We start from the raw sequence: 57,671 nt of genomic DNA on the forward strand, positions 1-57,671 counted from the left end.
TATGGGATTGGTTATATATTAAACGAGTACAGAGCTTTGAGGAAATGACGAATGTAAATAAAGATTGTCTTAAGCTATTAGAAGATAATTTTGTAATCCAAACCTTGAAGGAAAATGTAAAACAAGAGTCTGCTGATGGAACGATCAAATTCCTATTTGAAATGCAGGATGGAAATTTAATCGAAACAGTTTTAATGCGATTTAAATACGGCTTGTCTGTATGTGTAACAACACAAGTAGGCTGTAATATTGGCTGTAGTTTCTGTGCAAGTGGTCTGTTAAAGAAAAGCCGAGATTTAGATGCTGGAGAGATTGTCGGGCAAATTATGAAGGTACAGGAGCATTTAGATGAATTACAGAAGGATGAGCGCGTTAGCCACATCGTAGTAATGGGTATTGGTGAACCATTTGATAATTATAAAAACCTTATGAATTTCTTAAGAACAGTGAATGATCAAAAAGGTCTTGCTATCGGTGCGCGCCATATAACAGTTTCTACAAGTGGGTTAGCTAAGAAGATTATGGACTTTGCAAACGAAAATATTCAAGTTAACCTTGCAGTTTCCTTACACGCTCCAAATGACGAGCTTCGTTCTAAAATTATGGTTATCAATAAGGCGTTTCCAATTGAGAAAGTTATGGCTGCTGTTGACTATTATTTAGAAAAAACAAACCGTCGTATTACATTTGAATATATTCTTCTTAAAGATGTAAATGATCATGTTGAAGAAGCACAGCAATTGGCGAAGCTACTGGAAAATAAGCGACATCTTTCTTATGTTAACTTGATTCCATACAATCCAGTTGACGAGCATGGCCAATACCAACGTAGCACAGAAAAGTCTATTAGTTCATTCTTCCAAACTTTAAAAAATAGCGGTATTAACTGTGGAGTGAGAATGGAACAGGGAACTGATATTGATGCTGCTTGTGGCCAATTACGTAGTAAACAAATTAAAAAAGAAAAAGCTGGAGCAAAATAATACACTTCCAATAAAAAATGCATCTTCCTTATTCAGGAGGATGCGTTTTTTTCTTTTTCTCTAATTCTGTTGGACGCTCGTCTATTGTATGTTTATAGGCATAGCCCTTGTTGATAGTGAAAATAGTTAAGGCAAGGACAATGATAAAGATGATGATTCCAATAACAATGACTGTAACTATGGGAATAACCTCCAAAAAATAAAGTATACACCCATATCATAGCACAATAAAGATGATGGCGGGAGAGGGGGCAATTACAATAGAAAAAGCTATCCCGAGGGATAGCTTTTTACTTTATACTGTAGCAGTGACATTCATAACTTCTTCAATTTTTTCCCATGGAAGTTCCATTGCCGCAGCAACGCCTTTACCATAAGATGGATCTGCTTTATAGCAATGGATGATGTGGCGGATTTTAATGAAATCTTCTACACCATTCATATTACGAGCAGTGTTTTCAAATAATACTTGCTGTTTTTCTGGGGTCATTAGATTGAACAATTTACCTGGTTGTTCGAAATAATTGTCATCATCTTCACGGAATTCCCAAATACCAGCATCTCCTTGAAGTGCTAGACTAGGCTCTTTGAATTGAGGTTGTTCCTTCCATTGACCATAGCTGTTAGGCTCATAAGGTAATGTACTACCTAAGTTACCATCTACACGCATAGCACCATCTCTATGGAAAGAGTGTACAGGACATTTAGGTTTGTTAACAGGAATTTGGTGATGGTTAACACCTAGGCGGTAACGTTGAGCATCGCCATAAGAGAATAAACGACCTTGTAACATTCTATCAGGGGAGAAGCTAATACCAGGTACTACGTTAGCTGGTGTAAAAGCAGCTTGCTCTACTTCTGCAAAATAATTTTCAGGGTTACGGTTTAGTTCCCATTCACCAACTTCGATAAGTGGGAAGTCTTTTTTATACCAAACTTTTGTTAGATCAAAAGGATTATAAGGCATATTATTAGCTTGTTCTTCCGTCATTACCTGAATATACATTTTCCATTTAGGGAAATTACCAGCTTCGATATTGTCGTATAGGTCACGTTGATGACTTTCACGGTCAACACCAACCACTTCAACTGCTTCTTGATCAGTTAAGTTTTCAATGCCTTGTTGAGAACGCATATGGAATTTAACCCAGACACGTTCATTGTTAGCATTGATCATACTGAATGTATGGCTACCAAATCCGTGCATTGTACGGTAAGATTTTGGAAGTCCTCTGTCACTCATTACGATTGTAATTTGGTGAAGTGCTTCCGGTAATGATGTCCAGAAATCCCAGTTGCTATTAGCACTACGCATACCAGTACGTGGATCACGTTTAATAGCATGATTTAAATCTGGGAAATTAAGTGGATCACGGAAGAAGAATACTGGAGTGTTGTTACCAACTAAATCCCAGTTACCTTGCTCTGTATAGAAACGCATAGAGAACCCACGGATATCTCGTTCCGCATCTGCAGCTCCGCGTTCACCAGCTACAGTTGAGAAACGTACGAACATATCTGTTTCTTTACCGATTTCAGAGAATATACTAGCGCTAGTATATTGAGTGATATCATTAGTCACAGTAAATTTACCGTAAGCACCTGAACCTTTTGCGTGCATACGACGCTCTGGAATTACTTCTCTATCAAAGTGTGCTAGTTTTTCTAATAACCATACGTCTTGTAGTAAAAGAGGACCTCTTCTACCAGCAGATTGTGAGTTTTGGTTATCTACTACTGGTGCGCCAGCTGCAGTTGTCAGCTTATTGTTTTGTTTTTCAGTCATTCTTTTTCCCCCTAGATTAGAATCTTTATAATACAAGAATTATTATATCAAAGGGTGGGTGAGAATGCTAGAATTTGAATGTAACTTTTTATTATTCTTATAGGAATGTGAACATTATTAGTCAATGGAAAACTATCTAAAACGTTGATATAGTTGGATTCTCACTTAAATTAATAGATCAAAAAGTGTGCTATCTTTATTAACTTCCTTAAAGAAAAAGCCATTCTCATTCATACGTGAGAGAAGCTCTAAATAATCCTCACTTCTTTTTAATTCAATGCCGACTAACGCCGGTCCACTTTCTTTGTTGTTCTTTTTGGTATATTCAAAGGTGGTGATATCATCGTCTGGACCCAGTACTTTATCAAGAAATTGTCTTAGTGCACCAGCTCTTTGTGGAAAGCTGACGATAAAGTAATATAAGAGCCCTTCATGTATTAACGATTTTTCCTTAATCTCTTGCATCCTACCTATGTCATTATTTCCTCCACTAATAATACATACGACGGACTTACCTTTTATTTGTTCCTTATGAGAATCAAGTGCTGCAATTGATAATGCCCCTGCAGGCTCTGCGATAATAGCGTGTTTATTGTATAAGCTCAAAATAGTTGTGCATACCTTCCCTTCTGGGACAAGGGTGATGTCATCCACATATTTAGAAACAATCTCGTAGTTTAGCTTTCCTACACACTTAACAGCTGCCCCGTCAACGAATTTATCAATTGCATCAAGAACAATTGGGCCTTTGTTAGCTATGGCAGCTTTCATACTTGCAGCTCCTGAAGGCTCGACACCGATAATTTTAGTGTTGGGGGATAGGTTCTTTATATAAGAAGAAACTCCAGAGATGAGACCACCACCACCAATACTAGAAAAAACATAATCAAGCTCCTCTTCAATATCATTCATAATCTCCACAGCCACTGTACCTTGACCAGCAATGATATCTAGATCATCAAATGGATGAATAAACAAACGGCCTTCTTGTTCTGCATAAGTAGTTGCAGTACTAGCGGAGTCATCAAATGTATCCCCAGCTAGGATAATTTCTGCGTATTGCCGGCCAAACATTTTTACCTGCTCAATTTTTTGACTAGGAGTGGTTAGAGGCATAAATATTTTAGCGGAAATACCTAAGTGAGCACAGGCATAAGCGACTCCTTGGGCGTGATTACCTGCACTAGCACAGACTATTCCTTGCTTTCGAGCGATCTCTTCAATGGTTTTAATTTTATAATAAGCACCGCGGAGTTTAAACGAACGAACATGTTGTAAATCTTCGCGTTTAAAATAAATATTCGCTTCATATTTTTCAGATAGATAGTCGTTTTTTTGAAGAGGTGTATGTATAACTACCTCTTTAAGAAATTGGTGCGCTTTTAGCACATCTTCAATTTGAAGTGTTTTGATATCTGCCATTTGCATGATATGACCTCCTAAATCTAATTATCAGTATATTTTAACACACTACAGTAATAAACCCACGATTTATTTTTGATAATTCTAAATAATAAAACACTAAGGGTTTTTTACATTACCTATTTTTGATAATTTCAAACATATTTTATTGACAAAAATGTTCGATTAGAACATAATATGTTCATAGTTAACATTTTATTTGTATTTAGGGGATGAATTCATGCTTCCAATTAACAGAAAAAAGAAAATTATCGATGAGCTTTCTATTAAGGGGAAGGTTGAAATCTTAGAGCTTGTAGACCTTTTAGGAGTTTCTGCAATGACTATACGAAGAGATTTAGACGAATTAGAAAAGCAGAAGAAATTGATAAGAACACATGGTGGTGCTGCGCTACCTCAAGCGATAATAGGGGAACAATCATATGAACAAAAGCTTTCAGAAGCTCATATACAAAAGAAAGAGATTGCACAAATTGCCGTTGGCTTAGTAAAAGACGGTATGAGGATTTTGTTGGATTCAGGAACAACTACATTAGAAATTGCAAGGCTATTGAAATCACGGACGAATATCACAGTAGTTACAAATGATATTAAGATTGCTGCTGAATTAACAGATTCTAATTTAGAAGTTATTTTACTTGGTGGAAAGATCCAGAATGGTGTCGGTGCAATACTTGGATCCTACGCTGAGCAAATGCTAAAAAACATACATGTAGATATTCTGTTCCTTGGAGCACATGCTGTGCATGCTTCTCTCGGTATATCTTCTGCAACTTTCGAGAAAGCATCTATCAAAAAAGAGATGATAAACGTAAGCGAGGCGGTTTACCTAACTGTAGATGCACATAAATTTGGGAAAAAAGCATTTGCTAAAATAGCTGGTGTGGATTCGGTAACAGGAATTATAACGGATAGCACTATTTCTAAGGAAGTAGAAGAGATTTATAAGGAGAAATCTACTTTTATAAAGGGAGTGACAAAGTGAAGATAGGCATTATTGCAGATGATTTAACAGGAGCAAATGCTACTGGAGTCCTCCTGGCAAAAAATGGTTTCACGAGTGCTACAGTTGTTTTTGGTGGAGAGGTGCCATTAAATAGTGATTTTACCTCTATTAGCATAGATACAGATAGTAGATATTGTTCTCCTTCTAATGCAGAAGAACGTGTTTTGAAGGCATATGAGCAACTAACAATTTGGGGAGCAAGTGTTATTGGTAAACGAATTGATAGTACTGTGAGAGGTAATCTCGGAGTAGAGACCGATGTTTTACTGAATGCCATCGGTGGAAACTCCGTAGCGGTTGTTGTTGCTTCTTACCCAGATTCAGGTCGAGTAGTTTCAGGTGGCTATCTTTTAGTGGATGGGGTACCTGTGGAAGCAACTGATGTCGCTAAAGATCCTATGAATCCAATAAGTATCTCTCATGTCCCTACTATTATGGAAAACCAAAGCCGACTTCCTGTTTGTCATGTGGGGCTTGGCACAGTTTTAAAGGGTAAAGAGGCAATACAATTACAGTTAATGAAGCAAATTGAAGCGATGAATCGCATTATAGTAGTAGATGCAGTGACAAATGAAGAAATTGATAATATTGCCGAGGCGATGGCTTCCATAGATGGAATTCATTTTATCCCCGTAGACCCAGGTCCACTCTCTGCCTCTTTTGGAAGAATGAAAGCCCATCAACATGTTCAAACAAATAAATTCATCGTGACTGTTGGTAGTATTACTCCATTAACTGGTAGACAGCTGAATTATTTAATTGATAAGAAAAATGCAGATCCAGTATATGTGCGTGCTAGCGCTTTAGCATCGGTAAGTAGTTCCTGGGAGAAAGAAATTGATCGTGCAACGGAAGAAGCATTGAATAAACTAGAGGTGCAAGAAGTATTAATCATTACTACCTATGCGCCTGGAACAGAAAAGCTGAACCTAGCTGATATAGCATTGAAAGAGGGCGTTACGGAAGAAAAACTGGCAAAGCGTTTAACTGAGGGGCTTGCTAGAGTAACAAACAATGTGGTTCAGCAGACAAAACATCAAATAGATGGTACTTTCTCAAGTGGAGGAGATGTAACGGCAGCTATTTGTGCTGTGAGTGATGCTGCAGCGATAGGCTTGCAGGATGAAGTGATTCCCTTAGCTGCTTATGGCCATTTTATAGGGGGTACATTTGATGGTATTCCCGTGATTACTAAGGGCGGGATGGTAGGAGATAAATATTCTATCTACAAATGTGTAAGATTTTTAACAAACAAAAAAGAAGAAGGAAGTGTTCTAATATGACAACACGAGAAATTATTGCAATACCTATGGGAGATGCAGCAGGGATAGGACCAGAAATTACAGTGAAATCTTTAGCTAAAGAAGAGATTTATTCAATATGTAAACCACTAGTTGTAGGTGACGCTAAAATTATTCGTAAAGCAATTGAAGTTACTGGGGTGGACTTAAATGTAAACGTGGTTGCCTCTCCAATAGATGGTTCTTATAAATTTGGAACAATTGATATTATTGATTTGAATAATATTGATTTAGAATCTTTTGAACCTGGAAGCGTTTCTGCTCAAAATGGACAAGCGGCATTCGAATTTATCAAACGATCAGTGGAATTAGCTATGGCTGGGGAAGTTAAAGCATTGGCAACAACTCCTATCAACAAAGAATCTTTAAAAGCAGCTAATGTTCCTTACATTGGCCATACGGAAATGCTAGAAGACCTTGGTGGCTCTCCGGATCCATTAACAATGTTCCAAGTAAATGGTATGCGTATTTTCTTCTTAACTCGCCACTTATCTGTTGCTGACGCTATTAAACAAATGACTAAAGAGCGTGTACGCGATTATTTGAACAGATGTGACCAAGCTTTACAGCGTTTAGGTGTGGAAACTCGTAAATTAGCTGTTGCTGGGTTAAATCCCCACGCAGGTGAGGGTGGTTTGTTTGGGATGGAAGAAGTAGAAGAGATTAAACCAGGCGTCGAGCTTGCTAAAGCAGATGGAATTGATGCATATGGACCAGTTCCTGCTGACTCCGTATTCTTCCAAGCACTTAATGGAAAATATGATGCGGTTCTTTCCTTATATCACGATCAAGGCCATATTGCAGCGAAAATGACCGATTTCCATCGTACTATTTCTATTACGAACGGTCTACCATTCTTGCGCACTTCTGTAGACCACGGGACCGCGTTTGATATTGCATGGAAAAACATTGCATCAGAAGTGAGTATGTTTGAGTGTATCAAGCTTGCTGCAGAATATGCGCCTAAATTTACTCGTGAGTCTTTGTAAGTTTTGTAATTCTAGAAAAGGGGATTCCCCTTTTCTATTTAAATATACATAATTGAAAGGGGTTTCAAGAATGGGTTTAGAAAGGCAAATGTTGTTGGGGTTAGTTATTGGTGTAACGGTTTTAATTTTGCTTGTGTTAAAAACTAAAATTCATGCTTTTTTAGCGTTGCTAATTGCAGCTTCTGTAACTGGGCTTATTGGAGGGATGGAGCCTTTAAAGGTAGTTAACTCTATAACTTCTGGTTTCGGTAACACGCTAGCTTCTATAGGGATCGTTGTAGGGCTAGGGGTAATGATGGGGAGGATTTTAGAAGTAACGGGAGCCGCTGAAAAGTTAGCTTACACGTTAATTCGAGTAGTTGGAAAGAAGAAGGAAGAATGGGCAATGGCCATTGCTGGTTATTTCGTATCTATTCCTATTTTTGTAGATTCGGCCTTCGTCATTTTAAATCCTTTAGTAAAGTCATTATCACGTAAAACAGGGAAATCTGTAGTTACATTGGGGATTGCATTAGCGATAGGGTTAGCAGCAACTCACCATGCGGTTCCACCTACTCCAGGTCCTTTAGGGGTAGCGGGTATTTTTGGAGTAGATATAGGTGAAATGATCTTCTGGGGATTAATATTTGCTATTCCAATAATTATAATAGGTGTTCTTTATGCAAAATGGATTGGAAAAAGAATATACCAAGTTCCAGAAGAAGATGGAGAAGGATTTATTCGTAAAGATTCGTCTGAAATGATATACAATGATTTTTTAGCAGCTTCTGCTGACAGAGAAAAAGAGCTACCATCGTTTTTCAAATCTTTTTTACCGATATTATTGCCAATCATATTAATATTCTTAAATACTACATTAACAGCTTTAGAAGTAACAGGTGGGTTCTGGGAATATGTATTATTCTTAGGACAACCAATTATCGCTTTAGCACTTGGGTTAGTTGCCGCAATTTATGGATTGGCTAATCAAATGAAAAAAGAAGAGGCTTTAGAGAGAATGGAAGAAGGAATGACTACGGCGGGTATCATCCTTTTAGTTACAGGTGCTGGTGGTGCATTAGGAACAGTATTGCGTGACAGTGGCACAGGGGACTATTTAGCTGAAATAATTGCTGGATTGCCTTTACCTGCTATATTAGTGCCTTTCTTTATAGCGTCTATTGTACGATTAATACAAGGTAGTGGGACTGTTGCTATGATTACAGCAGCTTCAATCTCTGCTCCAATTTTAGCCAATCTTGACGTTAATCTAGCCTTAGCGGCCCAAGCGGCGGCACTAGGTGCAATGTTATTTTCTTACTTCAATGATTCCCTGTTCTGGGTTGTTAACCGTATGTTAGGAATCACTAAACTAAAAGAACAAATTCTAGTATGGTCCGTACCTACAACCATTGCTTGGGGTACCTCTTTAATCATGCTAATCATAGCCAATGCCATAGTAGGCTAATAGAATACTAGAACATCGCTTCTTATATTTCTAGTGTTTCGTATATTTCATGTGTCTGGTATATTACAGGTGCCAGGCACCTGTAATATACACAAATTATTTTAATATACAAACGCAAATATTCTAATATAATATAATTACAATTCTCGTAATAAATACGCTTAAAAAGGTTTTTTTAATAGAGGAAGTTAGTGCAAATAGAGAAGAAAAAATAGGAACTTTTATTTCAATAGTGTTACAGGTGCCTGGCACCTGTAACACTATTTTTATGAGCAAATTTTCAGCATATTTTAGTGGGTGCGTGATATACTAACAAAATGATTTGGGTTTGAAATTTTTGCATGATTTTTAATAGTTTTAGGAGGAATGGATATGTCAATCAAGGTAGCAGCTATTATTGGAAGTAACAGAAAAGAGTCTTACAATCGTAAATTAGTGGAGTATATGAAGAAGCGTTATGCGGATAAGTTAGTTATTGAGCTTGTTTCTATCAATGAAGTAGAAATGTTTAATGCTGATATTGAGAATGATCCTCCGCAAGGTGCGATTGAATTTAAAAAGAATGTTCGTAATGCGGATGCGGTGCTTTTAGCTGTACCAGAATATAATTTCTCTATTCCTGGTGCTTTAAAAAATGCAATAGATTGGTTATCACGTAGTGGAAATGATTTAGTTGGTAAACCAACTTTCATCATTGGCTCTTCAATGGGTGTGCTAGGAAGTGTTCGAGCTCAAATGCACCTTCGTGAGATACTATCTAATCCGAATCTCCAACCACAGCTACTTCCAGGAAACGAAGTGTATGTAGGGGCAATTCATACAAAATTGAATGAACAAAATGAAGTGACTGATCAAGCAACAATAGATTTTCTAGATAAAGTAGTAAATAATTTCATTGAATTTTATAATAAAGTTAAGTAAGAGTAAAAAGGGAGAAAATCATTGATGATTTTCTCCCTTTTAAAATATAAAGCATATTTTGATCTCTGTTATAATTTTTATTTAGCTTTTCACGCAATTGCTTTTCAAGGTGCTTAGGAGCTTAGTTTTTCGCAAGCCTTGCAATGCAAAAATCTTGTATACTCAGCCCTAGATCTATTATTTAATATAGCTAAAATTCTCTAAAGGATAAATTGTCATGTTCACCTTTCCTAAAACGATATCAATAGGTACAAATCCGACACTAGGATTTCTGCTATCGTTGCTGAAACGTCTATTGTCTCCTAGGACGAACAAGGAACCCTCTGGAACGACTACTTCCCCCAAATATTCTTCAAGTGTAAAGTCCTCCGTGAGCGTGCCATTATCTAATAACTCTTTTTTAAATTCATCTAAATATGGCTCATCGAATTTAGTCCCGTTTATTAAAAGCTCATCGTTTTTATAAGAAATATGGTCTCCAGGAATGCCTATAACTCGCTTGATATAATTAGTTTCCGCATCCACTTTAAAAACAATTACATCAAATCGCTCGTAGTCACTCAATTTCGGCCCTATTTTATTGACCATGACTTTGTCCCCGCTTTCAAAAGTGGGGAGCATAGAGGCACCTTCTACTTCGATAGGTGTAAACAAAAAATATCGAATTCCAAAAGCAAATATAACAGCAATTCCAATCGCTCTAACCCACTCCCAAAACTCACTTTTACCATTCATCTCTTTCAAATTATTCCCTCACATTCTTCCATTATTATTAGCTTTATTTTACCATGAAAATATAAATTATAGAAAAAATATCCTGTTTGAGTACATTATTGATATTGGTTAAGCAATTTAAAAAACTTCACAGTAAAATCATGAAATACCTTCTCAGATGGCGATAAGTCCCTCGTGACCGGGCTAATCATGCCAACTGTTCTTTGAAGAGGAGGAGAATACAGTGGGATCTTAACCGTAAACCTAGGAATAGAGTCATAAAAGGTGCTATCAGGCAAAAGTGTTATACCGATCCCAGCAGCAACCAATCCCTTAATAGCATCCATGTCCTCACCCTCTGAGGAACTTTTAGGTGTAAATCCAAGTGAATTACATGCGTCTATTATAATCTTATGTAATACAAATCCCTTAGGGAATAAAACAAAGTCCTCATTTCGCAAATCAATCAAGGGAACCCTCTCCTTCTTTGCTAAAGGGTGATTTACAGGAATTAGCACGGAAAAGTTTTCCGTAAACAATATGGTGGTATTAATAGAATAATCTTTCGGAGGGAGTGGTCCTAAAAATGCTATATTAATTTCCCGATTTTTTACTGCATCTATTAAATAATCATAAGATCCTTGTCTTAATTGGAAAGCTACATTCGGATGCTCTTTTTTAAAGGCAGAAATAACGGTCGGTAATAAATGGCCGGCTAAACTAGTGGGGAAGCCGATTTTAATAGTCCCTTTTTCCGGATCCAAATATTCGTCAATTTGTTTTTTTGCATAGTCTATAGCCTGTAGAGCTGAAAGGCTATGCTCTAAAAAGATCTTCCCTATTGGTGTCAATTTAACATTGCGACCTATTCGCTCGAATAATTCTACTCCCAACTCATTCTCTAAATTAGCTATTTGTCTGCTAACCGCAGACTGAGCAACATGTAAATGTATCGCCGCTTCCGAAATATGTTCTCGTTCTGCGACTTCTTTAAAGTATCTTAATTGCCTTATTTCCATAGTTTTCTCCTAACCTATCTCAAAAGTAGATTGTTTATATCCAAATTATATATTGTTTATATTATTTTGAAAACATACAATGTTCCTAACACACTTTTTTGGAAAATGGAGGTCGATTACATGACATTTCACCAGCTACCGAAAGCACAGGGCATGTATAATCCAGAATTAGAACATGACGCCTGTGGGATAGGTTTATATGCAAATATAAAAGGAACACCAACACATGATATAGTGAAAAAAGGTTTAGAAATGTTATGTCGTTTGGATCATCGTGCTGGAAAAGGTAGTGATGGTCAAACGGGAGATGGAGCAGGTCTCATGGTACAAATTCCAGATGTTTTTTTTCGGGTAGTTTGTAGTCAATGGGAAATTCCAGAAAAAGGACAGTATGGAGTAGGTATGTTGTTTTTTACAGAGGCGGATGAAGAAAGACAAGCGATAGAACAAAAAATAAATGATACCATTTTCGCCGAAGGTCAGGAACTTATAGGATGGAGGACAGTCCCGACAGATAAAAGTATGTTGAGTGATTCAGCTCGAAATACTGCACCAGTAGTGAGGCAAGTATTTATTAAAGCTAAAAGTCTTCCTGACTCTTTATCCTTTGAACGGAAGTTATATGTTATTAGGAAACAGATAGAGCATTGGGCACAACAAGAAGCTAAAAAATTCTACTGTGCAAGTCTTTCAAGTCAAACAATAGTTTTTAAAGGAATGCTGACTCCTAAAGAAGTAGATCAGTTTTATGTGGACTTACAAGACGAGCTTTTTACTTCTGCTTTTTCACTAGTGCATTCTCGATACAGCACTAATACTTTCCCTAGCTGGGAGCGTGCACACCCAAATCGCTATATTGTTCACAATGGTGAAATAAACACGCTACGCGGTAATGTCAATTGGATGAAAGCTCGTGAGCAACAGTTTGTTTCAGATGCCTTTGGTGATGATTTAGGAAAAATCCTTCCTATTATTGATCCTTCTGGAAGTGATTCATCTATGCTCGATAATGCATTTGAATTTTTTGTATTAGCTGGAAGATCTCCGGCACATACAGCTATGATGCTTATTCCAGAACCGTGGACTGAGAATCCTCATATTTCTCAAGAGAAAAAAGCATTTTATGCTTATCATAGCTCTTTAATGGAGCCTTGGGATGGACCAACAGCTATCTCGTTTACAAATGGCAAGCAGGTAGGTGCTATTCTAGATCGTAATGGGTTGAGACCAGCTCGTTATTACGTGACAAAAGATGACTACATTATATTTTCTTCAGAAGTTGGAGTAGTAGACATCGAAGAAGATAATATTCTTTATAAGGAGCGTCTAAGTCCTGGAAGAATGCTTTTAATAGATTTGGAGCAGGGAAGAATTATATCCGATGAGGAAATTAAGTCAGAAATGGCGATGGCTCAGCCTTATCAGCAATGGTTAGAAGACTATCAACAAAAGATATTAGTAAATGAAGAAAACATAGAAAATCTTGATGACCTGTTATTTCGTCAAAAGGCTTTTGGCTATACGTATGAAGACATTCACAAATATATGCTGCCAATTGCAATAGAGGGAAAAGATCCTATTGGTTCTATGGGGAATGACACCCCGTTAGCTGTATTGTCAGATAGACCGCAATCCCTTTTCAATTATTTTAAGCAGTTGTTTGCTCAAGTTACCAATCCACCAATAGATTCAATACGGGAGCATATTGTTACATCCACCATGACATTGCTTGGTGCAGAAGGCGATCTGCTTACCCCTGGAGAAGTTAATGCGAAGCGAATATATTTGGATACACCAGTTTTAACTAATGGGCAGCTTCAAGAAATAAAGGATTTGAAGGATGAAAGCTTTCAAAGTGGTATTATTTACATTGATATGTCTGAAGATTTGGAAAAAGATTTGCGGAGAATCTCTAAAAAAGCAGACGAACTGATAGAACAGCGAATCTCTTTAATCATTTTGTCTGATAAATCTCTAAATCAGTCTCAACCAACTATTCCGATTTTATTGGCAGCTAGTCATTTACACCAACACTTGCTTCGAACAGGTAATCGAACGAAAGTTAGCATTTTAGTGGAAACTGGGGAGTCAAGAGAGGTTCATCAGTTTGCTGCACTTATTGGTTATGGGGTAGATGCGATTAATCCATATCTTGCATATGCAACCATTGCAGAAGCTATACAAAATGGACACTTAGAATGCAACTATCACGATGCTATAGCTAAATATAGTAAGGGGATAGCAGAAGGTGTCGTAAAAGTCATGTCTAAAATGGGTATTTCCACTGTACAAAGCTACAGAGGGGCACAGATATTTGAAGCGGTAGGTATTAGCAAAGATGTAATTGAGAATTATTTCACAGGCACTGTGTCTCAGCTTGGTGGGATTGACATAGAAACGATTAGAGAAGAGGCAATTCGTAGACATATACTAGCGGTCGAATCTACTGTGGATGCTTTAGATTCAGGGAGTGATTTTCAATGGAGAAGCACTGGCGAGCATCATGCCTTTAATCCAAAGACAATTCACACACTTCAATGGGCAACGCGAAGAGGAGACTACGGACTTTATCGTCAGTATGCAGAAATGGCAAATGAAGAGCGAATAGGCTTTTTACGAAACCTACTGACATTTAAGAAGGGAACAAAGAAAATCACATTAGATGAAGTTGAATCTGTAGATTCCATTGTGAAGAGGTTTAAGACAGGTGCTATGTCCTTTGGTTCACTAAGTCAGGAAGCGCATGAAACTTTAGCAATTGCAATGAATCGTCTTGGAGGCAAGAGTAACAGCGGAGAGGGTGGAGAACATCCTAATCGTTATGTATTAGATACTAATGGGGATAACCGACGTAGTTCTATCAAGCAGATTGCTTCAGGTCGTTTTGGTGTAAATAGTCACTATTTAGTAGAGGCAGATGAGCTCCAGATAAAAATGGCTCAAGGCGCTAAACCAGGTGAAGGTGGTCAACTTCCAGGCAATAAAGTATATCCATGGGTAGCAGATGTCAGAGGATCCACAACTGGAGTGGGATTGATATCCCCACCTCCACATCATGATATTTATTCCATAGAGGATATGGCCCAACTTATTCATGATTTAAAAAATGCAAATAGATTTGCGAGAATTAGTGTGAAGCTCGTTGCCAAATCGGGAGTAGGAACAATTGCTGCGGGTGTTGCAAAAGGCTCTGCAGACGTAATTGTAATTAGTGGATACGACGGTGGAACGGGAGCTTCTCCAAAAACAAGCATTAAGCATACAGGATTGCCTTGGGAGCTAGGACTTGCTGAAGCACATCAAACGTTAATGCTAAATGGCTTACGAAATAAAGTGGTTTTGGAAACTGACGGCAAACTAATGACTGGAAAGGATGTAGTAATGGCTGCTTTGTTAGGAGCAGAAGAATTTGGCTTTGCTACAGCGCCTCTAATCGTATTAGGCTGTGTCATGATGCGTGCCTGTCATATGGACACTTGTCCAGTTGGGATAGCAACGCAAAATCCTGAGCTAAGAGACAAATTTAGTGGTTCTGCTGATTATGTCGTTAACTTTATGAGGTTTGTGGCAGAGGAAGTAAGAGAGTATATGGCATTGCTAGGATTTAGAACAGTTGATGAAATGGTAGGAAGAACTGACCTACTTGAAGTTAGTGACCGAGCAAAATCTCATTGGAAAGCTCAGCAACTAGATCTCTCTGTCCTACTATACCAAGTGAGTGGAGACAGAACATGTAAACAAAAACAAGATCATCAGCTCGAAAAGTCATTTGACATGAGGGAGCTTATGCCTCGAGTTGAAAAAGCTATTATAAATAGAACAAAGGTTGATCTACAATATAAGATTGCTAATACTGATCGAGTTGTCGGTACCATTATTGGAAGTGAAATCTCCAAAAAATACGGGGCAAGTGGTCTGCCAGATGATTCAATTACTTTACGATTCAATGGTGCTGCCGGTCAGAGCTTTGGTGCATATATTCCACAAGGAATGACAATGTTTGTAGAGGGAGATGTAAACGACTACTTTGGCAAAGGAATTTCTGGAGGAAAGTTAGTTGTTACTTCTCCATTATCAGGAACTTCAGAACAAAATGTAATCGCTGGAAATGTGGCGCTATATGGAGCCACTGATGGAGCAGTGTTCATTAACGGCCGAGCTGGTGAACGTTTTGCTGTAAGGAATAGTGGTGCAGACGTGGTTGTTGAAGGGATAGGTGATCATGGTTGTGAGTATATGACGGGCGGTCGAGCAGTTATCCTTGGGGACGTAGGCAAAAATTTTGGAGCAGGAATGTCCGGTGGTATCGCTTATGTATTGGTTGAAGATATAGAGCAGTTCAAATTTAAGTGTAATAAAGAAATGATTGGATTTGAGAAACTTCAATCTAAAGAAGAGACTCATAGTGTAAGACAGCTAATAATGGACCATTACTATTATACAAGAAGCACAAAAGCAATGAATATTTTAGACAATTGGAATGAAATGGTGCAAAAAGTAGTCAAGGTTGTACCTAATGATTATAAAATGATGCTAGAAAAAATTGCTGCATTTAAAAAAGATGGATTAACAGAAGATGATGCAGCGATGAAAGCCTTCCTTTCAACCTCTACAAAACAAGTAGAAAAGAAAGCTACACTTATCAAAAAATAAAGTAATTTGACTCCTTTATGTAAGAGATTCGGGCTCAATTAGGATAGCACTACGTAGGGTATTTTTGGTAGAGCTGCTCAGAGTAAGTAATAGTTTTACAATGCTCACTTTGACATCTAAAGATGTCTAATCATCGAGTGAAGCAGGCAAACAGTGCCGTACTAAGGAAAGGAGGAATTTTTATATGGGTAAACCAACTGGTTTTATGGAATATCAACGAGAAAAAGGAAAGGAAGTCGCACCTCTAAAACGTATAAAAAACTGGGGGGAATACGCTTCTAAACTTTCTGATGAGTCTCTTCGCAAGCAAGGAGCACGTTGTATGGATTGTGGTACTCCATTTTGCCATATGGGAATCGAAATCAGAGGTGCAACTACGGGCTGTCCAATAAATAACTTAATACCAGAATGGAACGATTTAGTTTACCGAGGGAAATGGCAGGAAGCATTAAATCGATTAATGATGACAAATAATTTCCCAGAGTTTACAGGTCGAGTATGCCCGGCACCTTGTGAGGGCTCATGCACATTAGCTATAACAGATCCTGCAGTTTCTATTAAGAATATCGAAAGAACAATCATAGACAAAGGATTTGAAAATGGCTGGATTACTCCAAGAATTCCTACGATTAGAACTGGAAAAAAAATAGCCGTTATTGGTTCTGGTCCTGCTGGTTTAGCAAGTGCAGACAATTTAAACCAAGCAGGCCACTCTGTTACGGTTTATGAACGTGCTGACCGTGCAGGCGGGCTGTTGATGTATGGTATTCCGAATATGAAACTAGAAAAAGAAATAGTAGAAAGAAGAGTTCACCTGCTTCAGCAGGAAGGTATTGATTTCATTTTAAATACAGAGGTTGGAAGGGATATTACTGCTGAGGAGCTAAAGCTTCAATATGATGCAGTTATCCTTTGCATCGGGGCACAAAAACAACGTGCACTTCATATGGAGGGTAGTAATGCAGAGGGAGTTTATTTAGCAATGGACTATTTAACTTCTACAACAAAGAGCTTATTAGATTCAAATTTCGCTGACGGTCAATTTATTAACACGAAGGGGAAGGATGTTATTGTAATTGGTGGAGGAGATACAGGTGCAGACTGTGTAGCTACAGCTATCCGTCAAAACTGTCGTAGTGTAGTTCAGTTTGGAAAACATCCACAGCTTCCATCATCCCGTGCAGAGGATAACCAATGGCCTACAGATCCGAATATTTTTAAACTGGAATATGCGTACGAGGAAGCTAATGCAAAATATGGAAAAGACCCTAGAGAATATTTAATTCAAACGAAAAAAATGATTAAAGACAAGGATGGAAGGCTAAAAGAGCTTCATACAATCCAAATGGAAAAAATCCTTGGTGAGGACGGATTTTATTTCTTTAAAGAAGTTCCAGGTTCGGAAAAGATTTGGCCTGCGCAATTTGTTTTTGTAGCAATAGGATTTGAAGGACCAGAGACTTCTTTAACTGAACAATTTGGAGTAAAGGTTTTGAACAAAAGGATTGCTGCTTCTGCTAAAGATTATACTACAAATGTAGAAGGTGTATTTGCAGCAGGTGATGCTAGAAAGGGCCAAAGTTTAATCGTTTGGGCAATTAAAGAAGGTCAAGAGGTAGCAAAAAGAGTGAATGACTATGTAACGAATAAAGCAATTGTTAGATAATCATGTGAGAGAGAGGCCTTGGGATGGGTCTCTCGATTTTTTGTAATATATTTCATCGTGTTATCATATTAGCACACTAAAGTTTTTCTTTTATTTTCTGTCAACTGGTGGCATAATAAAGTAATACTAGAACTGGGGGTAGTAACAGCATGATTGGTATTATAGATTATGGAGCAGGAAATTTACATAGTGTAGTAAAGGCAATTACTCAGCTTGGTTATCAGATTAAACTTATTACTAAACCTAGTGACCATGACGATCTAATAGATAAGCTAATTCTGCCAGGGGTAGGCAATGCAAAGGTAGCTATGAATGTTTTAAACGAGACAGGCTTAAGTGATTATTTACGAACAGAGGTTGCCAAGGGGACACCGCTTTTGGGAATTTGCTTAGGAATGCAACTTCTTTTAGAAACTAGTGAAGAGGGAGATGTACCATGTTTAGGATTTCTACCCGGAACAGTTCCATTGTTTGGTGAAGAGGCTGAAAAGGTTCCTCATATGGGATGGAATCAAGTGAAGGATGTTCAAAATCATTTCTTGTTTCAGGATATTCCAGAAAGCACTGATTTCTATTTTGTTCATTCGTATTACGCAGAGCCTAGCATGGAGCAACACGTCATAGGTGTGACTAATTATGGACCCGACTTTGCGTGTGCAATAGGAAATAAGCAAGTGATGGGTGTACAGTTTCATCCAGAAAAAAGCGGTAAGTATGGCATTCAATTACTAGACAATTACTGCAAGCAAGGAGTTAGACAGCATGCTTAGAAAAAGAATTGTTCCTGCAATAGATGTTTTAGGTGACAAAGCGGTAAAGTATGTACAATTTAGAAACCCTACAATAATTGGTGATCCAGCAGAGCTAGGGAAGAAATATTCAGAAGACGGCGCGGATGAGTTAATCTATTTAGATACCACCGCTTCATTAAAAAACCAAGATTTGAAAATAGATTGGATACGTCGAGTTGCAGAGCAGGTGTATATACCTTTTTCTGTAATAGGTGGTGTTAGAACAATAGATGATTTCAAGAGGCTTCTTCGCGCTGGCGCTGATAAGGTAGGGGTCAACTCAGCTGCCGTACAAAGACCAGAGCTTTTAAGAGAAGCAGCGGATATATTTGGTAAACAATGTGTAGTGTTGGGACTTGATGCCATGCCAATTTATAATGACGATAAGGAAATTGTGAGATGGGAAGTATATACACATTCTGGACACGAGAAAACGGGAATGGATGTAGTGGAGTGGGCGCAACAAGCAACCGATCTTGGAGCTGGTGAGATTATTTGCACAAGTATTCATAAGGATGGCATGAAAAATGGTTATGATGTGGAGCTGATCAAGTTACTCTCGGAAAAAGTAAATGTACCAATTATTGCTTCTGGTGGTGCGGGTAAATTAGAGCATATAGAAGAAGTGTTTGCTGCAGGAAAAGCGGACGCGGCACTAGTAGCTTCAATGATTCATTACGGAGATTATACTATTTCAGAGATTAAGGATTACCTGCAGGTGAAGGGTATTAATATGAGAATGTAAAGTTAAAATGACCTGTCTGTTGAACGATCTTGTTCACAGCAGGTCTTTTTGCAGTATTTATTTGATAATCGGACGGAATTAAAAAAAGCTATCCAGTCATCCAAATGGATAGCTTGGGTAAAGGAAGTTTATGCATTTATTTAGCACTGCGCTAGCCACACAAATAGTAAGAGTAGCAAAGACTCATTAAAGGTTTTTTAGACATTCTAAATCTATCTAACTATCTCCCAACCGCGTTCTTGGGCAAGATTTCGAAGCTTTTCTTCTGGTTTAACTGCAATTGGATTTCCGACTAATTCAAGAACAGGTAAATCCGAATAGCTATCACCATATGCATAGCTGTTTTCCCAGTCTATTTCTTGGCCTTCTAACTGTTCCAAAAGTTTCTGAGTCTTCATAGCGCCATTCACATGTTCTAGCGGTGATTTCGTATATACTGAATTCTCTTTATAGATTATTTCAGTGCCTATGATTTGTTTGAATGAAATTCCTTCGGTTACTCGCTCTAAAAATTGAGTATATGCACCCGATACTAGATAAATATGTACATTTTCTTGTTGGTGAGCATATAGCTTTTCCAGTACTTTTTTATTGAAGTTTTTTTGCATTTGTTCCTTTAATTCATCAAAATACTGATACATCTCATCTCTTGTTCTACCTTCAAAAGCTTCCAAATATAGTTGCATGGACCGCTTCTTCATATTTGTAGTTGGATAAAGCTTAAGCTTATTTGCAATATAAGGAGGTACGATCGATCGATAGAATCGTTTATATTGGGGACGATAAGTTGGGTGTTCCTTTAAATGGTTCATTAACAGTTTGAACGTTTCTTCTTCGTATAAAGTTCCGTCAAAGTCAAAAATTGCAACTCGCATGTCTTCACCTTTTCTTTATAGGACTTTGTTTTATTATACTGGAAAATACGAAGGAAAGAAAAAATACTTGTCCTTAAGTGAATTTTGTAGAAATTTATATGAGTTTCTACTTATAAAAATGTATACAAAATTGCAGATTATTCTTAGCTTTTACAAAAAAATATGGCGCTTTCTGCTCCAAAGTTGAACAGAAAGCGCCAGGATGCTGCTTCGAATTATTGCATTTTGTACATTGGACCTTCTGCAGTACCGTAGTTGTTGAAGATCTGTTCCATTGTTTGATCATCGAAGCGTGGTACTTGATAATAACCATGCTTGTTTTGATAAATGGAAAGCTCATACGCCATCTCAATACAGTTCGGGATTGAGTCTTGAAGTACTCTTCGTACAACTGGGTTGGTAGACTCTAACGCAGCAGGTACTTTTCCAGCGGCACCAGCTTTAGCAGACCCTAGCAAATAACCTGAAATCATTTCATCATTAATTTCAGAAATGCTTTGCATAGGTTTCTTAGGCTGTGAAGACGGCTTTAAACCATAAGTGAAATCATTTTCCGTTGCCATCTTATAAGATGACGTGCGGTGTGAAGGATCTTTTCCGGTTTTAAAGCATTCCACTAACATATTATACTCATCCAAAGCGAATGAATATTGGCGATCCAGGATATTCAGTAATTCCTGATCCTTCACATGAGGACGAAGAATGGTTTTCAAGTTTAATGCACCAATTGCTGCTGACAATACCTCATGTACATCCATTAGCTCGTGAGCGCCATGATTAAAATGAGGTACAACTGTTTGCCCGTTCATCGTTTCACTGTGATTTTGACTGTATGTGTTATCCAATCTATTCTCCTCCTCCATAAAGATGTATTAAAACATCTCAATTAGTGTGAACAGAACAACCAAAAATATGTATAGATACTTATAGCTAAAATGTGTTACAGGTGCCTGGCACCTGTAACACATTTTAAATAAAACAATCGTGAATTTTTTAGGGAAATTCACGATTGTGCTAGGGCAATTTAGTTTTCGATTGATGTACCTAAAGAAAAGAGGAAGCGATACAAAAAATGGTATGTTTCTTCTATAGTATAGTTATCGTTAAAACCGTCAATATAATTTAAAGGAAGGTTTACTTCCCAAAGACCATCGCCGTTAGAGAACATGACGCTGTAATTCATTGCATTTCCATCGAAGTGATTGTCCAAGTAAGCTTTTAATGCTTCGCCATATTTTTTTTGTATGGCAAGACCAAACATAGCTGTATACACATCAAATACTTCATCATATTCAAAGGCAATAGCATCTACACTAATCACGTCGAAGTGAGCAGTCTCTAAGTACATGAACTCGTTTACTTTTTCTTTAAAATGAGTTATTGGCGTTTTTAAAAATGCGCTAGATTCTTGTGAAACTAATTCTTCTGTTTCTTTGTCAAACCGTTCAATGATTGCGCTATTAAATAGGTTGTCGTTTTCTATCAAGGATATACTTGTAGATTCTGACAAAAGTTCTTTCGCTAAAGCGTAATCTTGTTCTTCTTTAGTTAGCTCAAGGGTTACACCTGTAGCATCGGTGATTTTTTGTATAAGTTTCTTTTTTATCATATATAATCGTTCCTTTCTTCATCAGCAATTACTTGTAAGTCATATGCGTCAATACTAATTATAGGGTAGTTATTTTTTTCTGCATAATTTTGCGCTAGTTTTTTTATGAATTTTGGTGACCCTTCATTCTCCTCATCATAAATGATTAACATAGCATCTGTATTTCTTATAAGAAATTTATTCTTTTCGATAAATTGCCATGGAGCTTCATAGGGTTTCTTCGTCACACTAGTATGAAAATCAGCAAGTGCTATAAGTCTTTGATAATTTTCCTTCTTTTGATCATTCCAATTTTTTTCCTGTTCTAAAAAGGGAGTAATAATAGAATATTTTAAATGTGGAAATTCCTTTTTTAACTCCACTACCAATTCTGCAGCCCAAGTTTCTACACCAAGCTGTCCACTTGTTATTACCCATTCAAGACCCTCGTTGAGAAGTGCGCGCATCTGATTCTCAACTGCTTTTTTTATGATAGGCACACCAGGATGGTTGTCATTGAATATACCTAATTCATGGGCTTTATACCCAGTTATTAAAAGTCTTTTAATCATTTTCTCTACCTTCTTTTAACTTTTTGAGTAATGTGTCCATATACTACATCTTCTCATAAACTAGTATGAATGCAAAGAAGGGATGATGAAAGTTGGATGAAACGGTAAGCGTAGAGTATGTAAGTCCATTTGAAGGACACGTTTTCCAAGCGGCACAAAGTTTAATGGGTACAAATATAGCAGTACAAACAACTAAAAATATTCTTCAAGGTAAACTGACGATGGTAGCTCCGGATCATATTGTAGTGAGTGTAGGTGGAGTTCCTTTTTACGTACGTATTCAAGCTATAGTGTGGATTACTCCGAACATATCTAAATGAAAGGATGGTTAATTGTTTAATAGAGTAGATAAGTTGTTAATTGAATTACCTAATTTAGAATATGGTGACGCAAATGCTGCTTCAGTAGTTCAAGAACTATTAGGAGGGAAATTTGGTGAGATGTCTACTCTCAACAACTATATGTATCAATCCTTTAACTTTCGTGGAAAAACTAAGCTAAAACCATTCTATGATTTGGTTGCTAGTATCACTGCAGAGGAATTTGGTCATGTAGAGCTCGTATCTAATACGATTAATCTGTTATATAAAGGAACTAGCTTTAGTGGAGATCCAGATTTAGCACCACTTCAAGATGCCAAGAATATGCGAAACACTTATGCTTTTATTGCCAATGCTCAAACCTCTTTAGCTGGAGATTCTATGGGTAATCCATGGAGAGGAGATTACGTATTCTCGAGTGGCAACCTAGTACTAGATCTTTTGCATAATTTCTTTTTGGAATGTGGAGCTAGAACTCATAAAATGAGAGTATATGAAATGACTGAACACCCAACTGCTAGAGAAATGATTGGATACTTATTAGTACGTGGAGGAACACATATTATTGCGTACGCAAAAGCTCTTGAAATGGCGACAGGTGTAGATGTGACCAAAATGCTACCAATCCCTAACTTGGATAATCGTGCGTTTGATCACGCTCGCAAATACGAGGATCTTGGATACGGAAATGTTCTATTCACTTGGAATAATGTTGGCGATTACAAGGACATCGATAAAATTTGGAAGGGACAAAATCCAACAAGTGGAGACCGGTTGTTCGTGAAAGAAGGCAGTCCTAAGGGCTATAAAATTCCTGAATTAGAATCGCTTCCGGAGGAATTTGCTCCTGGTATCGGACCAGAAGAATTCCAAGCAATCGCAAAAAGACTGATGTCAAAAATTTAAACTAAGAAAACCTAGATCTTACATCTGTCTTGAAATTATATGAGTATAGCGAATAGGCAGCAACTCTAGCTATCCCAACTATACATTTGATCTTGAATGATAAGGCTCTAGAATTAAATGAACCTGATTTCATTTCTTTAACACTTTCGTATCTTTCCATTAAAAAAGCCCCGTTCTAGCTGAACTGGGCTATTATATATCATTATCAATTATTTAATACACCTTTTGATACAAGTTCACGTATTTTTTCTTCCGAAAATCCAATCTCATCTAATACCTCCTGATTATGTTGGCCAAGCAGGGGGGCAGGGGAACGCAGCTGCCCTGGGGTTTCAGAAAATTTGGCTGGGAAGCCAAGTGTTTTCATAGGGCCAGCTATCGGATGCTCGTAATTTAACACCATATCTCGAGAAAGAATATGCTCATCTTCAAGCGCTTGATCGTATGAATATATTGGGCTGCATGGAATTCCATGTTCATCAAGCAATGATAGCCATTCGGATGAGCATTTCTCTTGAAGGACAGTTTCAATTTCCAACTCAAGTTGGTTTACATTTTGTGTTCGTATAGAATTGGTTAGGAATCGTTTGTCATTAATCCACTCTGGTTTATTTATTACATATAAACAAAACTTTTCCCAAAGTTTTTGATTGCCAGCACCAATTAAAATAGAACCATCCTTAGTTTGAAACCCTTGGTAGGGAGAAGAGACACGATGAGCTGTACTATTTCTCTTAGGAATCTCGCCTTTACCAAAATATGCAGCTGCCTCCCAAACCGTCCAAGCGAGACCTGCGTCTACTAAGGATACGTCTATGTATTGACCAACTCCTGATTTTAACCGATAAATATAAGCAGAGAGAATTGACTGTATGGCTGTTTGTGCTGCTGCTATATCATGTATAGCAATGCCGACTTTTACAGGCTTACCTTCACGTTCTCCAGTCATATCCATTATTCCAGAGAGACCTTGCGCCATAATGTCATAGCCGCCCTTGTTTTTATAGGGTCCGGTCTGTCCATATCCAGAAATAGAACAATATATAAGCGATGGATTAATAGCTTTTAAAGTTTCATAGTCTATTCCAAGCTTGTTAGTTACACCCGGTCTGTAATTCTCAATAATAACATCCGCATCCTTGACTAATTCCTTCAATATCTGAATGCCTTCCTCTTTTTTTAGATTAAGGCATATACCTCTCTTGTTTCGATTCACCATCATATACATATAACTTTCTTCTTTAACATAAGGTCCCATTTGGCGAGTATCATCCCCATTTGGGTATTTCTCAACTTTTATAACTTCAGCTCCCATATCTGCTAGAACCATAGAGCAATAGGGACCCGCGAGGACCTGAGAAAGATCAACTATTTTCATACCTGTCAAAGCTTGTGCTATCATGATAAACCACCTTATCTTTAACCTTTAATGACCAGCATATTTCTAAGTTCTTCCATATTGCGAACACCCGCCAAGGAGATTGAAACCTTAGTCTCCTGCAGGAAATTTTCTAATACTCTTTCTACACCTTTCTGGCCACCGGCAGCAAGTCCCCATACGAATGGTCGCCCAATACAAACAGCAGTTGCACCAAGAGCAAGTGCTTTAACAGCATCAGAACCTCTTCTCACTCCGCTATCAAATAGAACTGGAATGCTTCCATTTACAGCTTCCACAATACCTGAAAGAGCATCTATGCTTGCAATAACACCGTCCAACTGACGACCTCCGTGATTGGATACGATGATACCATCAATTCCTTTTTCAATTGCCAGCTTGGCATCATCCGGGTGAAGTATACCTTTAATCAAAATAGGAAGGGATGTGTGATTCCTTAACTCTGTAATATCATTCCAGTTTAATGTAGGATGATAAATGTTTTCTAGGATGCTATCCACAATGGCTTCCTGAGATTGCTCCGTTAAATCAGCCATAAAAACAGGGTCTGTTGCGTAATTACCTTGACCATAGCCGCGTTTAAGAGGGGAGAACTGATTGCGAATATCTTCCTCGCGCCATCCAAGCATAACCGTATCCACTGTTAACACGATTGCCTCGTAGCCAGCAGCTTCCGCTCTTCTTGCCATACTAAAAGCAATTTCTTTATTGGAGGACCAGTAAAGCTGAAACCACTTTGAGCTGCCTGGAGTTGCTGCGGCAATCTCTTCAATAGAATAGCTCGACACAGTACTTTGTATATAAGGAAAATTAAATTTTGCTGCCGCCTTCGCAACAGCAATTTCTCCATCTTCATGGGCAATTTTATTTACACCGACGGGAGCGATGAAAAGAGGATGCGGATATGTATGACCTAATATTGTTACTTCTGTATTCAAAGAAGAGACATCTGTTAAGAATCTTGGAACTATCGAGTATTTGGAAAAGCTACTTATATTTTTATTGTAGGTTTCTTCTCCACCTGCCGATGAACGGATATAACCAAAGGGACCAGGTTCTAATGCTTCTCTCGCTTCCTGTTCTAATTCCTTAAAGTCAATTGGATATTTTGTGTGATTGTCTATATTTCCTAATAGTAAGTCATTATTTTTAGCATTGCTCATGATCTACACCTCTTATGTAAAATTGGGCTTTCTTTTTTCTAAAAATGCTTGAATACCTTCTGTATAATCCTTAGAGCTGAAGGAATCTAATATCAACTGCTCTATCTCAAGCGTTTCTTCATTTTCTCCATCTAAAATAGACTGGATAACTTGCTTGATTCCATTGTTTGCAGTGGAGGATTTGCTCACAATTTTGTTAGCAAAAATCAAGCATTCCTCTTCCACTTCTTCCATTGGAAAAACATAATCAATTAAACCAATTTCCTGTCCTTCTTCAGCAGAAATAAGCTTAGCTGTGTAAAGTAACTCTTTAGCTTTAGAAGGACCAATCAAATTTACCAATCGCTTAGTGCTTGTTAGATTATATATAATTCCTATATTTGCTGCAGTGATACCAAGCTTACTTCCAGCCGAAGCAAATCTAAAGTCACAAGAGTTAGCTAGCTCTAAACCACCACCAATAGCTAATGTTTTAATAAGTGCGATAGTCGGCTTAGGAAAGCGGTATAGTTTTTCAACCGATTCAAGCGTTAAGTCATTATAAGCCTTCGCTTTCTCAGCAGAAAAACGATTTTCTAAAAACTCAGTTATATCTGCTCCAGAAGAAAAGGAGGTTTCATCCACTCCTTTTAAAATAAGCAATTTAATAGAAGTATCCTTTTCTAACTCTTCTAAGATTTGACCCAGCTGTTTAAACATAGCGAGAGAAAATGAGTTTTTCTTTTCAGCTCTATTAAATACAAGTGTAGCAATAGGCCCATTACGTTCTATGTGCAATTGGTTTGTCATTAGAAATGCCTCCGTTTAATCTTTTTTTATCCTTGCAGCTAATCTGTTACCGATAGACTGAATACCTTGAACTAGAATGATCAATATAAGCACCGTGGCATACATGATATCCTCTTCATATCGTAAATGCCCAAAACGATATGCTAGGTCACCAAGACCACCTGCACCGACCATACCTGCCATTGCCGTAGCTCCGATTAAACCTACTGTCGAAATAGTTAAGCCTAAAATAATTGAAGGACGTGCCTCACGCAGTAGCACATGCCAAATGATAGAAGGAGTTTTAATTCCCATCGCTGTATAAGCTTCAATGACACCATTCTGTACCTCTAAAAGTGCGGATTCCATCAATCGTGCAATATATGGAGCAGTATAAATTACTAATGGAACGATAACACCCTTAACACCGATCGTAGTTCCAACAATAAATTTAGTAAAAGGAAGGATAAAAAATAGTAGAATAATAAATGGAATAGAACGAATTATATTAATCAGAAGGTTACTAACTTGGTATATAACCGCATTTTGTAACGCTTGACCTGGTCTAGTTAGAACGATAAGTATTCCAAGTGGGATACCAATGATTATGGAAAAGAATAAAGATATGCCTACCATCTGAAATGTTTCAATTACAGATTCTCCGATGATTGGCAACCATTGATTAGTGAATTGTTCGAATCTACTCATGAGTGCACCTCCAAGCTCTCAGTTCCAACTCCTTGTTCTTCTAAGAAGCGAATAGCTGATTGTACTTGATTTTTTTCTCCTACTAAATGAATCACGATATTACCGACAATTCCGTTTTTCAATTCAATAATATTGGCCGTTAAGATATTTGGTTGTACATCAAACTTCTGACTAACCTCTGCTAATAATGGTTTTCCAGTACTTTCCCCAACGAAAGTCAAGCGAGTGACTGCACCCGTCACATGGAGCTGAGAAATAAGGGAAGGGGATAAGTTACGTTGACTAATTGTGTTTAAGAACTTTTTAGTTGTCGGATGACTAGGCTTCGTGAAAAGATTAATAGCTGTGTTCTCTTCTACAACTTCTCCGTTTTCCATCACATACACATGATCACAAATCTTTTGAATAACATTCATCTCATGAGTTATTAAAAGAATAGTTATACCTAATTCCTTATTGATCTTTAATAAGAGCTCTAATATTGAGTCAGTCGTTTCTGGATCCAGAGCACTTGTTGCTTCATCACTTAATAATACTTCTGGTTCCTGGGAGAGAGCTCTTGCAATAGCTACACGTTGCTTTTGGCCGCCAGAAAGCTGGTTTGGATAGCTTTTATGCTTATCGGTTAAGCCTACTATTTTTAAATATTTTTCCACTCTTTTTTTAACTTCGTTCTTGTCGTAGCCAAGCAGCTTTAAAGGTATAGCGATATTGTCGTAAACAGTGGCAGTTTTTAAAAGGTTAAATCCTTGAAAAATCATGCCTATTTTGTTTCTGACTTTTCGAAGTTGAGGAAGGGGAAGGGGGGTTATTTCTTCGCCATTAATGTATACTTTGCCTTTTGTTGGCTTTTCGAGCAGGTTAACACATCTGATAAGTGTGCTTTTCCCTGCTCCGCTATAGCCGATAACTCCGTGAATTTCACCTTTTCTTACATGAAGACTTACGTTACTGACAGCCTTTACTGTGTTTCTTTTGCTGATGAATTCCTTTGTAATATTCTCTAAAACTATCATGTTAAATCTTCCTTTCTAAAGAAAACGTTACCGGTTGCGGCAACGTTTTTGTTATTTCTACTCATCCCAGCTTGCTAACACAGAACCTTGAAACTCTTCTTCGATAAATGTTCTGACTTCCTCTGATTGATAAGCTTTTACAAACTTTTGAACGGTTGGATCATCTTCGTTTTCCGCGCGTACAACGATATAGTTCACATATGGAGAGTTAGATGACTCTAAAAGAATTGAGTCTTCCTTCGGGTTAATGCCAGCAGCCAAAGCAAAGTTTGTATTGATTGCCGCAGCGTCTACCTCGCTAAGCTGTTTCGGTATTTGAGCAGCCTCTAATTCGATAAATTCAATATTCTTAGGGTTTTCTTCGATATCATAAATAGAAGCATTTTCTTTTTTATCTTCTTTAATTTTAATAAAGCCATTTTCCTCTAGTATATATAATGCGCGTGAACCGTTAGTTGGGTCGTTTGGTAATCCAAATGTGGCACCTTCTGGTAAATCTTCGAACGATTTAAATTTTTCAGAGTAAATACCCATTGGGTTTAAAATAGTTTTACCAACTGGTACTAGCTCAGTACCATGGTCTTCGTTGAAAGCATTTAGAAAAGGCTCATGTTGATAGCTATTTGCGTCTAGGTTACCTTCAGATAGTGCTGTGTTTGGAAGTATGTAATCAGAAAAAGCTTTAATTTCTATTTCTAGTCCATCTTTTGCTGCAACTTCTGCTGCAACCTCAGCTATTTGTTCGTGAGGACCAGCAGTTACACCTATGACTAATTTATTTTCATCTAAGGCTTTGTCACCTGTAGATTCATCACCACAAGCCGCAAGCAACCCCGTTAATAGAACTCCTGATAATACTAAACCAACCTTTTTCATTAAAATTCCTCCTTAATAATTATTAAAGAATTCGAATAAATATAAAAGCCTCTCTTTCAAAAAGAAAGAGAGGCACACAAAAATGCATTGTCCTCTCTTATCTTCCAAAACAAAAATGTTTTGCAGGATTTAGCACCTTTCTATACTTTTGGTATAGATGGTTGCCGAGCTTCAACGGGCCAGTCCCTCAGCTACTCTTGATAAGAGATAATAAGCTATTAAGTTTTTCGTTTATTCTATAAATGAAAATTTACTATACTAAACTAACAAAGTCAAGAGCTATTTTTTAATAGTAAAATTTTTTAGAAAAGATTAAAATTATAAGATAATAAATAATTATGCAATTGGAGGAATCGACATGACAATAAGAGCAAATTTTGCAGTAGGTGATTTTGAGAGAATAGTTGGTGCTAGATTAAAATATGGAACAGATTTGATAGAAGGGATAGAAGCAATATGTGAAGCCAACCAAATTACTTCTGCCACTGTCGTTAGCTGCTTTGGAAGCTTTCAAAAATGTGGCTTTGTCTATTTAATTCCAGCTGATTCCTCGAAAATAGGTGTAGCCTATAATGAAATGATCGTAAAAGAAGGACCTATAGAATTTTTACATGGTACAGGAGTTATATGTCAGCGAGAAGGAAAATATGCCACACATTTTCACGGATCAATGTGTGATCAATATGGTGCTGTTTTTGGAGGTCACTTCATCAAAGGTGAGAATCCTGTAATTACGGTTGACCTAGTCTTAGCCGAAGTAAAAGGGATGGAATTCCATCGGAAACATGATGAAGAGACTGGTGCAATTCAGTTTTATCCGATTGAGAAAGGGAGCAAGTTCTCCAGGTCAATAGAGGAATAGAAAGTGTAGTAGGTTAACATATAAAAGAATTTAAATAAACAATAGAATATGACATAAAAAAAGACTACTTTTGTAGTCTTTTTTTATTTTGTTGACTATTTCACTTAAACACACTAATTAATATTGTGATGAGAAAATAAACTAAAATACCAAGTATAAATAGTCCTATAAATTTTTTCATGTAAGATACCTCCAGAGGTTTAAGCTTGTTTTTATTGAACGGTCATAAAAAAATTTATCCGGTCATAAAACGTTGCTATCCGGTCATAAAAATTTTTATCCGGTCATAAAATCGCGCTATCCGGTCATAAAAATTTTTATGCGGTTATAAAGACAATTTATCAATTATTTTCATAGAAATTAGTGTCTTTTAACTTCACTTAAACATCTTTTAGATGATAACAGTAACTAATTCTTAAAAAAGTTCTAGCTTTTCTATACGGTCAACAGCCTCAATCAGGCGATCCTCATCAACTAAAAGTCCGATGCGTACATAACCTTCCCCGTGTTTACCAAATCCATTGCCAGCAGCGACAGCAACATCTGCTTTTTCTAGAAGTATGTCAGCAAATTGTTCACTAGTATAGCCATTTGGTACAGGAAGCCATGCAAAGAATGAGCCTTCAGGAGCTTTCACATTCCAACCAATTTTGCGACAGGCATCTATGAAAGTATTTCTTCTTTTTTCATAGAGTGCCACTAATTCTTCCACGCATTCCTGAGACCCATTTAGTGCTTCTGCTGCTGAAGATTGAACAGCAGGGAAGAGACTGACAAAAAGATGGTCTTGTATAATATTGATAGCCTCAATCATTTTAGAATTACCTACGGCAAACCCTACGCGCCAGCCTGCCATATTATAGGTTTTGGATAGCGTATACATTTCAATTCCGACTTCTTTAGCACCTTTTGCTTGTAAGAAACTAATAGGTTTTTTCCCATCAAAGCCGATGCCTCCGTAAGCAAAATCATGGACAATGGCTATATCATTTTCCTTTGCTAACTCAACAGTTTCCTGGAAAAACTCTAAAGTAGCAGAGGCTCCCGTAGGATTATTAGGATAATTCAAATACATTAGTCTCGCTGCCTCTTTTTGGTCCGGGGTAAGCTGCTTGTAATCGGGTAGAAACGCATTTTCTTCTAACAGTGGCATAGTATCAAATTGCACATTTGCTAGTCCTACTCCAGAGAGATAATCTGGATAACCAGGGTCAGGAAGGAGCATTAATTCCTTCTCATTCATCATAGCTAAAGGTAGCTCTACTAAACCTATTTTAGTACCAAAAAGTACGGCTACCTCTTTATTAGGATCTATATTAACGTCATACTCTCGAGAATAAAAATCTACGGCCGCTTGCTTTAGCTCGTTTATACCTCTAAAGGGAGAATATTTATGAGAAAGCGGACTTTGTGCTGCTGTCGATAGCGCTTGTACAATATGGTCAGGTGTCGGCTGGTCAGGGTTTCCTTGTCCGAGATTGATAACATCCCTACCTTCTGCCACAGCCTTCGCTACTTTTTGTACTAATGTTGCAAAAAATTGGGGAGGGAGATTTTTTAAACGATCAGAAAATTCCATGGACAATACCTCTTTTTCTAAATAGTTGCATATATTAGTCAAATCTTATAATCTTTTTAGTATTATGTCTATAGGTGGTGGCGAAATGAAAATAGCTTGTGTTCAGTTAGATATAGCGTTTGGTAATCCAAAAGAAAATTTTAAAAGAGTAGAAAAGAAAATTAGAGAAGCAGCTATACAAGGAGCAAATCTTATAGTTTTGCCGGAGATGTGGAACACGGGATATGATTTAACGAGATTAGAAGATATAGCAGATGATAAAGGGGTAAAGACGAAGGAATTTCTAGTTAAACTTGCGAAAGAATTACATATACATATAGTGGGTGGCTCGGTTTCGACGAAAAAAAAGAACTCCTTTTACAATACCATGTATATCGTAAACCATTCGGGAGAGCTAATCGCTGAGTACGACAAGGCCCATTTATTTAAGCTAATGGATGAGCATTTATATTTAAAAGCTGGAGACAGTAAGAATATTTTTATGTTGGATGAAGTGACGATGGGAGGCGTTATTTGTTATGATTTACGCTTTCCGGAATGGTTTCGTGCTCACTCATTGAATGGTGCCAAAATAATTTTTGTTCCTGCTCAATGGCCCTCAGCACGTATAGACCATTGGAAAATACTTTTACAGGCAAGAGCTATTGAAAATCAATGCTATATAGTTGCAGTAAATCGAGTAGGAGAAGATCCGAACAATCAGTTCAATGGAAACTCGATGGTAATTGCTCCATGGGGAGATATAGTTTGGGTAGGAAACGAGGAAGAAACTATTGGATTAGTAGATATTGATTTAAATCTAGTAGAAGAAGTAAGAGGTAGAATTCCTGTATTTCAAGATAGAAGAGAATCATTATATAAATAATAATATTTCTTTCTAGAAAACTATTTAATTCAGTTGACGTTTAATTGGCTTTTTTGTATGGTTTTGTAAAGGGGGAGAAATAATGACAGAACATAAACTGGCAATACAGGATGAATATCCAGATGACTTTGCTTGGTGCTATGGATGCGGTCGTTTAAATGAAGAGGGGTATCATTTAAAGACTTATTGGAATGGAGACAAAACAGAAACTGTTTATCATCCAAGAGAAGAGCATATTGCAATTCCTGGCTTTGTATACGGTGGATTAATTGGAGCAATAGTGGATTGTCATGGAACTGGTTCGGCAGCTCTTGCACTTCACCGAAAAAATGGTTTTGAGCCTGGCAGTGGAGAAACACCGCCACGATTTGTCACAGGGTCCCTCCATGTCGATTTTCTTAAGCCTACGCCTCAAAAGGTCGAACTAAAAGCGATAGGTACGGTTGAAGAGATTCATCCGAAAAAATGGAAGGTAACTTCAGAAGTCTACGCAGGAGATACGCTTTGCGCTAAAGGGGAAGTCATCGCTGTAGTTATGCCTGCAACATTTACAAATAAATAATAACTTTAACACAGGAGACTTTTTCCTGTGTTTTTATTTTATAAGATTATACCCTTTCTTTTATGGGAAAGAAGAAATAAAGGAGGGAAATGGAATGGATACTTTTCTATATTTATTTTTCACAGGCTCCTATATAGCATTGCTTATTTGGGGCTTAATCGGAATAAGGAAGCAGGATTTACCACAGTGGACTAGTTTTATTTATCTTATAATATTAGCTCTCATTTATGACAATGGAATTATCGCTTTTGGTAAATGGATTGGTGAGGGAGAGTTGCTAGAGACATTGAATCTGTTAAGGTTTTGGACACATGCTTTTTTAACACCTTTACTAGTTTTATTTGCTACTGGTACATTGAAGGAAAGTGGGGTATTATGGGCTCAAAAAAAATGGGTGTCCATAGTAGGTATTATTTATACGGTAATTTTAATAGGTATAGAAGTGTGGTTGGAAGCCTCTCAACTTACATTAAAAGCTGCTGAGGAATATGGGGTTCTAAGATATGTTTCCACCAAGGAAGCTTCTGGGCCCCCAGTTATGATTCTCCTTGTAACACTAGTATTGATTGTGGCTAGTGCTATTCTTTGGAAGAAAACAAAGTGGGCAGTATTTTTTATAGGTGCAATCGTGATGACCATAGGAAGCGCAGTACCAATAAATGTAGATAGCGGAGCGGTGACAAATGCTTTTGAATTGTTCTTGTTATTTACACTTGTTTGGACAAAAAGAAGGCTAGTCGAAGATAAACTACGTGTTTATTAAAAAATGCTAAAGCATAAAACAAGGAAATAAGATATATTTAACTTTACTTGTAAATTTAAATATTAATAAGTGATAAGTGAGTATTCCTTTGGGAGTTATACTTTTCATGTAATAATAAATCTATTAGTAAAATAAAGTAAAATAAGTTTTAACTCAGAGCAGAAAAGAGGATAAAAAATGAAACCTGAAAAAGAAAAAATGCTGTGCGGTGAAATGTATAATCCCGCTGACCCTGAATTAGTATTGGAACGAGAAAATGCTAGACGAAAAGTAAGGATTTACAATCAGACATTGGAAAGTGAGGGACAAAAACGCGTTGAATTATTAAAAGATTTATTAGGTTCAACTGGAGAATTAGTCTATATGGAACCAAATATCAGATTTGATTATGGCTATAATACATATGTTGGTGAAAACTTTTTTGCAAATTTTGACTGTACCATTTTAGATGTTTGTGAAGTTCGCTTTGGAGATAACTGCATGCTTGGACCTAGCGTGCAAATATACACAGCTACACACCCAATTACCCCCATGGAGCGTAATTCAGGAAAGGAATACGCAAAGCCTATAATAATTGGGAACAATGTGTGGATTGGTGGTAACGCAGTTATAAATCCAGGTGTTTGTATAGGAGATAATGCTATCATTGCTTCAGGAGCAGTCGTGATAAAAAATGTGCCCGCAAATGTGGTTGTAGGTGGAAATCCAGCAAAAATAATTAAAGAAATTGAAGTGTAGAGGAATAGGTCAGGTGTAAGTTTAAATCTCACTTATGATACTTACATTTAACTGTTTAAAAATTATAAACTATCCTGAGGCAAGAAAATAGCTACATGCAAGAATGTTGTCCGATCGACTTTCTTGCATGTATCTAAATAGTTACCCTCACAGACGAGCCTTTTTTTGCTGAGAAAGCACTGTCTTAGAGAAGGTTCCCTTTTCCCTCCATAGTCCTTAGCGAATAATCACCACTAAATAAAAATTAGACAGCATCAACTGGCACTGGCTTTGGTGCTTTATCTGGTTCAGGTACTCTAATCAACACTATTATTCCAACAATAAACAAAATGATTAAACTAAACACACCATAAGATGAATTGCCTGTAATTTGTGTAGTTAGACCAATTAAAAGTGGGCCCATTATGGAAGCAAATTTACCAAAAATATTATAGAAACCGAAAAACTCATTTGAATTTTCCTTCGGTATAAGTTTGCCGAAGTACGATCTACTTAATGCTTGTATTCCACCCTGAGAAGTTGCTACGAGCATTGCTAAAATCCAGAAATCTGCAATAGTTTCTAAGAAAAATGCATAAGTACATACAATTATATAAACAAAAATTCCGACATATAGCATTTTCTTTTCTGAAAATCTTGCAGCTAGTTTACCATATAAAATTGCAAAAGGGGCAGCTACAACCTGTGTAACAAATAAGACGATGATTAAATCCGTAGCCTGTAAGCCCAAGTCAGTGCCATAGGCAGTAGACATTGCGATAATAGTTCCTACACCATCAATATAGAAGAAATAGGCTATTAAAAATAGAAATAAAGCTCGATACTGACGTATTTCTTTTATAGTTTTTCCAAGTCTTTTAAAGCTTTGAGCGACAGGATTTTTTTCACGCTCAATATAATGAATTTGTTTTACATTTCTAAACATCGGAATAGCAAAAATAATCCACCAAGCGGCTGTAATCAGAAATGCAATGCGGCTTGCGTTTATTTCAGATAGAGGGATTTTTTCTGCCCCAGCCAACAAAATAATAACCATACTAATTAAAAAAGGAATCGCACTACCAATATACCCTAGTCCGTATCCTCTCGAGGAAACACGAGACATTCGTTCATTTGTTGTAACGTCAATAATAAAGCCATCATAGAAAACATTCGCACCAGTTGCACCAAGAGCTGCAAAAGTATAGCATATCAAAAATAGATACCATTTATCATAAGGGATGAAAGCTAGTAAAGCAGTAGCAGCTACTCCTAAAAAGAAAAAGAAAAAGAAAAATTTCTTTTTATATCCTTTATAATCGGCGATGGTTCCAAGGATTGGCCCTATCATTGCTAATATAAATGTAAAAATGGCAATAGTGTAACTGAGATAAACTGTAGAATCATTCGTATCTACGCCGGCAGCTGTTGCCGATCCTTTGTAAAAAATAGGGAAAATAGCAGTTGTAATTATTATAGAATATGCAGAGCTTCCCCAATCATAAAGAGCCCAACTATTTTCTTCCTTTGTAAACTTTTTCATATATAATGATTCCCCCTTTCTGTCTGATAATATTGTACATGATTTATAACAAACTATGTAAAAAAACTGAAATATTACATATCTTTTACGTTCTATTAGATAGTAATAAGAAGCTTAAGAGATTAGAGAAAGAGTTGTGAATATTTACGGGAAAAAAGAGGAAGGGGCTTGAGATGCCCTATAGAAGGAGGTTTATTTTAGTTTTGAAGCAATTTCAGATACAACAAAAGCTAGGTGGTCATTTCCAAAAAGCTGCAATACTTGTATAACAGTCTCGGTATCTACTTCTAATGCATTTTTTTCCGTTTCTTCTATTGCACTTGCTAAAGCGTCGTTTGTTTTTTGATCTGGATATGCTGTTTGATATAATGCAAAAGGGTCTAAGTCATGATTGATACACCATTGGGCATACAATTGAATCATTATATTTTCATCCTGTTCGTACTGCTCTATCACATTGTTTTTCATATTAACTCCTTTGTAAGAAGGCAATTTATCGCATTCTAATTTTATATTCTTTATATAGTAACAAGTTCACTAATTTCAAGTCGTACTCTAAGTATATTACTTTTTCCCATTGGAGTCTTTATAGATTTAGAAGAAAGTCACGAGTTAGCTCCACTTTGCACAAGTTGTATTCAGTCTAATATAAAAGCTCGAAGTAAAAGAAGCTATCATAATATACATTATGATAGCTTCTTTCTTTCTTTATTTGTTTTCAATTGTCTCTGTTAAGATTTCAAGTTCATCAATCAGTGAACCAATGTATGCAATAGTGTCTTTAAGTGGCTCATCTGTAGTGATATCAACACCAGCCATTTTTGCTAATTCTACTGGCGTTTTAGTGCCACCAGCTTTTAAAACTTCTACCCATTCATCTACGGCGGTTTGGCCTTCATTTAATATACGCTTAGCTACCTGTGTAGAGATAGTTAATCCTGCACTATACGTATATGGGTATAAGCCCATATAATAATGAGGCTGACGCATCCATGTAAGCTCTGCTCCATCTGTTATTTCCACTGCATCTCCCCAGAAATCTTCTAATACTTCGCGCTTATAAGCATTTAATATTTCAGCATTTACATTTTGACCTTGATCCACTCGCTCATAAACTTTACGTTGGTAAGCTGCTTCCAATAAATGAGTAACAAAATTATGATAATAAGTTCTAGCCACTATAGATGAAATTACCCAGCGTTTAAATTTAGGGTCATCTGAATTTTTTAAAAGGTGGTTAGCAACTAACATTTCGTTCATGGTAGAAGGTGCTTCTATAAAATATAAAGATGGACGAGAATTAAATAGATTTTGTTCTTGGTGTGCAAAATAGAAATGACCAGCATGACCAAGCTCATGTGCTAATACAAAAACCTCATTCATGCGACTTGACCAGGATATTAAAATATATGGATGGCTACCATAAGGACTAGAACAGAAGGCCCCAGTTGATTTTCCTTCATTTTGAGCGAAGTCTACCCAGCGTTCTTTGTAAGAACGATCAACCATTTCAAGATACTCGTCACCCATAACAGATAGAGAATTTTTGATATATTTTTTTGATTCTTCTATTGTAATTGTTGGTTCATAGTTTGGATCAAGAGCAATCTTTAAATCAGCGAACGTCATCTTATCAAGTCCATGTATCTTTTGAAGCAATTTCGCGTATTTTCTCATATGTGGTGCTAGCTCTTTTGTGATCAAATCAATTTGACGGTTATATAGAGAAATATCTACGTCTTGGTCAGAAAGTAAGTATTCAAATACTGAGTCATATCCTCGTAAGTCTGCTGTCGTTTTTTCTTGTTGTAGTTGAATATCATATGTTTTTGCAGTTGTGTGCTGATATTCCTTAAGCTTTGAAGAGAAAGCTTCAAATGCTGTTCTACGAAGAACCGTATCAGTTTCAGCTTCCCAATCATTTTCAAAGGAAACGTAGCTTAATGGATATTGTTTCCCGTTTACTTCGAAATTTGGAAAGGCAATATCTAATAGCTTAGTAGTTTCGTATAAGTTATAAGGTGCATCAAAGGTAGGGGAGTAGGCAGCTAAAACCTTTTCAACCTCAGGATGTAGAGTATATTTTTTCTTTTCAAGTAATTTAACTAAATAATTCTCGTACTCGGAATTTAGTTTTATAGCGTCTTCTATTAGTTCTTTTGGTAATTCTAAAAGTTCACTATCAACAAATGAAGTTTGGCTTGCAACTTTTCCTGCTAAAGAACCAAATTTACCAGCTCTCATTTGTGATTCAGTATTTGTTTGATCCACGGTTATAGCTAGTCTTGCGTAACTTCCTAATAAATTGAACTTCTCAAAAAGAGTCTTGTATTCGCTTAAAGCGTCCACGATTGCTTTAGCGCTATCTATTTTGCCTTTAAATTTCTCGGCAAACATAGGGACGCTTTTTTCTATTTCCTCTAAAGTATTATTGTAATCCTCTTCCGTAGCATATAAATCTTTTAAATTCCATGTTTCTTCTACTTTCACGTCTGATCTTTTTGGTAAGCTTTGCACCATTTTCATCTCTCCTTAATATTACGGTTTTCGAACTATAAATAATTATAGCGGAAAAAGGTAGAAAAGTAATTATTTTTATTATTTTCAATTAATTCAATTGATTAATATAACAATCAAGTTTAATGTACTGTATTTTTAAGGAGGCGAGCGATAAGCATCAACTCAGTTCAGAAGTTGTTTGTAACTTTGTTCTCCTCTTGTTGGAACTTACGGACGCAGTACAAAAATAATTTCGTTATTCTTATACATGTAGTGTTTAAGCAGGGAGGGATGTCCATCATCATCTATAGATTCGGTAAAACTTTTATACATAATATTATTAATACGATAACAATAGTATATCAAAAATTATAAAAATTCTAATTAGTCAAATTTCTGTAGACTGAATCATTACTTTGTTTTACAATGTAATTGTATTAAAGAAATGTTAATTTTGGAATAAGTTGCTATTAAAAAGAGAGGATAGTACGCTTTAAGATTTCAAAATTTTCAAACATTATAAGGGGGTATATTTTTTATGAAAAAATCAAAATTTGCTTCATTGTTCCTTGCCTCATCCCTTTTAATAGGGGTTTTGACAGGATGCTCTAGTGAAGGCGGTCAGGGTGACGGTGGGGATACAGTGAAAATTGGTATTAACTTGGAACTTTCTGGTGGCACAGCATCTTATGGCCAATCTGAAGACAAGGCTATTGACTTGGCTGTGGATGAAATTAATGAAGACGGTGGAATTGATGGTAAGAAAATTGAACTTGTAAAAGTCGACAATAAATCAGATGCAGGTGAAGCAACCAATGGAGCTATTAAGCTAATTACCAAAGATAAGGTAGTAGCAATCATAGGCGCAGCAACTAGTGGTAACTCTGTAGCACAAGTAGAAGTTGCCGGGAAAAACAAGGTGCCGCTAATCTCACCATCAGGAACTAGCACTACTGTAACAGTAAATGATGATGGGAAAGTTAATGAATATGCTTTCCGCACAGCATTCATTGATCCCTTCCAAGGAACTGTGGCAGCAAACTTTGCTGCCAATGAATTAAAGGTTAAAAATGTTGCAATTTACGCGGACAACGGAAGTGATTATGCGAAAGGCTTAGCAGCATCCTTTAAAAAGGATTTTGAAGCGGCTGGCGGTAAAATTGTAGCGGAGGAATTTTACGCAGCAAAAGATTCTGACTACCGATCTACCTTAACCAGTATCAAATCTAGTAACCCAGATTTCATTTTTATTCCTGGATATTATGAAGAAGTTGGTCTAATCGTTAAGCAAGCTCGTGAAATGGGAATTACGGTTCCGTTAATGGGTGCTGACGGATGGGATTCACCAACAATCGTTGATTTAGCTGGGGCTGATGCTTTAAATAACACGTTTATCATTACTGCTTACTCTTCAGAAGACCCAGATGGAAAAGCAAAATCATTCTCAGATAAGTTTAATGAAAAGTACGGTGAAGCTCCTAACTCGTTCCATGCTCTAGGCTATGACACTGTTTACTTATTAAAGGATGCAATTGAAAGAGCAGACTCAACCGATGGTGAAAAAATTAAAGAAGCATTAGAAGCAACTGATAATCTGGATTTAGTAACGGGACTATACTCCATGGATGAAAATCATCACCCAGTGAAATCAGCAACAATTATTGAGTTTGTAGATGGAAAACAAGTCTTTAATACAAAGGTAAATCCTTAAAATATTGTTACTAATAATGGAGGGATTCATTCCCTCCTTTTCTGTTACTTTATGAAAGTGGGTTTAGACTTGTACAGTACTAACATATAAGGGAGTGGAACTACATGGAATGGATTCAGCAGTTGATTAATGGTATTTCACTCGGAAGTATATATGCCTTAATCGCCCTTGGATATACGATGGTATATGGAATTATCAAGTTAATAAATTTTGCGCATGGTGACGTGTTCATGGTAGGTTCTTTTATTGGTTTTTATTCTATTACAGTATTTGGATTAGGTTTTTTCCCAGCACTTATTATTTCAATGACAGCTTGTGCACTATTTGGTGTGATTATAGAAAGAATTGCCTACAAACGACTAAGAAACGCTACGCGTATAGCTGCGCTTATTACTGCTATAGGGGTTTCCTTATTAATCGAGTATGGAGTGATTTATATTAGGGGCGCTCAATCTGAAGCGTATCCAGACTTCTTTAAGAAAACCTTTGAACTTTATGGTGTTCAAATAAGCATGCAATCAATTTTAATCCTCTCTGTTTCTGTTGTGTTAATGATTATTCTACAATTTATTGTACATAAAACTAAAACAGGGAAGGCAATGAGAGCTGTTTCTCATGATACAGAGGCAGCAAAATTAATGGGCATCAACGTAGACAACACAATCTCTGCAACTTTTGCTATTGGTTCAGCTTTAGCAGGTGCTGCTGGAGTTATTTTCGGAGTGTATTATACAAAGATTGATCCACTAATGGGAGTTATTCCAGGAGTAAAAGCATTTATTGCAGCGGTTCTAGGAGGTATTGGAATCATTCCAGGAGCAATGGTAGGGGGACTTCTTTTAGGAGTGATTGAATCTGTTGTCAGTGCAGTAGGATTTTCTTTGTGGAGAGATGCTGCAGCATTTGTCATTCTAATATTAATACTCATCTTTAGACCATCAGGTATTTTCGGCAAAAATGCACGAGAGAAAGTGTAGGTGTATTAAATGAAGAAAACTTCTAAACAATTTTGGCTATTTATTGCTTTGGGAATAGTTGTATATGCCGTTATACAGTTTCTTATTATGAATGGAATGTTAGATCAATACTATAGCAATACGATTATACTCATATCAATTAATATTATTTTAGCTGTAAGCCTCCATCTGATTATTGGTATTACAGGGCAGTTTTCTATAGGTCATGCTGGATTCTTGGCTGTTGGTGCCTATATATCTGCTATTGTAACGATGAAGCTGGGACTGCCATTCTTTTTAGCGATTATTGTAGGGGGAATTGTTGCAGCATTGGCCGGTTTAGTGGTAGGTATTCCTAGTCTACGGCTAAAGGGAGATTATTTAGCGATAGCCACTCTTGGCTTTGCTGAAATCATTCGTATTATTTTTTTGAATATCGACTATGTCGGTGGGGCTTCAGGCATGCAGGTTGAGCATATGACAACATGGACCTATACATTTATTTGTTTAGCCATAACAATTATAGTTATAGTTAACTTCACCAATTCACGCCATGGTATAGCTTCTATCTCTGTAAGAGAGAATGAAGTTGCAGCTGATGCTATGGGGATTAATACTACGTATTACAAGGTAGCAGCATTTGCTATTGGCTCCTTTTTTGCTGGAGTGGCAGGGGCGCTATACTCTCATAATTTTTATATTATACAACCAAGTCAATTTGGATTTTTAAAATCATTTGATATATTAATCCTCGTTGTTTTAGGAGGGTTGGGCAGCCTATCAGGAGCTGTTTTATCAGCAATTCTTTTGACGGTTGTATCAACTTACTTGCAAGGTTATCCTGAAACGCGAATGATTATTTATAGTCTAGTATTGATCATCGTTATGTTATATAGACCTAAAGGTTTGATGGGAACTATGGAAATTACGGATTACTTTAAAAGCTGGAGAGCACCGAAAGGGGGCAGTCAATATGGTAAATAAGCCTTTACTAGAGGTTCTAAACGTAGGGATACAGTTTGGTGGTCTAAAAGCTGTCCAAAATTTAAATATAGTTTTAAAACAAGGTGAACTTGTAGGATTAATCGGACCTAACGGAGCTGGTAAGACAACGAGCTTTAATCTGTTGACTGGCGTTTATGCACCTACAACAGGTGATATTGTGTTTAATGGAGAGCGTATCAATGGATTGCCCCCGTTCAAGGTAACTAGAAAAGGGATCAGCAGAACCTTTCAAAATATTCGTCTGTTTAATGAATTGACTGTCTTAGAAAATGTTAAAGTTGCTTATCATTCTTTAGCAACACATTCGATGATTAGCTCAATTTTAAGACTTCCTTCTCATTTTAAAGGTGAGCAAGAGATGGAAGAAAAATCAATCGAATTTCTGAAGATTTTTAAATTAGATAAGTATAAAGATGAGCTTGCAAAAAACCTTCCTTATGGTCAACAGAGAAGACTTGAGGTTGCTAGAGCATTGGCGGCAGGTCCAAAGCTGCTTTTATTAGATGAGCCAGCAGCAGGTATGAATCCTCAAGAAACTAAGGATCTAATGGACTTAATAGGATTTATCCGAGAAAAATTTGACCTGACCATTTTATTGATTGAACATGATATGAATTTGGTGATGGGTGTCTGTGAGAGGATATATGTGTTAGATCATGGACAGCTTTTAGCAGAAGGAACTCCAAAGGAAATAAGAAACCATCCTAAAGTTATTGAAGCTTATTTAGGAGAGGAGGTTCCGGGCATCCATGCTTAAAGTAGAAAATATAGATGTATTTTATGGAAATATACAGGCGCTACATAATGTAACGATTGAAGTGAATGAAGGCGAAATAGTTACGTTAATAGGGGCAAATGGAGCAGGGAAAAGCACATTGCTTAAAACCTTATCAGGATTGTTAAAGCCAAAGAAAGGGAAAATAGAGTTTTTAGGTAAATCAATTTCCGGGAAAGCAGCTCAAACTATAGTGAAATCTGGTATTTCTCATGTACCTGAGGGTCGAAGAGTTTTTTCCAATCTTACTGTGGAGGAGAATCTAGAGCTAGGAGCATTTCTACGTAAAGACAAAGCTGGAATTTCTTCGGATTTAAACAAAGTTTACGAAACGTTCCCTAGGCTATTAGAAAGGAAAAAACAACTTTCTGGTACGTTGTCTGGTGGTGAGCAGCAAATGCTTGCTATCGGTCGAGCAATCATGGCAAAGCCTAAACTTGTCTTATTAGATGAACCTTCCATGGGTTTAGCGCCGCTTATGGTGCAAACAATATTCAAAGTTATAGAAGAAATAAATAATGATGGAGCAACTGTCCTGCTTGTTGAACAAAATGCCCATATGGCTCTCTCTGTAGCTAACAGAGGCTATGTAATTGAAACAGGGAAAGTAGTACTTTCTGGTCCATCAGCTGCGCTTCAATCAAGTGAAGAAGTTAAGCTCGCATATTTAGGTGGATAATTGGGTAATGAATTTTATTTATTAAAATTAAGGATTTAATTAAAACAAAATATTAATTAATCAGAAATAATTACAATCGATTAAGAGGATATGAATGACAATTGTCATTTGGTATCCTCTTTTTGTTTTTTTTAATGAATCTTTCTCTTAAATTATAATTTTATAGCAAAACTACCAATTTACTATAGTTTTTACTATACTAATAGTGCTATAATCAGAAAATGTGATATTAATATTGTATAATTTTGGAGGAAGTATGATAAAAACGTTACGTTTTTGGATTTTAACATTAATTTCGTTTACTATAATTGGCATACTTACTAGTTCTCTTTTTTCGAGCTATTTAGTGACTAAAAACAGCCTAATTGAGAACTCATTAGAGCATAATCAAGTCTATTCAAAAAAGCTTGCTCAAATGTCTGAGGAGCTATTTGCCTCTATGCAATTGAATTTAGAGGGAAGAAAAGCAGATATAATAAAGTTACTGGATCAGCCAGAGGAGTTAACAGTAGTTCTTGACCAGCTAATTGTCACAAGCAGAAATTTTAATTCAGTTTCTGTTATAGACAAAAATGGTCTAGCTATAGCGACTTCACCTAACGTTGGGATTGCCGGTAATATTATTGAATCAGAAGGTGTTAGGGAAGCGTTAGATAAAAAAGAGAATATTATTACAAAACCATATATGGCGTCGACTGGGAGATTATTAATCCTTGTATCTACTCCGCTTTTTAATGAACAAACTGAATACTTAGGCATGCTTAACGGAACGATATATTTGGAAGAGGATAATTTTATAAGAAATATATTGGCCGAGCATTACTCCAAGGATGGATCCTATGTTTATGTAGTAGACCATTCAGGTACACTTATTTATCATCCTGATGAAGAACGAATAGGCGAAGTTGTAAAAAGTAATGAAGTAGTGGAGAAACTTATAAAGGGTAATAGTGGTTCTAGCTTAACTGAGAACACGAAAGGTGATCTTTACTTAGCTGGTTACTCTTTTATAGAAGCAAGTAACTGGGGAGTTGTTTCACAGACTCCATATCAGTCTAGCTTGGAGCCTCTAATTGGGATTATCTTGAAGATATTTTTATATGCACTTCCTTTTGTTGCTTTGTTTTTAGTAGTAGCTTTTATTATTTCTAATAAGCTCGCATTTCCTTTGCAGAAGCTGGCTATGTATACTATGAATAAGGAATTTAATAAGAAAGAGTTAAGAATTCCTACATGGTATTTTGAAGCGAAACAGCTGACCGAAACGGTGGAAGAATATCGCAGGCATCAGGAGGAAACAGTAGCAGACTTTAAAATGCAATCCTTAACAGATCCCTTGACAGGTCTAAAGAATAGAAGGTTCGCTGAATATTTATATAGTAATCTAAAAGAGGAAAAACAATATTTTTCCATGTTAATGGTAGATATTGATTTCTTTAAAAAAGTTAATGACGAATTTGGGCATAACTCGGGTGATGAAGTCCTTCAGTTTTTAGCTTCTCGAATGAATCTCGTTGCCAGTGATAATGACTTTTGCATCCGTTTAGGTGGAGAGGAATTTGCAATCGTTTTCCCAAATACTCATTTAGATGAGGCCTACAGACTCGCAGAAATACTGAGAAAAGACATCGAAACAACTTTGCCACCTACAAGAAAGCTCATCACAATTTCTGCAGGTGTAGGAGAATACGTAGATTTCAATGAGCCAATTACTTCATTTATAGAACGAATTGATCGCGCGCTTTATAAAGCGAAGTCAAATGGACGAAATAATACTATGAAATCAAACTGATCAATAGAAAAATAAAGAATCATGAGAATTTAAGTAGTCTCATGCCATGCAAAAGTGAAATTGAGACTTCCATTTCACTTTTTTATTTTATTTTGAAAATGCAGGGATGGCTACTCCCGTACCTACTTCTGTTGTGACTGCTAGCGGAGAAGAACTGCTATAAAGTAGATAAAAAAACCTGAAAATTTTACGAATGGTAAAATTTCTAGGTTTTTTTAAATTCTAAGATGGATTTTGTTCTAGCCTCTTTTATTGATTGTTTGTTTTTTTAATGAGGTAAAATATTGCCTCAACAATCATTCCTAATACTAATCCAAATGCAGTGAAGATAAAGAGAGAAAGAATTCCGAGTAGGTCTCCATTACCTCCGGTATTAATGATAAAAGAGCGGAAAAGATCAATGAAACCTATTGCTAACCCAAACGTAAATAAATAAAATGCTTTATGAAGATTGTAAAAAAGCATAGCTCCTGCTATGACTCCAGTTACAATTGAAAAAGCTGCAAATGCAATAAAGTTCATAACAACTAGATCTTGACCTAACACGTATCTTACTCCAAGAATGAGTAGAAAAAGAGAAGCAACGATGATAAAACCAGCAATTTTTCCGTAATTTTTAAGCAATCTAAACGCCTACCTTCTCTTCAATAATATAGGAAATCAATGAAATTTCCAATACATCCATTTGAAAGGTTTGATGAAAATTATGACTGAACACATTTTTCACTTGAAAGCAAATTGGCCAGGGAATAGAAATGACGTTGGAGATATTAGTTCTGGAAATTTACAAACTAATATTTCTATACCAAAAGAGATGGATGGACCTGGTGTAGGAACTAATCCAGATGAAATGCTCCTGGGAGCTGCTGCTACCTGCTATATCATCACACTAGCAGCGATGATGGAACGGAGTAAAATAGAAAAAGAAAGTTTAGAAATGCAGTCCACTGCGATTGTTGATGTTACGAAAGGTGTATTCACATATAAAAAAATTATTCATCGACCAAGTATCTTACTTAAAAATGCAAAAGACATAGCTAAGACAGAAAAGCTAGCCATCAAGGCAGAGGAAAACTGTATGATTAGTAAGGCTTTGCGAGGAAATGTAGATATAGAATTAGAATTTTCCGTAAATATTGTTAATTAGTTATTTATTTCCTAATTGCTTTAATGTATATTCTAATCAGGTAATACTAGGGAAGGGTGAATGCAGTGGAATGGATTATAATACCGGCGCTTATTTTTTTAGTTCCAGTTATTAAGTCTGTAACTGATCATTTAGAAGAAAAAGCACGCATAAAAGCTGGAGCAGTTAAAGATGCCTTAGAGTTAGAAAAGCTTAGACAAGAAAATTTTATTATGGAAACAGAAAAGATGAGAATCGAACTTGAAACAATGAGATTACAGTCTCCACCATCAAATATAGATTTTACTTTAACTAAAAAAGAATTCTAGCTTTCTAGGAAAGGTGCTTTTTTATGATTAAACGAGCTGAAACAAAAGATGCTCTCGATGTGGCAACTCTAGCTTCACTATTATGGCCAGGGCATAATAAAGAAGAATTTCTAGAAGAAATGGAACAACTAATTACGAGCGGTGACGCCGTTGTTTTTCTTGCCTATGAACCATCAGGAGGTCCAATTGGATTTGCACAGTGCCAAATACGAAAAGACTATGTGGAGGGGACAAGTACAACACCTGTAGGCTATTTAGAAGGACTTTTTGTACTGGAGGAATTCAGGAATACAGGTATTGCAAGGCAGCTGGTCGAAAAATGCGAACAGTGGTCGATTACAAAAGGCTGTGAAGAATTTGCTAGTGACTGCGAACTGGACAATGAAGAAAGCTTAGCAGTTCATTTAAAATTAGGGTTTAATGAGGTTAATCGTATTATTGCTTTTGCTAAAAAGCTGAAGTAACACACTTGCTCCAACGCAAAGTGAGTTTACATTAAATAATAAAAGGGTGTCCATTAAGTAATTGGACGCCCTCATTATTATTCTAAAACTTTTTATAATACGTATACATACACGCATATGAAGTGGGAAAAAGTGCCTAGCAATATAAAAATGTGAAATATTTCGTGGAAACCTAGCTTTTTAATAAAAGGAAGATTAGGCTTTAGCCCATAAATTATACCACCTATAGTGTAGAATATGCCTCCTGCAATTAAATATAGTAGACCTTGAGTACCTAGACTTTCTGAAAGGGCAGGAGCAAGGAAAATAATTATCCATCCCATTCCTATGTAAAGTGCCGTAGAAACCCATCTTGGACATTCAAACCAAACCATCTTAAATAATATTCCTGAGATAGCTAAAAGAGTTATCAAACTAAACAATACATAACCTGTAGAACCTTTTAATGTTATAAGACAAAATGGAGCATATGTACCAGCAATCAGTAGATAAATCATAGAATGGTCTAACCGACGTAAATACTGGATAACACGATCTTTAGCTAAAACTGCGTGGTAAGTAGCAGAAGCCATATACAGTAAAATCATACTAACACCAAAAATAGAAAGTGCCGTTAATGTAAGATTAGTAGTATTTTGTGAGATTCCCTTCATAATCATGAGAGTGAGCCCTATTAAACCTAAAACAGCTCCCAATAGGTGTGATAATGAATTGAATGGCTCTCTTATATAATTTTTTAGCACGAAGTAAATACCTCCATCTCATTAAGTAGTTTTAATAACTACATATAATGATATAACTATAATTATTAGTAGTCAAGGTTTACCTTTAATGAGTTTTAAGTTACTATATTTTTAAAGTATTACGAGGGGGTTTATTTATGAATGATATAAATAGCTTGATCGAACGTTTGGCGTTGGATACCGCGATTAAAGAAGATGACATACCAGAAATAGACTTATATATGGACCAGGTTATACAGCTTTTTGATGCAAAATATGGGTCCACCATTAGAAATGCTGAAGATAAGGTATTAACAAAAACAATGATAAACAATTACGCGAAGGGCAAGCTTTTCGTTCCAATTAAAAATAAAAAATACTCTAAGCAGCATATTATGTTGATTAATCTCATTTATCATTTAAAAGGATCCCTATCTATAAATGATGTGAAAGAAACGTTATCCCCTTTAAAAGAAATAATGAACTCAAGGGACTTCACTTTAAATGATTTTTATGATAACTTTATTTCCCTTCAGCAAAATAATAAACTTGTCTTTAAAGAAGAAATTCAAGTATTGGATAAGGAAACAAAAAAAATAGAGGGTGAGGAAGAAATGCAAAAGCTATTGTTAATCTCCTCTTTAGCGAACATGAGCAATCTCTATAGAAGGGCAGCAGAATTGCTCGTTGATGAGCTTATTCCAAAAGAAAAGGAGAAAAAATAATGAAAACTCTTTGGACAAATGGAAGTATTTTTACAATGCAATCAGAAGATTCTATGGTAGAAGCGGTATTAATCGAAGAAGGTAAAATTATTCAAAGAGGAAGTAAAGAAGAGCTTCTTCCTCATGCGGACAAGATTATTTCCCTTGAAGGTGCAGCCATGTATCCTGGTTTTGTGGATAGTCATATTCATTTAATTGGACATGGGGAGAAGCTGTCTTATCTCGACCTTTCTTCCTTTACATCTATAGAGAAAATAATGGCTGAAGTATGTAAAAAAGTCACTCCTGGTCAATGGTACATAACAGAGGGATGGAACGATAATCAGTTAATAGATGGAAGATTCCTCAATAAGAATGATTTAGATGTAATTCAAGAAAGTCCGATCGTTTTAAAGAGAATATGCCGCCATGTCCTTGTGGCGAATTCTAGGGCCATGGAGATAGCAGGAATAACGGAAGATACACCTAGTCCAATAGGTGGGAGGATAGGGAAGGATGAAGACGGTAGATTAAACGGGCTTTTTTTTGATGAGGCTCAGCAGCTGATAACGTCCTACATACCCCCAGTCACCTCAGAATATTTAGCAAAAGTAATTCGTTTAAGTATTGAGGACTTACATAAGAAAGGGTTCACAGGTGTCCACACGGAAGATATGTCATATTACGGTCCATACGAAATACCCTTAAAAGCATATCGCGAAGTAGTGGAAGATCAATTTAAAGTTCATCTATTAAGACATCATTTAGTATTCGAACAAATGCAAGAAGAGATGTCCAATGAATTTCTAGAATTTGGTGCGATGAAAATTTTTGTAGATGGTTCATTAGGTGGTCGTACTGCATTATTGTCTGAAGATTACTCGGATAAAAGTGGCACAAGTGGAGTTGCAGTTCATACAGAAGAAAAACTTGGACAGTTAGTCCAAATTGCGCGAGCTCATAATGAATGTATTGCTGTTCATGTAATAGGAGATAAGGCGACTGAGCTGATATTAGATAAAATTGAAAAATACCCTGCTCCTAAGGGAAAAAAAGATAGGCTCATTCACGTAAATGTTCTTCGAGCTGATTTAATAGAAAGAATGCACAAGTTACCTATTGTTTTAGATATTCAGCCAATATTTGTTCCATCTGATTTTCCTTGGGTAAAAGAACGACTTGGAGAGGAAAGAATGGAATGGGCCTACGCTTGGAAGTCATTGTTGAGAGCTGGTTTTGAATGCTCAGGAGGATCAGATTCACCAGTAGAGAGTGCAGATCCATTTGTGGCGATAGATGCAGCTGTTAATAATAGATGGAATCCTAGTCAGTCAATATCCATATTTCAAGCTTTATCCCTATATACTACTGGTAGTGCAAAAGCGATTGGGAAAGAATTTCAGAGAGGGAAAATTGCTCAAGGGTTTGATGCTGATTTTACTATCCTAAATGAACCACTTAACGTAGATAATATCCAACAGGTGTTTGTTAGCCAAACAGTAGTGAATGGAAAAATTGTTTACGAAAGAAAAATATGAAACTAAAACCCTAAGTATTCGTATATATAATAAGATAAAGGAGGTTATATTTAATGGATAATAAAGGACTTAAGGTATTATTGCATGCGAGCACTTGGTTCGCTCCATTTTTAGTACCATTCGTATTATATTTAGTTGTAGATGACCATGAAGTGAAGAAGCTCTCTGTGCAGGCAGTTCTTTTTCAGTTAGTGATGTCAGTTCTGCTTTTTATATCGTTTCTTTTAATATTTATCATAATAGGTATCCCATTAGTAATAATTTTTGCTATAATGGCTTTTGTTGTCCCAATTATAGGTATAATTAAAGCAATCAATGGTGAAGCATTTAATTACCCTATAGTGGGATCATGGATTAAATAAGGGTTGTAATGTAAAAGGGGACTAAGTATGACTACTAGAATTGGTATTGATGCAGGTGGAACTTTAACGAAAATAGCTTATTGGGATAGAGAAAATAAGATGTCCTTTAAAAGCTTTCTTTCCTCAGATTTTCAAGGAGTAAGAGAGTGGATAGAAAACAAGCATTCGTCAAGTGCTATCTGCCTCACTGGTGGTCGAGCAGAGCAATTAAAAAAATGCCTATTATCTAAACAGGACCTTCCTTATATGGTTGAGTTTGATGCGACAATGAATGGCGTGATGTATCAGATGAAACAGGAAGTTATTAGCAGTAGCTCGGCAATCATAGCAAATATTGGTACAGGTACTTCAATACATATTATGCATGACAAAACACATTCACGTATAGCAGGTTCTGGAATTGGTGGAGGTACATTATTAGGCCTTGGAATGGCATTAACAGGCCTAACAAATTATAAAGAAATGATTGCGCTTTCCAAAGACGGGAAGAGATCTACGATAGATGTATTAGTAAGTGACATTTATAAGGATAACAAACTTCCTATAACTGGTTCACTTACAGCTAGTAACTTTGGTGGCGTTACATTAAAGCCAGAGCAAGCTCGGTCTCGTGCCGATTTACTAGCAGGTATTCAAGGCATAATTGGCGAAGTTGTCGCTACATTATGCATACAAGCAGCAGAAGCCCACGGAGTGAAAGATATAATATATATAGGCTCAACATTAGAAGAAAATAGTTTACTTCAAGAAATAATAGAGTCTTATACAATTTTAAAAAATAAAAATCCAATCTTTTTAGAAAAACATGGTTATAGTGGAGCAATTGGTGCATTATTGGAAAACAATTAAAAAAAGATTATGTATATTTGTTGCATTATTAAAAATGCCATGTTATATTTAAAGAGGATTATTTTTGTTCGGTTAGTTAGTAGGTGGCAACACTTTTACTTAACAGTGTTGAGCAAGGATAGTAACACAATGTATGCACAATTTGCATACGAGGAGGATACACACATGGAACAAGGTAAAGTAAAATGGTTTAACTCAGAAAAAGGATTCGGATTTATCGAACGCGAAGGCGGAGACGATGTATTCGTACATTTCTCAGCTATCCAAAGCGAAGGTTTCAAATCTCTTGACGAAGGTCAAGAAGTAACTTTTGAAATCGAGCAAGGCCAACGTGGTCTTCAAGCTACTAACGTAGTTAAAGCTTAATTTTAAACCTAAACTTTAACAGGCTCTCATTTCGAGGGTCTGTTTTTTTGTGTTATCATATATAGAAAGGTTAACATATTGATATGCAGGGGAGTAGTTTAGATGAAAAAATGGAAAAAAGAGATAGTTATTAATGCACCAATCGAATTTGTATGGCCTTATTTTTACGGGGACTTAGAGAAAAAGAAAGTAATTTTTCCAAAGATAATTGATGAAGAGATAATAAAAGAAACTGAGGAAGTTGTTGGAACAGTAATAAGACAGTCGTATAAAAATGGATCACTTGACGAATATTATAATCTCACCTTAAAAAAGTATATAAATGAGCCTAATCATAAGCTGGTCCAAGAAACATTTATTTTAAACAATCTTTTTAAAATGAAGGTAGATTATGAACTACATCAGGTGGATGAACAGAATACGAAGTTTACTTATGTATCCATTAATCGCCCAAGAAATCCTTTGTTAAGCTTGTTTCAACTTTTTGGTAAAGATGACGTTATTGTTCGATTCATGGATCGTACTAAAAATAGTATCGAAAATGACTATAACTTAGATAAAGAGGAACCGCAAGACGAGATTGATACTGTTGAGGGCTATGCAGAGAAAGCAGAATAAGGCACTAACAAAAGTTTTAAGTTAACCACACCTCCAACCGATATAGCTGCTGGAGGTGTCATTTCTTTAAGGTAGGTTCTTCCTTACAGCTTCTCTCGCTAAAGCATGGGCTGCTTTGTTTTGATCATCCGGGATCCATTTTATAAAGAATAGATCGAAGGTATCTGTAATGACTAGTATTTTCTCTAATAAGGCAGCAAATTCTGCATTTTTTGCATAACGTTTTTCAACCGCAGCATACACTATTTGAGAATCTGTTCGAATGGATACGATAGTAGGTGAAAGCTTCTGAACTTCTTCCAGCCCTCTCAACAAAGCTTTAAATTCAGTTATATGGTTCGAATAGATACCTATGTATTCACTCATCTTAATTTGATGGCCTTCTCCCTTTATAAAAATTCCAATTCCACTAGGTCCAGGATTGCCAGTTGTAGAGCCATCGATATATAATTCAATCATTGCTACCATCCTTTTAATAATTGTAAGTACTTTTCTTTTTTACGTGAGCTATATTCATAAATAGTGCTTGATTAATAAAACAAACACTTTATAGAGCAATGTAATATAATGTTACACAAGTAATTAAGTGATCGTAAAAGTCGCTAAAGCGGTAAATCATTTTTTACGTATATTAATTATGATAATTAATTTGTATAGGAGTAAAATAATTGTACAGTTCCATATGACATACCGCAAGGAGTTAAATGTATGAAAAATTCGCAAATTATAAATGAAATTGATCAGCTATTAGAGAACTATTGTGAAGGGTGTTTTGTAAAAAATCAGCTCAGAAAAGAAAAGGGCAAGTCGAAGGCACACCAGTTTTGTATAAATGAGTGTACGGTAGGAGAAGAGATCAAAGAGGCTGGGAATAAGTTATACGGAAAATAAAAAAAGTCCCACGACCAGTTGCCGCGGGAAGAACCGTTTTACTTCGATTTTATAACGTTTGCAGCCTGAGGTCCACGGTTTCCTTCAACGATTTCAAAAGTGACTTCCTGACCTTCTTCTAAAGCCTTGAAACCTTCGCCTTGAATACCAGTAAAATGGACGAACACATCTTCCCCGTCATTGTACTCGATAAAACCATAACCTTTTTCGTTGTTAAACCATTTTACTTTCCCCTGTTGCATAACTGTTCCTCCCTCAATCCACTAAAAATTCAGTTAAATGGATAAAATAAACTATACATGAAATGCTTGCTATCGTCAATAAAATGTCGAATTATAGCTAACTTTCTATCAATTATATGATGTAAAATAAAAATAAAAAGGCTGTGATTTAGTTGAATCTACATGTAGAACCACTAACTGACTTGAGTATTGCCAAAAATGCGGAAATGCAACCTATCGTAAGGATAGCAGAAAGTTTAGGTCTTTCGGATGAAGCATTGGAGTTGTATGGTAAATTTAAAGCGAAAATTGATTTTACTAAAATTCCTGAGAGAACATCACCTGGAAAGGTAGTTTTAGTGACCGCTATTAGTCCAACATCTGCAGGTGAAGGTAAATCTACTGTAACGGTAGGACTATCAGATGCTTTAAAGCGAATGGGACAATCCGTTGTAGTGGCACTACGAGAACCTTCTTTAGGACCAGTCATGGGAGTAAAGGGAGGAGCAACTGGTGGAGGTTATTCTCAAGTACTCCCGATGGAAGAGATAAATCTACATTTTAATGGTGATCTTCACGCTATAACAACTGCAAATAATGCTCTTTCTGCGTTTATTGATAATCATCTTCACCAAGGCAATGAACTTAATATAGATCCAAGAAGGATTACTTGGAAGCGTGTGCTTGATATGAACGACCGATCTTTGCGCAATATAATCGTCGGACTTGGTGGACCTTCTCATGGTATAACAAGAGAAGATGGATTTGACATCACAGTGGCATCAGAAATAATGGCTGTTTTGTGCTTGGCAAAGAACTTAGAAGATTTAAAAGAAAGACTATCGAGGATAGTTATTGGTTATACATATGAAAACGAACCAGTAAATGTTCGTTCTTTGGGAGTAGAGGGAGCTCTAACACTTTTATTAAAAGAAGCGATTAAGCCAAATCTCGTGCAAACAATCGAAGGAACACCCAGTATTATACATGGCGGTCCCTTTGCGAATATAGCTCATGGTTGTAATTCAATCATTGCTACTAAAACAGCAATGAATTTAGCTGATATTGTCGTAACAGAAGCAGGATTTGGGGCTGATTTAGGTGCCGAGAAGTTTATGCATATTAAATCTAGACAAGCAAATATTATTCCTAGCTCTGTAGTTATTGTAGCAACCGTTCGGGCTTTAAAGTTACAGGGTGGAAAACATAAAAATGACTTGAAGGATGAAGATGTGGAGGCTCTGTTAGAGGGGACCAAAAATCTTATGAAGCATGTAGAGACTATTCGTGCATTTGGAGTAGAACCAGTTGTTGCCTTGAACAAGTTTATAACAGATTCTGAGCAGGAAATACATACGCTACTCAATTGGTGTAAAGAAAATAACATTTCCATTGCTTTGACAGACGTTTGGGCGAAGGGAGGCGCTGGAGGAGAAGATTTAGCAAAGTTAGTTTTGAGCGAGCTAGATAAACCTTCTAACTTTTCACCGCTATATGAATTAGCGGATTCGATTGAACAAAAGGTTAGAACAATCGTTCAGAAGGTCTATGGAGGAAAAGAAGTAGTATTTGCAGAGAATGCTTTGAAACAAATCCGTCAAATAGAGGATTATGGATGGGATTCACTTCCTATATGTATGGCAAAAACCCAATACTCACTTTCTGATCAGCCAAAACTAATTGGTAGGCCTACTGACTTTACTATTACAGTGAGAGAAATAATTCCTAAGCTTGGTGCTGGATTTCTTGTCTGTCTCACAGGCGATATAATGACAATGCCCGGATTACCCAAAAAACCTGCTGCATTAAATATGGATGTGGATAATGATGGGCAAGCTATTGGGTTATTTTAAGCTGTTCACTTCTTTCCTTTGAAAAGACTGCACTATAGCAGTCTTTTTTTCTTTTTTTCGTTATAATGAAGTGGACGAATAGTTTAAGGAGTAAAATATATATGAAAACAATACAACTATGTGAGAAATTAGTAAAAGAAGTCTATAACAAGTTTGATGCAAGTCATGATTTTTTGCATATCGAAAGAGTACGAAAAAATGCTTTATATATAGCATCTACTGAGGTTGATGTAGACAATGAAATTATAGAGTTAGCAGTGTTGCTACATGATGTGAGCGATCCAAAATATGTTACGACAGAAGGAAAATATATGGAGGAACATATCATTCAGCAGCTTGACCTTTCAAAAGAAACAACAGAACAAGTCAAAAACATTATACAAGCTGTCTCTTTCAACGGTGGGCATGAAATAACTGCAGATACTATCGAAGCTAAAATTGTTCGTGATGCAGATCGTCTAGATGCTATAGGAGCAGTTGGAATTGCAAGAACGTTTGCTTACGGCGGAGCAAAGGGCAGAAAATTATACGATGTGACTGAAACGCCAAGAGATAATATGTCTGCAGAAGATTATCGCTCTAAACAAACAGCCTCCGTTACTCATTTCTATGAAAAGCTACTTAAATTGGCGGACGGTATGCAAACTAGAACAGGTAAAGAACTTGCCAAAGAAAGACATGCCTTTATGGAATTATTTTTAGAAAACTTAAGACAAGAAACAGGGGAATCTATATGAGCCATTTAATCATTTCCAATCTAACGAAAACAGTGGGAGAGAAGACGCTGTTTGAAAATATTTCATTTACGATTAACAATCAAAATCGCGCAGGGTTAATCGGTATCAATGGAACGGGAAAATCTACTTTTTTATCGATTATTGCAGGAGAGCTAGAGGCAGATTCAATTGATCGAGATCATCCAAACAAATTTAGAATCGCCTATTTGGAGCAGCAACCAGTATTTGAAAAAGATGAAACAGTTCTTCAAACTGTATTTAGCGGAGACTCTCCTATTCTTAAGATTAACAGAGAATATGAGGAAGCACTGCTAGCATTAATGGCTAACTCCGATTCAACTGATTTACAAAATAGATTGATGGATTTGCAACAGAAAATGGATGAACTTCAGGCTTGGGATGTCAATGCTTTAGCTAAGACAGCATTAACTAAACTCGGTATTACTCAGTTTGAAGATTCAATTTTACATTTGTCTGGTGGCCAACAAAAAAGAGTGGCACTAGCAAAAGTATTAATAGAACCAGCAGATTTATTGTTATTAGATGAGCCGACTAACCATTTGGATAAAGAATCCACAGACTGGTTGCAGGATATGCTGCAAAGAGTAGAGGGAGCCATTATCTTTGTTACACATGATCGTTACTTTTTAGATGCAGTAGCGACTCATATTTATGAGCTTGCTGATAAAACTCTTTATACTCATACTGGAAACTATGCTAATTACCTTGAATCCAAAGCGATTCGTGAAGAAATGAATGCTGCTTCTCAGCAAAAGCTACAAAATTTATATCGAAACGAGCTAAAATGGATTCGCAGGGGAGCAAAGGCTAGATCGACAAAGCAAAAAGCGAGAAAGGATCGCTTTGAAGAAATCGATGCAAAGCTGGATCGCGACAATTCTGCACTCAATCTGGAGCTTGAAATGGCTACTACAAGGTTAGGTAAACA

Annotated in this window: 59 protein-coding genes and 1 riboswitch (2 of these 60 running past the window's edge); of the genes, 36 read left to right on the plus strand and 23 right to left on the minus strand. The window is 36.6% G+C overall.

The window, feature by feature from the left end; translation table 11 throughout:
• Positions 1–983, plus strand: partial view of a 23S rRNA (adenine(2503)-C(2))-methyltransferase RlmN gene (gene rlmN, locus MHB55_RS09210; protein ID WP_191697474.1) — the 3' portion only. It extends 88 nt beyond the left edge of the window; only the last 983 of its 1,071 coding nucleotides appear in the window; the start codon falls outside the window, past its left edge; it ends in the stop codon at positions 981–983.
• 28 nt (positions 984–1,011) lie between these two features.
• On the opposite strand, the gene ytzI is transcribed toward rlmN, so the two are convergent.
• The 3 genes from ytzI to ilvA form a co-directional block, all read right to left on the minus strand.
• The gene (ytzI, locus tag MHB55_RS09215; RefSeq protein ID WP_144537223.1) at positions 1,012–1,164 is read right to left on the minus strand and encodes a YtzI protein; all 153 of its coding nucleotides are present in this window, start codon (positions 1,162–1,164) and stop codon (positions 1,012–1,014) included.
• Between the two features lie 114 nt (positions 1,165–1,278).
• Positions 1,279–2,769, minus strand: coding sequence for a catalase (locus MHB55_RS09220; RefSeq protein WP_340863063.1), 1,491 nt, complete (start codon positions 2,767–2,769; stop codon positions 1,279–1,281).
• Between the two features lie 165 nt (positions 2,770–2,934).
• The gene (ilvA, locus tag MHB55_RS09225) at positions 2,935–4,197 is read right to left on the minus strand and encodes a threonine ammonia-lyase IlvA (protein ID WP_340863064.1); all 1,263 of its coding nucleotides are present in this window, start codon (positions 4,195–4,197) and stop codon (positions 2,935–2,937) included.
• A 214-nt stretch (positions 4,198–4,411) separates the two neighbouring features.
• Here ilvA and MHB55_RS09230 point away from each other — a divergent pair, with 214 nt between their 5' ends.
• The 5 genes from MHB55_RS09230 (at position 4,412) to MHB55_RS09250 (ending at position 9,855) form a co-directional block, all read left to right on the plus strand.
• Positions 4,412–5,176: a DeoR/GlpR family DNA-binding transcription regulator gene (locus MHB55_RS09230; protein WP_144536786.1), complete on the plus strand. Its 765-nt coding sequence runs from the start codon at positions 4,412–4,414 to the stop codon at positions 5,174–5,176.
• Positions 5,173–6,480, plus strand: a complete 1,308-nt coding sequence (locus MHB55_RS09235; protein WP_151110098.1) for a four-carbon acid sugar kinase family protein — start codon at positions 5,173–5,175, stop codon at positions 6,478–6,480. Before MHB55_RS09230 ends, MHB55_RS09235 begins: the two co-directional genes overlap by 4 nt.
• A complete protein-coding gene (gene pdxA / locus MHB55_RS09240) occupies positions 6,477–7,487 on the plus strand; it encodes a 4-hydroxythreonine-4-phosphate dehydrogenase PdxA (RefSeq protein ID WP_340863065.1) in 1,011 nt (336 codons plus the stop codon). Before MHB55_RS09235 ends, pdxA begins: the two co-directional genes overlap by 4 nt.
• Before the next feature lie 70 nt (positions 7,488–7,557).
• The gene (locus MHB55_RS09245; RefSeq protein WP_340863066.1) at positions 7,558–8,934 is read left to right on the plus strand and encodes a GntP family permease; all 1,377 of its coding nucleotides are present in this window, start codon (positions 7,558–7,560) and stop codon (positions 8,932–8,934) included.
• Positions 8,935–9,306: 372 nt separating this feature from the next.
• Positions 9,307–9,855 carry an NADPH-dependent FMN reductase gene (locus MHB55_RS09250; RefSeq protein WP_340863067.1) on the plus strand — a complete coding sequence of 183 codons (549 nt, stop codon included), beginning with the start codon at positions 9,307–9,309 and terminating at the stop codon, positions 9,853–9,855.
• 177 nt (positions 9,856–10,032) lie between these two features.
• On the opposite strand, the gene lepB is transcribed toward MHB55_RS09250, so the two are convergent.
• Together lepB and MHB55_RS09260 are read right to left on the minus strand one after the other, a co-directional pair.
• Positions 10,033–10,590 carry a signal peptidase I gene (gene lepB, locus MHB55_RS09255; RefSeq protein ID WP_340863962.1) on the minus strand — a complete coding sequence of 186 codons (558 nt, stop codon included), beginning with the start codon at positions 10,588–10,590 and terminating at the stop codon, positions 10,033–10,035.
• A 95-nt stretch (positions 10,591–10,685) separates the two neighbouring features.
• The gene (locus MHB55_RS09260; protein ID WP_340863068.1) at positions 10,686–11,588 is read right to left on the minus strand and encodes a LysR family transcriptional regulator; all 903 of its coding nucleotides are present in this window, start codon (positions 11,586–11,588) and stop codon (positions 10,686–10,688) included.
• A 120-nt stretch (positions 11,589–11,708) separates the two neighbouring features.
• Between MHB55_RS09260 and gltB the strand changes: the two genes are divergently transcribed.
• The 4 genes from gltB to hisF all read left to right on the plus strand — a co-directional run bounded on the left by gltB (position 11,709) and on the right by hisF (position 19,443).
• Positions 11,709–16,241: a glutamate synthase large subunit gene (gene gltB, locus MHB55_RS09265; RefSeq protein WP_340863069.1), complete on the plus strand. Its 4,533-nt coding sequence runs from the start codon at positions 11,709–11,711 to the stop codon at positions 16,239–16,241.
• 184 nt (positions 16,242–16,425) lie between these two features.
• On the plus strand, positions 16,426–17,907 hold the full coding sequence (gene gltD, locus MHB55_RS09270; protein ID WP_340863070.1) for a glutamate synthase small subunit: 1,482 nt from the start codon (positions 16,426–16,428) through the stop codon (positions 17,905–17,907).
• 149 nt (positions 17,908–18,056) lie between these two features.
• On the plus strand, positions 18,057–18,677 hold the full coding sequence (hisH, locus tag MHB55_RS09275; RefSeq protein ID WP_144536771.1) for an imidazole glycerol phosphate synthase subunit HisH: 621 nt from the start codon (positions 18,057–18,059) through the stop codon (positions 18,675–18,677).
• Complete coding sequence (gene hisF, locus MHB55_RS09280; RefSeq protein ID WP_144536769.1) at positions 18,670–19,443, plus strand: imidazole glycerol phosphate synthase subunit HisF; 774 nt, start codon at positions 18,670–18,672, stop codon at positions 19,441–19,443. The genes hisH and hisF overlap by 8 nt, the downstream gene beginning before the upstream one ends.
• Before the next feature lie 212 nt (positions 19,444–19,655).
• On the opposite strand, the gene MHB55_RS09285 is transcribed toward hisF, so the two are convergent.
• The 4 genes from MHB55_RS09285 to MHB55_RS09300 all read right to left on the minus strand — a co-directional run bounded on the left by MHB55_RS09285 (position 19,656) and on the right by MHB55_RS09300 (position 22,478).
• Positions 19,656–20,318: an HAD family hydrolase gene (locus tag MHB55_RS09285; protein ID WP_340863071.1), complete on the minus strand. Its 663-nt coding sequence runs from the start codon at positions 20,316–20,318 to the stop codon at positions 19,656–19,658.
• A 215-nt stretch (positions 20,319–20,533) separates the two neighbouring features.
• Positions 20,534–21,163, minus strand: coding sequence for a spore coat protein (locus MHB55_RS09290; protein WP_370455722.1), 630 nt, complete (start codon positions 21,161–21,163; stop codon positions 20,534–20,536).
• A gap of 179 nt (positions 21,164–21,342) precedes the next feature.
• Complete coding sequence (locus tag MHB55_RS09295; RefSeq protein WP_340863072.1) at positions 21,343–21,927, minus strand: branched-chain amino acid aminotransferase; 585 nt, start codon at positions 21,925–21,927, stop codon at positions 21,343–21,345.
• Positions 21,924–22,478: a DUF1273 domain-containing protein gene (locus MHB55_RS09300; protein ID WP_340863073.1), complete on the minus strand. Its 555-nt coding sequence runs from the start codon at positions 22,476–22,478 to the stop codon at positions 21,924–21,926. The genes MHB55_RS09295 and MHB55_RS09300 overlap by 4 nt, the downstream gene beginning before the upstream one ends.
• Positions 22,479–22,570: 92 nt before the next feature.
• On the opposite strand from MHB55_RS09300, the gene MHB55_RS09305 reads away from it, so the two are divergent.
• Both MHB55_RS09305 and MHB55_RS09310 read left to right on the plus strand, forming a co-directional pair.
• On the plus strand, positions 22,571–22,798 hold the full coding sequence (locus MHB55_RS09305; RefSeq protein ID WP_144536759.1) for a DUF2642 domain-containing protein: 228 nt from the start codon (positions 22,571–22,573) through the stop codon (positions 22,796–22,798).
• 12 nt (positions 22,799–22,810) lie between these two features.
• A complete protein-coding gene (locus MHB55_RS09310; RefSeq protein WP_144536757.1) occupies positions 22,811–23,704 on the plus strand; it encodes a manganese catalase family protein in 894 nt (297 codons plus the stop codon).
• A gap of 205 nt (positions 23,705–23,909) precedes the next feature.
• Here MHB55_RS09310 and MHB55_RS09315 read toward each other — a convergent pair whose 3' ends face one another.
• The 6 genes from MHB55_RS09315 to MHB55_RS09340 are packed head-to-tail and all read right to left on the minus strand — an operon-like array spanning position 23,910 to position 29,634.
• Positions 23,910–25,106 carry a CaiB/BaiF CoA transferase family protein gene (locus MHB55_RS09315; RefSeq protein WP_225321678.1) on the minus strand — a complete coding sequence of 399 codons (1,197 nt, stop codon included), beginning with the start codon at positions 25,104–25,106 and terminating at the stop codon, positions 23,910–23,912.
• A gap of 17 nt (positions 25,107–25,123) precedes the next feature.
• A complete protein-coding gene (locus MHB55_RS09320) occupies positions 25,124–26,266 on the minus strand; it encodes an alpha-hydroxy-acid oxidizing protein (protein WP_144536755.1) in 1,143 nt (380 codons plus the stop codon).
• Between the two features lie 12 nt (positions 26,267–26,278).
• Positions 26,279–27,055, minus strand: a complete 777-nt coding sequence (locus tag MHB55_RS09325) for an enoyl-CoA hydratase/isomerase family protein (RefSeq protein WP_144536753.1) — start codon at positions 27,053–27,055, stop codon at positions 26,279–26,281.
• Positions 27,056–27,070: 15 nt separating this feature from the next.
• On the minus strand, positions 27,071–27,742 hold the full coding sequence (locus tag MHB55_RS09330; RefSeq protein WP_144536751.1) for a methionine ABC transporter permease: 672 nt from the start codon (positions 27,740–27,742) through the stop codon (positions 27,071–27,073).
• Positions 27,739–28,758: a methionine ABC transporter ATP-binding protein gene (locus MHB55_RS09335; RefSeq protein WP_340863074.1), complete on the minus strand. Its 1,020-nt coding sequence runs from the start codon at positions 28,756–28,758 to the stop codon at positions 27,739–27,741. Before MHB55_RS09335 ends, MHB55_RS09330 begins: the two co-directional genes overlap by 4 nt.
• Positions 28,759–28,815: 57 nt before the next feature.
• Entirely contained in the window at positions 28,816–29,634 is an 819-nt protein-coding gene (locus MHB55_RS09340; RefSeq protein ID WP_340863075.1) for a MetQ/NlpA family ABC transporter substrate-binding protein, read from the minus strand.
• Between the two features lie 94 nt (positions 29,635–29,728).
• A riboswitch (SAM riboswitch) is annotated at positions 29,729–29,841 on the minus strand.
• Between the two features lie 151 nt (positions 29,842–29,992).
• Between MHB55_RS09340 and MHB55_RS09345 the strand changes: the two genes are divergently transcribed.
• A complete protein-coding gene (locus MHB55_RS09345) occupies positions 29,993–30,496 on the plus strand; it encodes a PPC domain-containing DNA-binding protein (RefSeq protein WP_340863076.1) in 504 nt (167 codons plus the stop codon).
• 415 nt (positions 30,497–30,911) lie between these two features.
• On the opposite strand, the gene MHB55_RS09350 is transcribed toward MHB55_RS09345, so the two are convergent.
• The gene (locus tag MHB55_RS09350) at positions 30,912–32,075 is read right to left on the minus strand and encodes a pyridoxal phosphate-dependent aminotransferase (protein WP_340863077.1); all 1,164 of its coding nucleotides are present in this window, start codon (positions 32,073–32,075) and stop codon (positions 30,912–30,914) included.
• An 85-nt stretch (positions 32,076–32,160) separates the two neighbouring features.
• Between MHB55_RS09350 and MHB55_RS09355 the strand changes: the two genes are divergently transcribed.
• From MHB55_RS09355 to MHB55_RS09370, 4 genes are all read left to right on the plus strand, one after another.
• Positions 32,161–32,940 carry a carbon-nitrogen family hydrolase gene (locus tag MHB55_RS09355; RefSeq protein ID WP_340863078.1) on the plus strand — a complete coding sequence of 260 codons (780 nt, stop codon included), beginning with the start codon at positions 32,161–32,163 and terminating at the stop codon, positions 32,938–32,940.
• A gap of 82 nt (positions 32,941–33,022) precedes the next feature.
• Positions 33,023–33,502, plus strand: a complete 480-nt coding sequence (locus MHB55_RS09360) for a PaaI family thioesterase (protein ID WP_144536740.1) — start codon at positions 33,023–33,025, stop codon at positions 33,500–33,502.
• A 94-nt stretch (positions 33,503–33,596) separates the two neighbouring features.
• Positions 33,597–34,265: a phospholipid phosphatase gene (locus tag MHB55_RS09365; protein WP_154310897.1), complete on the plus strand. Its 669-nt coding sequence runs from the start codon at positions 33,597–33,599 to the stop codon at positions 34,263–34,265.
• Positions 34,266–34,442: 177 nt separating this feature from the next.
• Complete coding sequence (locus MHB55_RS09370) at positions 34,443–35,003, plus strand: sugar O-acetyltransferase (protein ID WP_340863079.1); 561 nt, start codon at positions 34,443–34,445, stop codon at positions 35,001–35,003.
• A gap of 244 nt (positions 35,004–35,247) precedes the next feature.
• Here MHB55_RS09370 and MHB55_RS09375 read toward each other — a convergent pair whose 3' ends face one another.
• From MHB55_RS09375 to pepF, 3 genes are all read right to left on the minus strand, one after another.
• Positions 35,248–36,525 (minus strand): MFS transporter, encoded by a 1,278-nt coding sequence (locus MHB55_RS09375; RefSeq protein ID WP_340863080.1) that lies wholly within the window; start codon positions 36,523–36,525, stop codon positions 35,248–35,250.
• 192 nt (positions 36,526–36,717) lie between these two features.
• Positions 36,718–36,993 carry a hypothetical protein gene (locus MHB55_RS09380; RefSeq protein WP_151110064.1) on the minus strand — a complete coding sequence of 92 codons (276 nt, stop codon included), beginning with the start codon at positions 36,991–36,993 and terminating at the stop codon, positions 36,718–36,720.
• Between the two features lie 240 nt (positions 36,994–37,233).
• Complete coding sequence (pepF, locus tag MHB55_RS09385) at positions 37,234–39,045, minus strand: oligoendopeptidase F (protein ID WP_340863081.1); 1,812 nt, start codon at positions 39,043–39,045, stop codon at positions 37,234–37,236.
• 517 nt (positions 39,046–39,562) lie between these two features.
• On the opposite strand from pepF, the gene MHB55_RS09390 reads away from it, so the two are divergent.
• The 6 genes from MHB55_RS09390 to MHB55_RS09415 all read left to right on the plus strand — a co-directional run bounded on the left by MHB55_RS09390 (position 39,563) and on the right by MHB55_RS09415 (position 45,942).
• Positions 39,563–40,735, plus strand: a complete 1,173-nt coding sequence (locus tag MHB55_RS09390) for an ABC transporter substrate-binding protein (RefSeq protein ID WP_144536729.1) — start codon at positions 39,563–39,565, stop codon at positions 40,733–40,735.
• 104 nt (positions 40,736–40,839) lie between these two features.
• Positions 40,840–41,712: a branched-chain amino acid ABC transporter permease gene (locus MHB55_RS09395; RefSeq protein WP_144536727.1), complete on the plus strand. Its 873-nt coding sequence runs from the start codon at positions 40,840–40,842 to the stop codon at positions 41,710–41,712.
• 9 nt (positions 41,713–41,721) lie between these two features.
• Positions 41,722–42,675: a branched-chain amino acid ABC transporter permease gene (locus MHB55_RS09400; RefSeq protein WP_144536725.1), complete on the plus strand. Its 954-nt coding sequence runs from the start codon at positions 41,722–41,724 to the stop codon at positions 42,673–42,675.
• Positions 42,665–43,453 (plus strand): ABC transporter ATP-binding protein, encoded by a 789-nt coding sequence (locus MHB55_RS09405; RefSeq protein WP_340863082.1) that lies wholly within the window; start codon positions 42,665–42,667, stop codon positions 43,451–43,453. The genes MHB55_RS09400 and MHB55_RS09405 overlap by 11 nt, the downstream gene beginning before the upstream one ends.
• Positions 43,446–44,150 carry an ABC transporter ATP-binding protein gene (locus MHB55_RS09410; RefSeq protein ID WP_144536720.1) on the plus strand — a complete coding sequence of 235 codons (705 nt, stop codon included), beginning with the start codon at positions 43,446–43,448 and terminating at the stop codon, positions 44,148–44,150. Before MHB55_RS09405 ends, MHB55_RS09410 begins: the two co-directional genes overlap by 8 nt.
• Positions 44,151–44,406: 256 nt before the next feature.
• Positions 44,407–45,942, plus strand: coding sequence for a sensor domain-containing diguanylate cyclase (locus MHB55_RS09415; protein WP_340863083.1), 1,536 nt, complete (start codon positions 44,407–44,409; stop codon positions 45,940–45,942).
• 249 nt (positions 45,943–46,191) lie between these two features.
• Here MHB55_RS09415 and MHB55_RS09420 read toward each other — a convergent pair whose 3' ends face one another.
• Positions 46,192–46,566, minus strand: coding sequence for a hypothetical protein (locus MHB55_RS09420; protein WP_144536716.1), 375 nt, complete (start codon positions 46,564–46,566; stop codon positions 46,192–46,194).
• A gap of 82 nt (positions 46,567–46,648) precedes the next feature.
• Here MHB55_RS09420 and MHB55_RS09425 point away from each other — a divergent pair, with 82 nt between their 5' ends.
• From MHB55_RS09425 to aac(6'), 3 genes are all read left to right on the plus strand, one after another.
• On the plus strand, positions 46,649–47,089 hold the full coding sequence (locus MHB55_RS09425) for an OsmC family protein (RefSeq protein ID WP_151110052.1): 441 nt from the start codon (positions 46,649–46,651) through the stop codon (positions 47,087–47,089).
• A 65-nt stretch (positions 47,090–47,154) separates the two neighbouring features.
• Positions 47,155–47,397 (plus strand): hypothetical protein, encoded by a 243-nt coding sequence (locus MHB55_RS09430; protein ID WP_154310896.1) that lies wholly within the window; start codon positions 47,155–47,157, stop codon positions 47,395–47,397.
• A 23-nt stretch (positions 47,398–47,420) separates the two neighbouring features.
• Positions 47,421–47,861, plus strand: coding sequence for an aminoglycoside 6'-N-acetyltransferase (gene aac(6') / locus MHB55_RS09435; protein ID WP_151110048.1), 441 nt, complete (start codon positions 47,421–47,423; stop codon positions 47,859–47,861).
• Between the two features lie 92 nt (positions 47,862–47,953).
• Here the strand turns inward: aac(6') and trhA are convergent, their stop codons facing one another.
• A complete protein-coding gene (gene trhA, locus MHB55_RS09440) occupies positions 47,954–48,604 on the minus strand; it encodes a PAQR family membrane homeostasis protein TrhA (protein ID WP_144536710.1) in 651 nt (216 codons plus the stop codon).
• A 137-nt stretch (positions 48,605–48,741) separates the two neighbouring features.
• Between trhA and MHB55_RS09445 the strand changes: the two genes are divergently transcribed.
• The 6 genes from MHB55_RS09445 to MHB55_RS09470 all read left to right on the plus strand — a co-directional run bounded on the left by MHB55_RS09445 (position 48,742) and on the right by MHB55_RS09470 (position 53,020).
• Positions 48,742–49,308 carry a DUF1836 domain-containing protein gene (locus tag MHB55_RS09445; protein WP_340863084.1) on the plus strand — a complete coding sequence of 189 codons (567 nt, stop codon included), beginning with the start codon at positions 48,742–48,744 and terminating at the stop codon, positions 49,306–49,308.
• Positions 49,308–50,825 (plus strand): amidohydrolase, encoded by a 1,518-nt coding sequence (locus MHB55_RS09450; RefSeq protein WP_340863085.1) that lies wholly within the window; start codon positions 49,308–49,310, stop codon positions 50,823–50,825. Before MHB55_RS09445 ends, MHB55_RS09450 begins: the two co-directional genes overlap by 1 nt.
• A 53-nt stretch (positions 50,826–50,878) precedes the next feature.
• The gene (locus tag MHB55_RS09455; protein ID WP_144536704.1) at positions 50,879–51,187 is read left to right on the plus strand and encodes a DUF4870 domain-containing protein; all 309 of its coding nucleotides are present in this window, start codon (positions 50,879–50,881) and stop codon (positions 51,185–51,187) included.
• Between the two features lie 27 nt (positions 51,188–51,214).
• On the plus strand, positions 51,215–52,036 hold the full coding sequence (coaW, locus tag MHB55_RS09460; RefSeq protein WP_340863086.1) for a type II pantothenate kinase: 822 nt from the start codon (positions 51,215–51,217) through the stop codon (positions 52,034–52,036).
• A 165-nt stretch (positions 52,037–52,201) separates the two neighbouring features.
• Positions 52,202–52,402: a cold-shock protein gene (locus MHB55_RS09465; protein ID WP_053589685.1), complete on the plus strand. Its 201-nt coding sequence runs from the start codon at positions 52,202–52,204 to the stop codon at positions 52,400–52,402.
• Between the two features lie 102 nt (positions 52,403–52,504).
• Entirely contained in the window at positions 52,505–53,020 is a 516-nt protein-coding gene (locus MHB55_RS09470) for an SRPBCC family protein (RefSeq protein ID WP_144536700.1), read from the plus strand.
• Between the two features lie 66 nt (positions 53,021–53,086).
• Here the strand turns inward: MHB55_RS09470 and MHB55_RS09475 are convergent, their stop codons facing one another.
• On the minus strand, positions 53,087–53,479 hold the full coding sequence (locus tag MHB55_RS09475; protein WP_144536698.1) for a reverse transcriptase-like protein: 393 nt from the start codon (positions 53,477–53,479) through the stop codon (positions 53,087–53,089).
• Positions 53,480–53,728: 249 nt separating this feature from the next.
• Between MHB55_RS09475 and MHB55_RS09480 the strand changes: the two genes are divergently transcribed.
• Positions 53,729–53,911, plus strand: a complete 183-nt coding sequence (locus MHB55_RS09480) for a zinc-finger domain-containing protein (protein ID WP_144536696.1) — start codon at positions 53,729–53,731, stop codon at positions 53,909–53,911.
• A gap of 38 nt (positions 53,912–53,949) precedes the next feature.
• Here the strand turns inward: MHB55_RS09480 and MHB55_RS09485 are convergent, their stop codons facing one another.
• On the minus strand, positions 53,950–54,153 hold the full coding sequence (locus MHB55_RS09485; protein ID WP_144536694.1) for a cold-shock protein: 204 nt from the start codon (positions 54,151–54,153) through the stop codon (positions 53,950–53,952).
• A gap of 152 nt (positions 54,154–54,305) precedes the next feature.
• Between MHB55_RS09485 and MHB55_RS09490 the strand changes: the two genes are divergently transcribed.
• The 3 genes from MHB55_RS09490 to MHB55_RS09500 all read left to right on the plus strand — a co-directional run.
• On the plus strand, positions 54,306–55,985 hold the full coding sequence (locus MHB55_RS09490) for a formate--tetrahydrofolate ligase (protein WP_340863087.1): 1,680 nt from the start codon (positions 54,306–54,308) through the stop codon (positions 55,983–55,985).
• 101 nt (positions 55,986–56,086) lie between these two features.
• Positions 56,087–56,722 (plus strand): HD domain-containing protein, encoded by a 636-nt coding sequence (locus tag MHB55_RS09495; protein ID WP_144536692.1) that lies wholly within the window; start codon positions 56,087–56,089, stop codon positions 56,720–56,722.
• Positions 56,719–57,671, plus strand: the 5' portion of a protein-coding gene (locus MHB55_RS09500; protein ID WP_340863088.1) for an ABC-F family ATP-binding cassette domain-containing protein. The gene runs 928 nt beyond the window's last position; only the first 953 of its 1,881 coding nucleotides appear in the window; its start codon is at positions 56,719–56,721; its stop codon lies off the right edge, out of view. The genes MHB55_RS09495 and MHB55_RS09500 overlap by 4 nt, the downstream gene beginning before the upstream one ends.

Source organism: Psychrobacillus sp. FSL K6-1267 (assembly GCF_038003265.1).
Taxonomy (GTDB): Bacteria; Bacillota; Bacilli; order Bacillales_A; family Planococcaceae; genus Psychrobacillus; species Psychrobacillus faecigallinarum.

Coding starts and splice junctions, on each gene's coding strand:
- MHB55_RS09370 (WP_340863079.1), top strand. CDS start 34,443: ATGAAACCTGAAAAAGAAAAAATGCTGTGCGGTGAAATGTATAATCCC.
- gltD (WP_340863070.1), top strand. CDS start 16,426: ATGGGTAAACCAACTGGTTTTATGGAATATCAACGAGAAAAAGGAAAG.
- MHB55_RS09345 (WP_340863076.1), top strand. CDS start 29,993: ATGACAATAAGAGCAAATTTTGCAGTAGGTGATTTTGAGAGAATAGTT.
- MHB55_RS09470 (WP_144536700.1), top strand. CDS start 52,505: ATGAAAAAATGGAAAAAAGAGATAGTTATTAATGCACCAATCGAATTT.
- MHB55_RS09365 (WP_154310897.1), top strand. CDS start 33,597: ATGGATACTTTTCTATATTTATTTTTCACAGGCTCCTATATAGCATTG.
- pdxA (WP_340863065.1), top strand. CDS start 6,477: ATGACAACACGAGAAATTATTGCAATACCTATGGGAGATGCAGCAGGG.
- lepB (WP_340863962.1), bottom strand. CDS start 10,590: ATGAATGGTAAAAGTGAGTTTTGGGAGTGGGTTAGAGCGATTGGAATT.
- MHB55_RS09245 (WP_340863066.1), top strand. CDS start 7,558: ATGGGTTTAGAAAGGCAAATGTTGTTGGGGTTAGTTATTGGTGTAACG.
- MHB55_RS09340 (WP_340863075.1), bottom strand. CDS start 29,634: ATGAAAAAGGTTGGTTTAGTATTATCAGGAGTTCTATTAACGGGGTTG.
- coaW (WP_340863086.1), top strand. CDS start 51,215: ATGACTACTAGAATTGGTATTGATGCAGGTGGAACTTTAACGAAAATA.
- hisH (WP_144536771.1), top strand. CDS start 18,057: ATGATTGGTATTATAGATTATGGAGCAGGAAATTTACATAGTGTAGTA.
- MHB55_RS09230 (WP_144536786.1), top strand. CDS start 4,412: ATGCTTCCAATTAACAGAAAAAAGAAAATTATCGATGAGCTTTCTATT.
- MHB55_RS09475 (WP_144536698.1), bottom strand. CDS start 53,479: ATGATTGAATTATATATCGATGGCTCTACAACTGGCAATCCTGGACCT.
- MHB55_RS09395 (WP_144536727.1), top strand. CDS start 40,840: ATGGAATGGATTCAGCAGTTGATTAATGGTATTTCACTCGGAAGTATA.
- MHB55_RS09480 (WP_144536696.1), top strand. CDS start 53,729: ATGAAAAATTCGCAAATTATAAATGAAATTGATCAGCTATTAGAGAAC.
- MHB55_RS09355 (WP_340863078.1), top strand. CDS start 32,161: ATGAAAATAGCTTGTGTTCAGTTAGATATAGCGTTTGGTAATCCAAAA.
- MHB55_RS09300 (WP_340863073.1), bottom strand. CDS start 22,478: ATGATTAAAAGACTTTTAATAACTGGGTATAAAGCCCATGAATTAGGT.
- MHB55_RS09320 (WP_144536755.1), bottom strand. CDS start 26,266: ATGAGCAATGCTAAAAATAATGACTTACTATTAGGAAATATAGACAAT.
- MHB55_RS09450 (WP_340863085.1), top strand. CDS start 49,308: ATGAAAACTCTTTGGACAAATGGAAGTATTTTTACAATGCAATCAGAA.
- MHB55_RS09220 (WP_340863063.1), bottom strand. CDS start 2,769: ATGACTGAAAAACAAAACAATAAGCTGACAACTGCAGCTGGCGCACCA.
- MHB55_RS09260 (WP_340863068.1), bottom strand. CDS start 11,588: ATGGAAATAAGGCAATTAAGATACTTTAAAGAAGTCGCAGAACGAGAA.
- MHB55_RS09375 (WP_340863080.1), bottom strand. CDS start 36,525: ATGAAAAAGTTTACAAAGGAAGAAAATAGTTGGGCTCTTTATGATTGG.
- MHB55_RS09250 (WP_340863067.1), top strand. CDS start 9,307: ATGTCAATCAAGGTAGCAGCTATTATTGGAAGTAACAGAAAAGAGTCT.
- pepF (WP_340863081.1), bottom strand. CDS start 39,045: ATGGTGCAAAGCTTACCAAAAAGATCAGACGTGAAAGTAGAAGAAACA.
- MHB55_RS09380 (WP_151110064.1), bottom strand. CDS start 36,993: ATGAAAAACAATGTGATAGAGCAGTACGAACAGGATGAAAATATAATG.
- MHB55_RS09325 (WP_144536753.1), bottom strand. CDS start 27,055: ATGACAAACCAATTGCACATAGAACGTAATGGGCCTATTGCTACACTT.
- hisF (WP_144536769.1), top strand. CDS start 18,670: ATGCTTAGAAAAAGAATTGTTCCTGCAATAGATGTTTTAGGTGACAAA.
- MHB55_RS09330 (WP_144536751.1), bottom strand. CDS start 27,742: ATGAGTAGATTCGAACAATTCACTAATCAATGGTTGCCAATCATCGGA.
- ilvA (WP_340863064.1), bottom strand. CDS start 4,197: ATGCAAATGGCAGATATCAAAACACTTCAAATTGAAGATGTGCTAAAA.
- MHB55_RS09415 (WP_340863083.1), top strand. CDS start 44,407: ATGATAAAAACGTTACGTTTTTGGATTTTAACATTAATTTCGTTTACT.
- MHB55_RS09315 (WP_225321678.1), bottom strand. CDS start 25,106: ATGATAGCACAAGCTTTGACAGGTATGAAAATAGTTGATCTTTCTCAG.
- MHB55_RS09400 (WP_144536725.1), top strand. CDS start 41,722: ATGAAGAAAACTTCTAAACAATTTTGGCTATTTATTGCTTTGGGAATA.
- MHB55_RS09295 (WP_340863072.1), bottom strand. CDS start 21,927: ATGATAAAAAAGAAACTTATACAAAAAATCACCGATGCTACAGGTGTA.
- MHB55_RS09485 (WP_144536694.1), bottom strand. CDS start 54,153: ATGCAACAGGGGAAAGTAAAATGGTTTAACAACGAAAAAGGTTATGGT.
- MHB55_RS09350 (WP_340863077.1), bottom strand. CDS start 32,075: ATGGAATTTTCTGATCGTTTAAAAAATCTCCCTCCCCAATTTTTTGCA.
- MHB55_RS09360 (WP_144536740.1), top strand. CDS start 33,023: ATGACAGAACATAAACTGGCAATACAGGATGAATATCCAGATGACTTT.
- MHB55_RS09390 (WP_144536729.1), top strand. CDS start 39,563: ATGAAAAAATCAAAATTTGCTTCATTGTTCCTTGCCTCATCCCTTTTA.
- MHB55_RS09425 (WP_151110052.1), top strand. CDS start 46,649: ATGACTGAACACATTTTTCACTTGAAAGCAAATTGGCCAGGGAATAGA.
- MHB55_RS09405 (WP_340863082.1), top strand. CDS start 42,665: ATGGTAAATAAGCCTTTACTAGAGGTTCTAAACGTAGGGATACAGTTT.
- MHB55_RS09335 (WP_340863074.1), bottom strand. CDS start 28,758: ATGATAGTTTTAGAGAATATTACAAAGGAATTCATCAGCAAAAGAAAC.
- MHB55_RS09465 (WP_053589685.1), top strand. CDS start 52,202: ATGGAACAAGGTAAAGTAAAATGGTTTAACTCAGAAAAAGGATTCGGA.
- MHB55_RS09285 (WP_340863071.1), bottom strand. CDS start 20,318: ATGCGAGTTGCAATTTTTGACTTTGACGGAACTTTATACGAAGAAGAA.
- MHB55_RS09410 (WP_144536720.1), top strand. CDS start 43,446: ATGCTTAAAGTAGAAAATATAGATGTATTTTATGGAAATATACAGGCG.
- MHB55_RS09495 (WP_144536692.1), top strand. CDS start 56,087: ATGAAAACAATACAACTATGTGAGAAATTAGTAAAAGAAGTCTATAAC.
- MHB55_RS09445 (WP_340863084.1), top strand. CDS start 48,742: ATGAATGATATAAATAGCTTGATCGAACGTTTGGCGTTGGATACCGCG.
- MHB55_RS09455 (WP_144536704.1), top strand. CDS start 50,879: ATGGATAATAAAGGACTTAAGGTATTATTGCATGCGAGCACTTGGTTC.
- gltB (WP_340863069.1), top strand. CDS start 11,709: ATGACATTTCACCAGCTACCGAAAGCACAGGGCATGTATAATCCAGAA.